This is a genomic window from Neisseria sp. P0018.S001 (assembly GCF_051957355.1).
Taxonomy (GTDB): domain Bacteria; phylum Pseudomonadota; class Gammaproteobacteria; order Burkholderiales; family Neisseriaceae; genus Neisseria; species Neisseria subflava_A.
On record NZ_JBQCWN010000015.1, the window covers coordinates 1 to 40,999 of the forward strand.

Genomic DNA, 40,999 nt, shown 5'->3' on the forward strand with positions numbered 1-40,999 from the left:
CTTCTTTGCTCAGTACGTATACTTCTGCTTTGAACTTGGTGTGAGGAGTGATAGTACCTGGTTTAGCCAATACTTGACCACGCTCTACGTCTTCACGTTTAGTACCACGCAGCAATACGCCTACGTTGTCACCCGCTTGACCTTCGTCCAGCAGTTTGCGGAACATTTCAACGCCGGTGCAAGTGGTTTTTTGGGTTTCTTTCAAACCTACGATTTCGATCTCGTCACCAACGTGGATGATACCGCGCTCTACACGACCGGTTACTACTGTACCACGGCCGGAGATAGAGAATACGTCTTCGATAGGCAACAAGAAAGGTTTGTCCACAGCACGCTCAGGTGTTGGGATGTAGCTGTCCAAGGCAGCAGCCAATTCGAAGATTTTTTCTTCGTAAGCAGCATCACCTTCCAAAGCTTTCAGTGCAGAACCTTGTACGATTGGGCAGTCGTCGCCAGGGAAGTCGTAGCTTGACAACAAGTCACGGATTTCCATTTCAACCAGTTCCAACAGCTCGGCATCGTCAACCATGTCGCATTTGTTCATGAATACGATGATGTAAGGTACACCTACTTGGCGAGCCAACAGGATGTGTTCGCGAGTTTGAGGCATAGGACCGTCAGCGGCAGAACATACCAAGATCGCGCCGTCCATTTGGGCAGCACCGGTAATCATGTTTTTAACGTAGTCGGCGTGGCCCGGGCAGTCTACGTGTGCGTAGTGACGGGTTTCAGTTTCGTATTCTACGTGTGAGGTATTAATGGTAATACCACGAGCTTTTTCTTCAGGAGCGTTGTCGATTTGGTCGTAAGCTTTTGCAGCGCCACCGAATTTTTTAGCCAAAATAGTAGTCAAAGCAGCAGTCAGAGTGGTTTTACCATGGTCAACGTGACCGATGGTGCCAACGTTTACGTGCGGTTTGCTACGTTCAAATTTTTCCTTAGCCATGAGCTAATTCCTTTACATATAAAGATCGATTAAAGAACAATGGCCGTCTGAAAATTTATTTTCAGTTTCAGACGGTCTTTTCTGATTAGCCTTTGCGGGCTTCAGTTACAGCAGCAGCTACGTGAGCAGGAGCTTCAGCGTATTTTTTGAACTCCATGGAGTAAGTAGCGCGACCTTGGGTTGCAGAACGCAGGTCGGTTGAGTAACCGAACATTTCTGCCAGAGGTACTTCGGCACGGACTTTTTTACCGCCGATACCGTCATCATCCATACCCAATACAACGCCACGACGACGGTTCAAGTCGCCCATTACGTCACCCATGTATTCTTCAGGGGTTTCCACTTCAACTGCCATGATTGGCTCAAGCAGAGCAGGATTGGCTTTACGCATACCTTCTTTAAAGGCTTGAGAAGCAGCCAATTCGAACGCCAGTTGAGAGGAGTCAACGTCGTGTGAAGAACCGAAGATCAAACGTACGCGTACGTCAACTACTGGGTAACCTGCAACGATACCGTTAGGCAGGGTATCGCGGATACCTTTATCGACAGACGGAATGAATTCGCGAGGAATCACACCACCTTTAATTTCGTCGATAAATTCGTAACCTGCACCACCCGGCTCCATAGGTTCCATTTTGATCACAACGTGACCGTATTGACCTTTACCACCGGATTGTTTAGCGTGTTTGTATTCAGCTTCAACTTCTTTGCGGATAGTTTCACGGTATGCAACTTGAGGCGCACCAATGTTAGCTTCCACACCGAATTCGCGTTTCATACGATCAACAATAATTTCCAAGTGCAATTCACCCATACCGGAAATAATGGTTTGACCGGATTCTTCGTCTGTACGAACGCGGAAAGAAGGGTCTTCTTTCGCCAGACGGTTCAGGGCGATACCCATTTTCTCTTGGTCGGCTTTGGTTTTTGGTTCAACAGCAATGTGAATTACCGGCTCAGGGAATTCCATGCGTTCCAAGATGATTGGTGCGCTTTCAGCACACAGGGTTTCACCAGTGGTAACGTCTTTAAGACCGATCGCAGCTGCAATATCACCAGCGCGTACTTCTTCAATTTCAGTACGGTCTGCAGCAGTCATTTGCACCAGACGACCGATACGTTCGCGAGTACCTTTTACTGAGTTCAATACGGTATCACCGGATTTCACAACACCAGAGTAAACGCGGATGAAAGTCAACTGACCAACGTATTTATCGTTCAACATTTTGAACGCCAATGCAGAGAATTTCTCTTCATCGCTGGCTTGACGGCTGTCGGCTTCTTCAGTGTTAGGGTTAACACCTTGAACTGGAGGAATGTCGGTAGGAGCAGGCAGCAATTCTACAACTGCATCCAACATACGTTGAACACCTTTGTTTTTAAATGCTGAACCGCACAACATTGGTTGAATTTCACCAGCCAAAGTACGTTGACGCAATGCGCCTACGATTTCTTCTTCAGTCAGCTCATCACCGCCCAAGTATTTATCCATCAATTCTTCGCTGGCTTCTGCTGCAGCTTCAATCATGTTTTGACGCCATTCTTCAGCAGTCTCAACCAATTCAGCAGGAATATCGCCATAGGTAAAGGTTGTACCTTTATCGGCTTCATTCCAAATAATGGATTTCATTTTCAACAGGTCAACAACACCGCTGAAGCTGTCTTCCGCACCAACCGGAATCACGATAGGTACTGGGTTTGCGCGCAAACGGGTTTTCATTTGCTCAACAACGCGGAAGAAGTTGGCACCTTGACGGTCCATTTTGTTTACAAATGCCAAGCGAGGTACTTGGTATTTATTAGCTTGACGCCATACGGTTTCAGATTGAGGTTGAACACCGCCTACTGCACAGTAAACCATTACTGCGCCGTCCAATACACGCATAGAACGCTCTACCTCTACGGTAAAGTCAACGTGTCCCGGGGTGTCGATGATGTTGAAACGGTGCTCAGGGAACTGTTTCGCCATACCGGACCAATAAGAAGTCACAGCAGCAGAAGTAATGGTAATACCACGCTCTTGCTCTTGTTCCATGTAGTCGGTAGTAGCCGCGCCGTCATGCACTTCGCCCAATTTATGAGTCAAACCTGTATAGAACAAAATACGTTCTGTTGTGGTTGTTTTACCCGCGTCAATATGGGCAGAAATACCGATATTGCGATACAGGCTGATAGGGGTCTTACGAGCCATTTTGTTAGCCTTTCGATATTAGAAACGGAAGTGAGAGAATGCTTTGTTAGCTTCAGCCATGCGGTGTACTTCTTCACGTTTTTTCAACGCACCGCCACGACCTTCAGCCGCATCAATCAATTCGCCTGCCAAACGCAGGTCCATAGATTTCTCACCACGTTTACGGGCCGCGTCGCGAACCCAGCGCATTGCCAAAGCCAGACGACGTGAAGGACGAACTTCAACAGGAACTTGGTAGTTTGCACCACCTACACGGCGGCTTTTCACTTCCACGATAGGTTTGGCGTTTGCAATGGCTTCGTTAAATACTTCGATTGCTACTTTGCCGGTTTTTTTCTCAATTTGTTCCAGCGCACCGTAAACGATACGTTCTGCAACAGATTTTTTACCGTCAATCATCAATACGTTCATGAATTTAGTCAGCTCAACGCTGCCGAATTTAGGATCTGGCAGTACGTCGCGCTTAGGGACTTCTCTACGTCTTGGCATTTTAATTTCCTTTAATCTATTCAGTTGGGGCAATTCCCATGAATACCCAATTGAGTATTCACTTACTCGGCCGTTGTTCAGCTTAGGCGGCCGACGTGCCTATTTGAGTCCCGATAATTATTTAGGACGCTTAGCACCGTATTTAGAACGGGCTTGTTTACGGTCTTTAACACCTGCAGTATCCAAAGAACCGCGTACAGTGTGGTAACGTACACCTGGCAAGTCTTTTACACGACCGCCGCGAATCAATACGACGCTGTGCTCTTGCAGGTTGTGGCCTTCACCACCGATGTATGAAATTACTTCAAAACCGTTGGTCAGGCGAACTTTACATACTTTACGCAATGCAGAGTTAGGTTTTTTAGGGGTAGTTGTGTATACACGGGTGCACACGCCACGTTTTTGCGGGCAAGCTTCCAGTGCAGGCACTTTGTTTACGTACACAGGCTTTTGACGGCCTTTGCGTACCAATTGGTTAATAGTTGGCATATTTTCTCGTCCTGTTGAGTTAAATACTTGCCGACACCATGTCGACAAGATTGGAATTATATTTTTATTGCAAGGGTTTAGTCAAGCAAATGACTGATAAAGTTTGGTGTTTTCCAATTTATGCCTAAATTTTAGAAACAAAGGCCGTCTGAAACATTCAGACGGCCTTTGTCATTTTAAATAAGTCCGCAATTTGGTTCTCTACTTATTTTCTCCATTGCTTTCCTTATTTATTCAGACGGCCTTAAACTCTACCCTCTTTTAAGTCCTCTAAAAAATAAAACCGCAAGACTGGCTTGCGGTTTTATTTTCACAACAATCCCGAGGGATTATTCGTCTGAAGCTTCGGTTTCAGAAGTTTCTTGATCGGCTTGCTGCCATTGTTGGTGACGGCTGCGGTGGTAGGTCAAACCTGTACCGGCAGGAATCAAACGACCGACAATCACGTTCTCTTTCAAACCGCGCAGCTCGTCTTGTTTGCCCATAATAGCGGCCTCTGTCAAGACGCGGGTTGTTTCTTGGAACGATGCCGCAGAAATGAAGCTGTCTGTAGACAAGGAAGCTTTGGTAATACCCAGCAACACATTTTCGTAACGTGCCAGCTCTTTGTCTTCAGCCATGGCTTTTTCATTGGCAAGCATCACATCGCCACGCTCAACTTGTTCGCCGGTAATGAACTCTGTATCACCGGAATCGACAATGTTCACTCGACGCAGCATTTGACGGATGATGACTTCGATGTGTTTATCGGAAATCTTCACACCTTGCAGGCGGTAAACCTCTTGTACCTCTTGAACAATGTAGCGAGCCAATGCTTCGATACCTTGCAGACGCAGAATGTCGTGTGGATCTACGGCACCGTCTACGATGGTTTCACCGCGGTTTACCACTTGACCATCGTGTACCAGAATCTGTTTCTCTTTAGAAATCAGGGTTTCGTATGCTACACCGTCTACGTCGGTAATAATCAGGCGCTGTTTACCTTTGGTTTCTTTACCGAAGGAAACGGTACCGGTAATTTCAGCCAACATACCTGCATCTTTCGGCACGCGTGCTTCAAACAATTCGGCTACGCGTGGCAGACCACCGGTAATATCGCGGGTTTTAGAAGACGCTTGTGGAATACGCGCCAACACATCACCCTTACCGACTTCCTGACCTTCACGAATGGTAATCACCGCACCGACCGGGAATGCCATAGAAACTGGGGTAGTCGTACCAGGAATGCAAATTTCCAGACCATTTTCATCCAACAGTTTGACAGTCGGACGCAACAGTTTAGAAGCACTAGAGGAACGACGTTTGCCGTCAATCACTACCAAAGTAGACAAACCAGTTACATCGTCGGTCTGTTTCGCAACGGTAACACCCTCTTCCACGTTTTCGAATTTCACCATACCTGCATGTTCGGTGATCATCGGACGGGTATGCGGATCCCAAGTTGCCAAGGTTTGACCAGCTTTAATGGCTTCGCCGTCTTGTACCAGCAGGATTGCACCGTAAGGTACTTTGTGACGTTCACGTTCGCGACCGATATCGTCGTGAATCACTACTTCACAAGAACGGCCAATGACAACCAACTCGCCTTTGTTGTTGGCAACATAACGCATTTGACTGCTGAAACGTGCTGTACCATTGGATTTAGCTTCTACTTGGCTGGCTGCCGCCGCACGAGATGCCGCACCACCAATGTGGAACGTACGCATGGTCAGCTGAGTACCTGGCTCACCAATGGATTGTGCAGCAATCACACCTACAGCTTCACCAGCGTTAACCAGTTTACCGCGCGCCAAGTCGCGGCCATAACAGTGTGCACACAAACCATGACGGGTTTTACAAGTAATTGGCGTACGGACTTTAACCTCGTCAACACCAGATTGGTCAATGATATCGACTAATTTCTCAGTCAGCAATGTACCTGCCTCAACCAATGTTTCTCCTGTTGAAGGATCAACAACATCTGATGCTGTAACACGGCCTAAAATACGATCGCGCAACGCTTCAATTACGTCACCGCCTTGTACTACTGCTTTCATGACAAAGCCGTCTGAAGTACCGCAATCGTCTTCAACAACCACCAAGTCTTGGGTTACGTCTACCAAACGACGGGTCAAGTAACCGGAGTTTGCAGTTTTCAACGCGGTATCCGCCAAACCCTTACGCGCACCGTGGGTCGCAATAAAGTATTGCAATACGGTCAGGCCTTCGCGGAAGTTAGAGGTAATAGGCGTTTCAATAATCGAGCCGTCAGGTTTTGCCATCAAACCACGCATACCGGACAACTGTTTAATCTGAGCTGCAGAACCACGGGCACCAGAGTCGGCCATCATGTAAATAGAGTTGAAGGACTCTTGATCAACTTCGTTGCCGTCACGGTCGATGACTTTTTGTTTGGACAGGTTGTCCATCATCGCTTTAGCGATCTTATCGCCGGCACGACCCCAAATATCGACCACTTTGTTGTAACGTTCACCGTTGGTTACCAAACCTTGACGGTATTGATCTTCGATTTCTTTAACTTCGGCATTAGCCTCGGCCAGCAAAGCTGCTTTTTCTTTCGGAATTTCCATATCGTCAACCGCAATGGAAATACCGCCTTTAGCTGCAAAACCGAAACCGGTGTACATCAAGTGGTCGGCGAAAATAACTGTGTCACGTAGGCCGCACAGACGGAATGATGCATTAATCAGTTTAGAAATTTCTTTTTTCTTCAGCGCTTTGTTGATGTACTCGAACGGCAGGCCTTTAGGCAAGATTTCGCTCAACAATGCACGGCCGACAGTCGTTTCGTAACGGTTAACGACAGGCTCAAACTCACCTGCTTCGTTTTTCACCCATTCACGCAGACGTACGGTAATTTTCGTACCCAGTTCAACCTGTTTGGTATGGTATGCACGATGCACTTCTTTCACATCGGCAAACAGGCTTCCTTCGCCTTTGGCATTGATACGGTCACGGGTCATGTAGTACAGACCCAATACGATATCTTGAGAAGGTACGATGATTGGTTCGCCGTTGGCTGGAGACAATACGTTGTTTGAAGCCAGCATCAGCGTACGTGCTTCCATTTGTGCTTCCAAGCTCAGTGGAACGTGTACAGCCATTTGGTCACCGTCAAAGTCGGCGTTAAATGCGGCACACACCAATGGGTGCAACTGAATCGCTTTACCTTCAATCAGGATAGGTTCGAACGCTTGAATACCCAAACGGTGCAGGGTTGGCGCACGGTTCAGCATAATCGGATGTTCGCGGATCACTTCTTCCAAGATATCCCATACTTCAGGTACTTCTTGTTCTACCAATTTTTTCGCAGCTTTAACGGTAGACGCCAAACCTTGTTTTTCCAATTTGTGGAAAATGAATGGTTTGAACAGTTCCAACGCCATTTTTTTCGGCAGACCACATTGGTGCAGACGCAGGTATGGACCTACGGTAATCACGGAACGACCAGAGTAGTCCACACGTTTACCCAGCAGGTTTTGACGGAAGCGGCCGCCTTTACCTTTAATCATGTCAGCCAATGATTTCAGCGGACGTTTGTTGGCGCCGGTCATGGCTTTACCGCGACGGCCGTTATCCAACAGAGAGTCAACTGCTTCTTGCAACATACGTTTTTCGTTACGAACGATGATGTCAGGCGCATGCAGTTCCAACAGACGTTTCAGACGGTTGTTACGGTTGATAACGCGGCGGTACAAATCGTTCAAATCGGAAGTGGCAAAACGACCTCCATCCAATGGAACCAACGGACGCAAATCAGGCGGCAATACCGGCAGCACGTCCATAATCATCCATTCCAACTTCATACCGGAACGATGGAAGGCTTCCAACACTTTCAAACGCTTGGCAATTTTTTTGATTTTGGTATCAGAACCGGTAGATTCCAGCTCTTGACGCAAAATTTCGATCTCGCCGGTAATATCCAAGGTGCGCAACAATTCACGAATACCTTCTGCACCCATTTTGGCATCAAAGTCGTCGCCGTATTCGTCCAGTTTGTTGTAGTAATCGTCTTCAGTCAGCAATTGACGACGTTGCAACGGAGTCATACCGGGATCGGTTACCACAAATGCTTCAAAGTACAATACGCGTTCGATATCGCGCAAAGTCATGTCCAATACCATACCCAAGCGGGAAGGCAGGGATTTCAAGAACCAAATGTGGGCAACAGGTGCAGCTAATTCAATGTGGCCCATGCGTTCGCGGCGTACTTTAGACAGGGTCACTTCTACGCCACATTTTTCACAGGTTACGCCTTTAAATTTCAAGCGTTTGTATTTACCGCACAAACATTCATAGTCTTTGACCGGGCCAAAAATTTTGGCGCAGAACAAACCATCTCGCTCTGGTTTGAACGTACGGTAGTTGATGGTTTCAGGTTTTTTAACTTCGCCATAAGACCATGAGCGGATGGTTTCGGGAGAGGCAATACCGATTTTGATGGCATCAAACTCTTCTTCCATGCCGACAGTTTGCAACGGATTAAATAAGTTCAACAAATTCATTTTTGCTCCTTGAAGGAAGTATTTTTACCGCATGGCGGATTTTCGATATTGGGAAACGGTACTTTTGATTTCAGACGGCCTAAATGCCGATTGCTTCATTCTTATTCTGAAACCGCTTTTTCAGACGACCTTAAAAGGCCGTCTGAAAACTTCTGTTTAGTAGCGTTCCAAATCGATATCCAAGCCCAGTGAGCGAATCTCTTTAACCAATACGTTGAAGGATTCAGGCATACCGGCATCGATTTTGTGTTCGCCTTTGACGATGTTCTCGTACATTTTGGTACGGCCGTTCACGTCGTCAGACTTCACGGTCAGCATCTCTTGCAGCGTGTATGCCGCGCCGTATGCTTCCAATGCCCAAACCTCCATCTCACCGAAACGTTGGCCACCGAACTGAGCTTTACCGCCCAGAGGTTGCTGGGTAACCAGACTGTATGGACCGGTAGAACGGGCATGCATTTTTTCGTCAACCAAGTGGTGCAGTTTCAGATAGTGCATCACACCAACTGTAACCTTGCGGTCAAATGCTTCGCCTGAACGGCCGTCATACAGCGTGATTTGAGTTTTACTGTCATTGAAGCCCAGTTTCTCAACCTCAGGATCTTCGCTTGGGTAAGCCAAGTTCAACATTTCGCGGATTTCAGACTCTTTCGCACCGTCGAATACAGGAGAGGCGAAAGATGCGCCTTTGCGCAGGTTAGAAGCCAATTCGATGATTTCTTCATCTGTCAGGCTGTCCAGATCTTCTTTCTTACCGCTACCGTTGTAGAGTTTGTTCAAGAATTCACGCAGCTCGCTGGCTTTGCGTTGCTCTTTCAGCATACGGTCGATGCGTTCACCGATACCTTTTGCCGCCCAACCCAAGTGAACTTCCAAAATCTGGCCAATGTTCATACGGGAAGGTACGCCCAACGGGTTCAGTACGATGTCTACCGGACGGCCGTCAGCCATGTAAGGCATGTCTTCCACCGGCAGAATGCGTGATACCACACCTTTGTTACCGTGGCGACCCGCCATTTTGTCACCAGCTTGCAGACGGCGTTTGATGGCGATAAATACTTTCACCATTTTTTGTACGCCCGGTTGCAGCTCGTCGCCTTGGGTCAGTTTTTTCTTCTTGATCTCATACAACTCATCCGCTTCTTCGCGTTTTTGTTGCAGGCTCAATTTAATCAGTTCCAACTGTTTGGCCAAGTCTTCGTCAGCCAGACGGATGTCAAACCAATCATGTTTGCTGGACAGGCTTGCCAAATATTCGGTAGTAATTTCGCTGCCTTTAGCCAGCTTCATCGGACCACCATTGGCTTTTTGACCCACAATCATACGTTCGATACGGTCGAATGCGTCATTATCGAAAATACGCAATTGATCGCCCAAATCTTGACGGTAACGTTTCAATTCAGAATCAATAATGGATTGAGCACGTTTGTCGCGTTGGATACCTTCACGAGTAAAGACTTGAACGTCGATAACGGTACCGCTCATGCCGGTAGGCATACGCAATGAAGTATCTTTTACGTCAGACGCTTTTTCACCGAAGATGGCACGCAGCAATTTTTCTTCAGGAGTCAGTTGGGTTTCGCCTTTAGGTGTTACTTTACCTACCAAGACGTCACCTGCTTCTACTTCTGCACCGATATACACGATACCGGATTCATCCAAACGGTTTTGCATACGCTCAGACAAGTTCGGAATATCGCGGGTAATGTCTTCTGCACCCAATTTAGTGTCACGTGCAACAACGTTCAACTCTTCAATGTGAATCGAAGTATAACGATCGTCCGCAGCCACTTTTTCTGAAATCAGAATCGAGTCTTCGTAGTTGTAACCGTTCCATGGCATGAAGGCGATGGTCATGTTTTGACCCAAAGCCAACTCGCCCAAGTCGGTAGATGCACCGTCGGCCACCAAGTCACCACGTTGCAACACATCGCCTGCTTTTACGGCCGGACGTTGGTTGATGTTGGTAGATTGGTTAGAACGGGTGAATTTAACCAAGTTGTAAATATCGACACCCACTTCACCGGCAGTCGCTTCATCATCATGAACACGAACCACAACGCGGTTGGCATCTACATACTCAACCACACCACCACGGCGGGCAACGATTGCAGTTGCAGAGTCAACGGCAACAGAGCGCTCGATACCGGTACCAACCATCGGTTTTTCAGGGTGCAGACACGGTACGGCCTGACGTTGCATGTTGGCACCCATCAATGCACGGTTCGCGTCATCATGTTCTAAGAATGGAATCAGAGATGCTGCAACGGATACCACTTGACCGGTTGCCACGTCCATATATTGAACGCGGTCAGGCGTTGCCATAATGGTTTCGCCTTTTTCACGACAAGTGACCAAGTCGCCAATCAAATTACCATCTTTGTCCAAATCGGCATTTGCCTGTGCAATCACATAACGACCTTCTTCGATAGCAGACAAGTAGTCGATTTCTTCAGTTACTTTGCCATCGACAACACGGCGGTAAGGAGTTTCCAAGAAACCATAATCATTGGTACGCGCATAAACGGATAATGAGTTGATCAAACCAATGTTTGGACCCTCAGGTGTTTCAATAGGACATACACGGCCATAGTGGGTCGGATGTACGTCTCGCACCTCAAAGCCTGCACGTTCGCGAGTCAAACCGCCCGGGCCCAATGCAGATACACGGCGTTTATGGGTAACTTCAGACAATGGGTTGGTCTGATCCATAAATTGGCTCAATTGGCTGGAGCCGAAGAATTCTTTAATCGCAGCAGAAACAGGTTTCGCATTGATCAAGTCATGCGGCATCAAGTTCTCAGATTCTGCTTGGTTCAAACGCTCTTTAACTGCACGTTCTACACGAGCCAAACCGCTGCGGAATTGGTTTTCAGTCAACTCACCCACAGAACGAACACGACGATTACCCAAGTGGTCAATATCATCTACTTCGCCATGACCGTTACGCAGTTCAACCAATGTAGCAATGGAAGCAACGATGTCTTCAACGCTCAGAACGTAACCACCTTTTTCAGATGCACCAGCCAAAGTTTCGTTCAGCAAACGGCCATACCAAGAATTTTGTTGTGCTTCAGACAGTTTTTGCTCGTATGTGCGCGTATTGAATTTCATACGGCCTACGCGAGACAAATCATAGCTGTCTTCACTGAAGAACAAGCGGTTGAAGAGCTGCTCAACAGCTTCTTCGGTAGGCGGTTCGCCAGGACGCATCATGCGGTAAATCGCTACGCGTGCAGCTTGCTGATCAGCAGTTTCATCTGTACGCAGAGTGCTGGAGATGTAACCGCCTTGATCCAATTCATTGATATAAAGGGTCGTAATTTCTTTTACACCATGGATATCAAGCTTAGCCAACAGTTCTTCTGTAATTTCATCGTTAGCAGAAGCCAATACTTCGCCGGTTTCCGGATCAATCAGGTCAGCAGCCAATGCTTTACCCAACAGGCTTTCTGGCTCTACATCCAGACGAGTCAAGCCTGCATTGGTAATATCACGGATATTTTTCGCAGTAATGCGTTTACCTTTGGCGACCAGTACATTGCCTTCTTTATCCAAGATATCAACTTTGGCAGTTTCACCTTTCAGACGGCCTGCAACCAGATCAGTTTGAACACCGTTTGAAGACAAATAGAAAGTTTCTTTATCGTAGAAAATATCCAAGATTTGTTCATTGTTGTAGCCCAAAGCTTTCAACAAAATCGTAACCGGCATTTTACGGCGACGGTCGATACGGAAATACAGCAAATCTTTTGGATCAAATTCGAAATCCAACCATGAACCACGGTAAGGAATAATACGAGCAGAGAACAACAGCTTACCGGAAGAATGTGTTTTACCACGGTCATGCTCAAAGAACACGCCAGGAGAACGATGCAGCTGGGAAACAATCACGCGCTCAGTACCATTGATGACAAAAGAGCCGCTTGGCGTCATCAATGGGATTTCGCCCATATACACTTCGTTTTCACGAACTTCTTTTACTGTCGGCTTAGATGCTTCTTTATCCAAAATCACCAAACGGATACGGGCACGCAATGGAGCCGCATAAGTAATGCCGCGCAATTGACATTCAGGAATATCGAACAAAGGCTCGCCCAATGTGTAATGCACAAACTCCAAACGCGCATAACCGTTATGGCTCACAATCGGGAAAATAGAATTAAATGCCGCTTGCAGACCATCATCAGTGCGTTGGTCAAAAGCATTTTCCAGCTGCAAAAATTTCGCATAAGAATCAATTTGGGTTGCCAGCAGGAAAGGAACATCTAAGACATTCTCTCGCTTTGCAAAACTCTTACGGATACGTTTTTTCTCGGTAAACGAATAGCTCATATACACTCCGAAAAGCAATTTTAAATAATAGACCGTCTGAAACAACGGCATGCATCAACCTGATATTTACATTTATTTGCAATGATTTTATAAAGACTATGCAAATAAATGTAAACAATGTCTGATGCTTATTTTAAGAAGCAAAATAAGGCTGGCAGAAAACTGCCAGCCTTCATAGGAAGCATCAAATTATTTGATTTCGACTTTAGCGCCGGCTTCTTCCAGTTGTTTTTGGATGTCTTCAGCTTCAGCTTTAGAAACACCTTCTTTCAGAGTTTTAGGTGCACCGTCAACGATGTCTTTAGCTTCTTTCAGACCCAAGCCAGTGAGAGCGCGGACAACTTTAATCACGCCAACTTTTTGATCACCGGCAGAAGCCAATACTACGTCAAATTCAGTTTTCTCTTCAGCAGCAGCTGCACCAGCACCTGCAGGACCTGCAACTGCAACTGCAGCAGCAGAAACGCCAAATTTTTCTTCAAAAGCTTTAACCAAGTCGTTCAATTCCATTACGGTCAAAGAACCAACGGCTTCCAAAATGTCTTCTTTAGTAATAGCCATGCTATTTATACTCCAAATATTGTATTAAAAAATAATTGATTAAATGAAACAAAATCGATTAAGCGGCTTCTTCGCCAGCTTTTTTCTCTGCCAAAGCAGCCAAACCACGTGCAAGGCCTGATACGGGAGCTTGCATAACGAACAACAGTTTGGACAACAGCTCTTCGCGGCTTGGAATAGAGGCCAACTCAGCAACCTGAGCAGCATCCATTACTTCGCCATTGTAAGAACCGGCTTTAACGATAATTTTGTCATCTTTTTTCGCGAATTGGTGCAGCACTTTAGCAGCAGCAACAGCATCTTCAGAAGCAGCATAAACCAATGGACCAACCATTTGATCGGCCAAATCTGCGAATGAAGTACCTTCTACTGCGCGACGAGCCAGAGTATTTTTCAGAACACGCAAGTAAACGCCTTCTTTACGTGCATTTGCACGAAGCTCAGTCATGCTGGAAACACTGATACCGCGATATTCAGCGACTACGAGAGTTTGAGCGTTAGCAATTGCTGCGCTAATTTCCTCTACGGCCACTTTCTTGGTTTCAATATTGAGACTCAAGGTCTACCTCCCACTGTTTATAAACAGGATACCGAAATGATATCCCACCAGCGCGGTAACCTAAAAAGACATCTTACAAGCAATCTTGCAATGTGTTTCAGGACTACCGTCTGCGTAGGGCAGTTACGATTAAATCTTACGATCCCTACGGTCTTGGACATCTACTTAATTTTAAGTAGCCCAAATTCAGGCAATCCAGAAAACCGGATCACCTGAAAATTTCTTAGTTGTTCACGCTTGCAGTATCAACGCGAACACCCAAACCCATAGTGCTGGATACAGCAACTTTTTTCAGGTATTGACCTTTAGCAGCAGCAGGTTTGGCTTTAACGATAGCATCCAGCAACGCATTGAAGTTTTCTTTCAAGTCAGCTTCAGCGAAAGAAGCACGACCGATAGTTGCATGAACGATACCGGCTTTATCTGTACGGTATTGTACTTGACCTGCTTTTGCATTTTTAACTGCTTCAGCAACATTAGGAGTAACAGTACCTACTTTAGGGTTTGGCATCAGACCACGAGGACCTAAGATGGTACCCAATTGACCAACGATACGCATTGCATCAGGAGAAGCAATAACAACGTCAAAGTTCAGGTTACCAGCTTTGATTTCAGCGGCCAGATCTTCAAAACCGACAATATCTGCACCAGCTTCTTTAGCAGCATCTGCATTTGCACCTTGAGTAAATACAGCTACGCGAGTTGTTTTACCGGTACCTTTAGGCAGAACGACTGAACCACGGATAACTTGGTCAGATTTACGAGGATCAACACCCAGGTTGAAAGATACGTCAACAGACTCGTCAAATTTAGCAGTAGCAGCTTTTTTAACCAAAGCAATTGCTTCGTCGATTGCGTACAGTTTGTTAGCTTCAACAGAAGAGCGCAGAGCTTTCAAGCGTTTAGATACTTTAGCCATTATACAACACCCTCCACGTCCAAGCCCATTGAGCGAGCAGAACCTGCGATAGTACGAACAGCCGCATCCAAGTCAGCAGCAGTCAAATCAGGCTCTTTAGTTTTAGCAATTTCTTCCAACTGAGCGCGGGTCAATTTACCCACTTTGTTAGTCAGAGGATTAGAACTACCTTTTTGCAGACCAGCAGCTTTTTTCAACAAGATAGAAGCTGGTGGAGTTTTCATCACAAATGTAAATGATTTATCTGCAAATGCAGTAATCACGACTGGAATTGGCAAACCAGGTTCCATACCTTGGGTTGCAGCATTAAATGCTTTACAGAATTCCATGATGTTCAAACCACGCTGACCCAAAGCAGGACCAACTGGGGGAGATGGATTGGCTTTACCTGCAGGAATTTGCAGTTTGATGTAGCCGATAATTTTCTTTGCCACTTAAGGACTCCTAAAAACGGGTATAACGCGGAACCATTCCGCTTCCCAAACAGAATTTGCGATTATATCTGCTTAAAAAAAAATTTTCAAGCGAATTAAACCACTTAAATCTTTTCAACCTGACCGAACTCTAATTCAACCGGTGTTTCCCGACCAAAAATTTGAACTGAAACACGCAGTCTATTACGCTCGTAGTTAACTTCATCAACAATTCCATTGAAATCAGCAAATGGACCTTCATTCACACGAACCTGCTGACCCACTTCGAATTCAACTTTTGGTTTTGGCTTCTCAACACCTGTTTTGGCTTGTTGCAAAATAGCATCTGCATCTTTTTGAGAAATTGGGATTGGACGATTTCCGCTACCACCTACAAAGCCATTTACTCGAGGGGTACTCTTAACCAAATGCCATGAATCATCGGTCATTTCCATTTCAACCAGCACATAGCCTGGATAGAATTTACGCTCACTGATGGTTTTTCGGCCATTCTTGATGTCTACCACTTCCTCTACAGGAACGAGAATCTGACCGAAATATTCTTCCATGTTTTCACGAGTAATACGCTCTTTCAATGTTTTTTGAACATTTTTCTCGAAACCGGAATAGGCCTGTACCACATACCAACGCTTTGACATCTTTACCCTTTCCTATTTAATAAAACATCAAAAAACAACCATGAAATAATTGTATCTGCCGCATAAATGAAGGCTGCTAAAACTGCAACGAAGATAATCACAAATACAGTCATTTTAACCGCTTCATCACGACTCGGCCAAACTACCTTCTTAAACTCAGTCCAAGAGCTCTTAAAATATGCAAACAGACCTTCTTTCTTTTCAGGAGCCGGCTTATTACTTACCACAACTTCCTTTTTCTGATGGTCTTCTTTGCGTCCAGACGGATGTTCTGTCATCTTTACTCACTTATCAATACCCCACCCGCCTTCATTTTAGATAGTGGCATTGATCCATTAATTAATTCCAAATAATCTTAAAACTTAAGTACAAAAAAATTAACCGGCACAAGGCCGGTTAATTTTTTATTTGGCAGGCCAAGAGGGTCTCGAACCCCCAACCCTCGGTTTTGGAGACCGATACTCTACCAATTGAGCTATTGGCCTCTAAACTTAAGCGATTACAGAAGAAACCACACCCGCACCTACGGTACGACCACCTTCGCGAATCGCAAAGCGCAGACCTTCTTCCATAGCGATTGGCGCAATCAGTTCTACAGTAATGGTCACGTTCTCACCTGGCATTACCATTTCTACGCCTTCTTCCAAAGTAACTGCACCAGTTACGTCAGTAGTACGGAAGTAGAATTGTGGACGGTAGTTAGCGAAGAATGGAGTGTGACGACCACCCTCTTCTTTGCTCAGTACGTATACTTCTGCTTTGAACTTGGTGTGAGGAGTGATAGTACCTGGTTTAGCCAATACTTGACCACGCTCTACGTCTTCACGTTTAGTACCACGCAGCAATACGCCTACGTTATCACCTGCTTGACCTTCGTCCAGCAGTTTGCGGAACATTTCAACGCCGGTACAAGTAGTTTTTTGGGTTTCTTTCAGACCTACGATTTCGATCTCGTCACCAACGTGGATGATACCACGCTCTACACGACCGGTTACTACTGTACCACGGCCGGAGATAGAGAATACGTCTTCGATAGGCAACAAGAAAGGTTTGTCCACAGCACGCTCAGGTGTTGGGATGTAGCTGTCCAGAGCAGCAGCCAATTCGAAGATTTTTTCTTCGTAAGCAGCGTCACCTTCCAAAGCTTTCAGTGCGGAACCTTGTACGATTGGGCAGTCGTCGCCTGGGAAGTCGTAGCTTGACAACAAGTCACGGATTTCCATTTCAACCAGTTCCAACAACTCGGCATCGTCAACCATGTCGCATTTGTTCATGAATACGATGATGTAAGGTACACCTACTTGGCGAGCCAGCAGGATGTGTTCGCGAGTTTGTGGCATAGGACCATCAGCTGCGGAACATACCAAGATCGCGCCGTCCATTTGGGCAGCACCGGTAATCATGTTTTTAACGTAGTCGGCGTGGCCCGGGCAGTCTACGTGTGCGTAGTGACGGGTTTCAGTTTCGTATTCTACGTGTGAGGTATTAATGGTAATACCACGAGCTTTTTCTTCAGGAGCGTTGTCGATTTGGTCGTAAGCTTTTGCAGCGCCACCGAATTTTTTAGCCAAAATAGTAGTCAAAGCAGCAGTCAGAGTGGTTTTACCATGGTCAACGTGACCGATGGTGCCAACGTTTACGTGCGGTTTGCTACGTTCAAATTTTTCCTTAGCCATGGCAATATCCTATAATCTAAGCTTTTGAAAGAAAGGGTAATAATGAGATGGTGCCCATGGGCAGATTTGAACTGCCGACCTCTCCCTTACCAAGGGAGTGCTCTACCCCTGAGCTACATGGGCGAAATTGTTTGGAGCGGGTGAAGGGAATCGAACCCTCACCGTAAGCTTGGAAGGCTTCTGCTCTACCATTGAGCTACACCCGCATACTCACTATTTGCTCCAAGTAAGAATTTTTGGTGGAGGGAGAAGGATTCGAACCTTCGAAGCTCACGCAACAGATTTACAGTCTGCCCCCTTTGACCGCTCGGGAATCCCTCCAAAAGAGAACGCTAGTTTATTTGCAACTCGGATTTCCGTCAAGATTTTTTTTCACTTATTTCTTTAAAAATATCCAAGTTTTTGCTTTTAAACATTATTTACTTAAATTGAATGATTTTTTCGTACTTGGCCATCAGTTCTTCGTGCGTTTCAGGATGTTCTTCATCGATCAAGATACAGTCGACAGGACATACCTGTTGGCACTGAGGCTCATCGTAATGGCCTACACATTGCGTACACAAATTTGGATTGATTTCGTAAATTTCTTCACCTTGCGAAATGGCATCATTAGGACATTCCGGCTCGCACACATCGCAGTTAATGCACTCATCTGTAATAAAGAGCGACATTTCTATTTCCTTTTTTCTTAAATTATCAAAACCGATTGGGCGCGGATTATAGCACAAATGACGTCGGAACAATCCGTTTGAAAGAATGTTTTACACCTTGGGAATGATTCTCAAATTCTATACTATTCAGCAACTTGCGAATAGAGCAACAATTCAAACCTACTCATTCCCGCCTTTCCTTCCCGATAAATTTCCAGCCAATCCGGTTTTTCAGGCAGCTTTCCTGCTTCAATATAGACCATTGCCCCATTTTTCAAGTGGCTTTGCAATCGGATAAACAGATTTTGCCAATCTTCCCATGCAAACGGCGGATCAAGAAACACGACATCAAATTTTTCAGACGGCATTGCCAGATAAGCCATGCCGTCTGAACACACGATTTCTACTTGTTTCAAACCTAATTCACGGATATTTTTCTGAAGCGTTTGAACAGTTTGGCGGTGGTTATCGACCATTACCACTTTTGCCGCATGACGAGAAGTAGCCTCCATTCCCAAAGCACCACTGCCGCTGAATAAATCCAATACTGTTTTGCCGGTTAAATCCTGACCCAACCAATTAAACAGTTTTTCACGCACGCTGTCAGGTGTCGGACGCAGACCGTCTGCAGATAAAAATGTTAACTTTCGTCCCCTGCATTGTCCGCCAATGATGCGTACTTGATTGGTGTGTTTGGAATGTTTGTTGTTTGCCATGATTTGTAAAAGATGCCGAGTTTTCAGACGGCCTCAATTATATAGTGAAACTGCCATCAAACCGTATTTCACTCTATCCTTTCAATACAAAAAAGCCGTCTGAAAATCATTTTTCAGACGGCCTTTTTCTACCCAAGCTTTAACCAATTACTCTTTCGGCGCAGGCGGTTCAATCTGTTCTTTCCAGCCACATTCTTTTTGCGGGCAGACTTTTTCCACACCCCAGCGTTTGGTGGTTTTGATGGTCAGTACCGGCCAATGGCAGTTCGGACATTCTTCGGCGACGGGCGGGTTCCAAGTGGCATAGTTGCAGTCGGGATAGGTGCTGCAACTGTAAAACAGTTTGCCGTAGCGGGATTTGCGCTCGACGAGGTTGCCTTTTTTGCATTGTGGGCATTGGACGCCGGTGTCTTTCGGTTTTTCCAGCGGCTCGACATGTTTGCATTTCGGATAGTTGGCGCAACCGATGAATTTGCTGCCGGTACGGCTGTATTTGTACACTAGGCGACCGCCGCATTTAGGGCATTCTCGTCCGTCAAGTTCGGCTTGCTCGGCTTCCGCTTTGGCAATGCGCTCGGCGGCTTCTTCGGCGGTTTCGTTAACGTTGCGGGTGTAACTGCACTCGGGATAGCCGGCACAGGCAACGAAACGACCCATTTTACCGAATTTGATTTGCAGCTTGTGTTCGCCGCATTTCGGGCAGGTTTCGTTGAGTTCCTGCGTGGTAAATTTGGCGCGTTCGATACCCTCTTTTTCTTCTACTTGTTTGATGAACGGCTTCCAGAATTTATCCATCACGGGAATCCATTGGCGTTTGCCGCTAGCAATTTCGTCAAGCTGATCTTCAAGTTTGGCAGTAAAGTGGTAATCGACGTATTGGGCGAAGTGTTCGGTCAGGAATTTATTGACGATGTCGCCTGTGTCGGTGGGCATAAAGCGTTTTTGCTCAAGGGTAACGTATTCGCGGTCTTTGAGCGTGGAAATAATACTGGCGTAGGTCGAGGGGCGGCCAATGCCGTATTCCTCGAGGGCTTTAACCAGCGTGGCTTCGTTGTAACGTGGCGGCGGAGTGGTAAAGTGTTGTTCGCCGTAGAGTTTGTCCACGGGCAATTTGTCGCCTTCGCTCATTTCAGGCAGTTTTTTGCTGTCTTCGCTCTCTTCATCGTCGCTGCTTTCTTCGTAAACGCTAAGGAAGCCTGCGAAGGTTTGTACTTGTCCGGTTACGCGGAATACGCCCTTGCCGACGGTAATATCGACGGTGGTTTGGTCAAATTTGGCGGGCGTCATCTGACAGGCGACGGTGCGCTGCCAAATCATTTGATAGAGTTTGAACTGGTCTGCGCTCAGGAAGGGTTTGACGCTTTCAGGTGTGCGGTACACGGAAGTCGGACGGATCGCTTCGTGGGCTTCTTGGGCGTTTTTGGATTTGGTTTTGTACTGCTTGGCCGAACTTGGCAGATATTCTTTGCCGATTTTGTTTTCGATGTAATGGCGGATTTCGGTTAACGCTTCATCGGCCAAATTCACGCTGTCGGTACGCATATAGGTAATCAGACCGATGGCGCCCTGCCCTACGTCTATACCTTCGTAAAGCTGCTGGGCGGTACGCATGGTGCGGTCGGTGGTGAAACCAAGTTTACGCACGGCATCCTGCTGCATGGTAGAAGTGGTGAACGGCGCGGCAGGATTGCGGCTGCGCTTTTTCTTTTCGATGGCGGTAACGACGGCCTCTTTGCCTTCGAGTTCTTTCAACACGTCGGCTTGCGCGGTTTCGTTCGGCAGGTCGAATTGTTCGAGTTTCGCGCCGTTGTATTGGGCGAGTTTAGCGGTGAACTTGCTGCGGCCTTTGTGGCTGTCGAGATGTACCGTCCAATATTCCTGCGCTTCAAACGCGCGGATTTCGTTTTCGCGCTCACAAATCAGGCGCAAAGCAGGGCTTTGTACACGGCCCGCGCTCAAACCGCGGCGGATTTTTTTCCATAACAATGGCGAGAGGTTGAAACCGACCAAATAGTCCAAAGCGCGGCGGGCTTGTTGCGCATCAACCAAGTCCATTTCGATTTCGCGCGGATGGGCAACGGCATCGAGGACGGCGTTTTTGGTGATTTCGTGGAACACGACACGCTGCGGCTTGATGTTTTTCAGGCCGCGTTTGGATTTGAGGATTTCCAAAAGATGCCAAGAAATGGCTTCGCCTTCCCTATCCGGGTCGGTTGCGAGGTAGATGTTTTCGGCTTCTTTGGCACCGGCGACGATGGCATCGACGTGTTTGCTGTTGCGGCTGATCAGTTGGTATTTCATGGCAAAGCCATTGTCGGGATCGACTGCTCCGCTTTTCGGAACCAAATCGCGGACGTGGCCGTAAGACGCCAAGATTTCAAAATCACCGCCCAGATATTTTTTCAGGGTTTTGGCTTTGGACGGGGATTCGACGATTAATAGGTTTTTCGCCATTGTTGTTCTCTTTTGGATGTATTGGGTTTATGTTTCAGACGGCCTTTATTATTGAGGCCGTCTGAAAAAAAGGTTTAGTGCATCACGTTTTGTCCGGTCAATGCACTCATCAAGTCGTCGCCAATCAGGACAGGCAACTCGCTTTTGTGCATCCACAACACCAGCAATACCAACACTTTGGCGGTATCGAGGGTGATTTCGTCCGATGGAATATGCATCAGGGCGTGAATGACGATTTCGCGTTGCTCATAAGTAATTGCGTGCTCGGCAACCAAATACTGCATCAAGCCCATGACTTCCTGCGGCAGGTTTTCAGCTTCTTCACGGCAGAATACGCGCAGGGAGTCGCTGTTAAACGGCTCGGCATAGAATTCGGACGTATTGAACAAGACTTCCATCATCATCAATGTATTGCCGATTTCCGTAGCATCAAAACCTGCATCTTCCAAGAGGCGACCCAAATCCTCCGGAGGCGGACAATTGTCGAAATCTTGGAAGTGTTCGATTAAATAGGCAATGACTTCGGTCATGCTGGTTCCTTAAATATAGATAATTTATGCTTTGACACGCTGATAACGGCCGCCCGGTAAGGCGGCGACGATACCGTCAAGTTCGTATTCCAAAAGCTGTGCGTACACGTCTGCCGCTGCCGTATTGGTTTGTTGTGCCAAAATATCGGGATGTATCGGGTCGTAACCCATTGCTTCCAATAAAGCGCTTGTTGATGGGGCGGCAGGTAGGTTTTCAGACGGCCTTGGCGGTTCATCCGCTATTGTTTTTTGTTGCAGATGTTTGGTTCGATCGTTTTTCAGTTTTACCGTCTTATTTATAGAATATGATGGAACAGGCGTATTTTGCAATAGCTGCGGACACTCATGGAGAATATCGTCCAGACATTCCACCAGTTTTGCCCCGTCTTTAATCAGCTTGTGACAGCCTTTGCTGTGCGGATTGTCTATCGAACCGGGCACCGCCATCACTTCGCGCCCCATCTCCGCCGCCAGCTTGGCAGTAATCAATGAGCCGGATTCCAATGCCGCCTCGACCACCAATGTCAGCTGCGACAATGCGGCAATCAAACGGTTGCGGCGCGGAAAGTTGCCTGCAAACGGACGCGTATCTAAAGGGAACTCGCTGACAATCAATCCCCTTTCGGCAATTTCATAAGCAAGGTTTTTATTGGACGGCGGATAAATGCGGTCTATACCGGTTCCCCAGACGGCAATGGTGCCGCCATCTGCCTGCAATGCCCCCTGATGGGCGGCGGTATCGATACCCGAAGCCATACCCGATACGACGGGAATGCCTTTTTTGCTCAACGCCCTGCCGAAATCTTTGGCAATCCGCATTGCCTGCGGCGTGGCATGGCGGCTGCCGACAATCGCGGCAGAAGGTGTGTGCAGCAGCTCTGCATTGCCGCGTAAAAACAAGACCGGCGGCGCGGTAATGCCTTGTGTCAGCATTTCGGGGAAATCATCATCTTGCAGCAGCAACAAACGGCAACCGTCCTGCGTTTCCCATTGTAAAGCTGCTTCAGCAGACCGCTGCGCCAAAGCCCGTTTGTCCTCATTGCGCCACGATTCGGCCGCCTGTTTATGGCGTACCAACGCGGCAATTCTATCTGCCGGCGCATTCAAGGCAGCTTGTGCGCTACCGAATTGCTGCAACAGCACCAAAAAACTTTCTGCGCCGATATAGGGCGTAAATGCCAGTTGCAACCAAGCAAAACGCTCGTTTTCCGTCATCAATCTGTTCCCTTTTCGTAATGTTTTTTTCAGACGGCCTGAAGTAAATCAAGGCCGTCTGAAAATTTTATTGATATAAAGCTTTAGTTTCCCATCACAGTAACTTTCTCAAAACATCATTTTTATCCAATATACGATTAATCAGATATTCATCATCAGGTTTTAAGTTATCCATTAGCTCATCTACAACGGCCATACGGCTACGTAGAAATTTCAAAAGCTCCGGATTTGGGTTTTCTTTATTGTATTCATCATAGCGAGCCTGAACTAAAGACTGCTGACTTTGGCCTAAAATCTCTAAAGCTACTTCATAATCAAAATGTCCTAACATTGGACAACTCCTTTTCAAAAGTACATCTTTACATTAAAGCATATTTACATCTTTATGTTTTAGCCATTACTGCTGCATTTCATTTTGAATCGCCTGAATGACAAAATCTTTCAAAGAAATACCATGTTGAGCACAATAATTTTTCAATTCTTGGTGCATCGATTCAGACATAATCAATGTATAGTGTTTTTCCGACTCAATTGTAATCTGAGCAGTTTTGCCGACTTTCGTATTCTTTCGGCTTAAAAGGCAAAATAACAATGCCGAGCCATATCATTATTTTTATAAAGTATTGCTTGCCTAAGCAAACCGTCAAATGACGATGCCGTCTGAAAAACCTGATGGCTTTCAGACGGCCTCTTTTGTGTTTGAACCGATATTGCGCTTATTCTTCGGATTTGTCGGCGCTGCGGCGCGATACGCTGATACCGAGTTGTTTGAGTTTGCGGTAAAGGTGTGTACGCTCCAAACCGACCTTTTGCGCCACGCGGCTCATATTTTGGCCTTCTTGGGCGATGTGGTACTCAAAGTAGCGGCGCTCGACTTCTTCCCTCAATTCGCGCAAAGGCATATTGAAATTGAAGCCACCGATGATTTCTGTCGCCGTCGCGTTTTCCTTCTGACCCAAAGCCACGGCAACAGCCTGATCGTCCACTTCTTTGCCGTCCGATTCCAACATGATGTTTTTCACTGTTTCGGCAAGCTGGTCGTAATTGCCCGGCCAATCGTATTGGCGCAAAACCACCAACGCGCTATCGCTGAATTTTACCGGCTGGATTTTTTGACTTTCGGCCAAATCGGTCATGATGCGGTTGATTAAAAAGACGATATCGTCCGGTTGGCTGCGCAAAGAAGGAACATTGATGCACTCTTTCAACAGCTCCGCCAGTCGGCCGGCAACGACGTCATCAGCGCTCTCACCGCGTTTAAAGCCGCATGAAGCAATCACACGGACATTGTAGCGGTCGGCTTTTTCAAGCAAGAAAGCAATGCCGTTTTGGATATTTTTGCTGTAACGGGCAATATCGCCGACATACAAAATACCGCCCGATGCTTTTTGCAACAACTCCAACGGCGTATCGACAATGTGTTCGACACGGTCGGTTGCCACCCAAGGCGTACCGCTTTTGTGCAGATAGCGGGCGACAATTTCAAACGGCGAGCCTGCCTCACCGGCCAACAACAGCGGGCGATTGTGTTTGGCGGCCGCTTCAATGCTGCCGTTCATTTCTTGAATAACCGGGCTGTTGCCCAGTTTGTCCAAAGTCATGCCGGAGGCCGTCTGAACTTCGCCATGTTTCAAGGCGCGTTCTACCGCAGACAAGAGTTTTTGCAGGGCAATCGGTTTTTCCAGAAAATCGAGCGCGCCGATTTTAGTGGCTTCAACCGCGGTGTCAATGCTGGCATGACCGCTCATCATAACAACAGGCATATTGAGTTGGCCGTTTTTCGCCCACTCTTTCAACAAAGTGATGCCGTCGCAATCGGGCATCCAAATGTCCAGCAACACCATGGCCGGACGCGTTTGATAACGCAATTGGCGCGCTTCTTCGGCATTTTCGGCCAAAGTAACGGTATAGCCTTCGTCTTGAAGAATTTCGGAGAGCAGGTCGCGGATGCCTACTTCATCATCTACAATCAAAATATCACTGCTTCGCATAAGTTTCTGCCATTTCCGGTAAAGCTATTTTGACGCACGCGCCGCCGCTGTTCTGATTGCTCAGGCTGATGCGGCCGCCATGCTCCTCGATAATTTTTTTCACAACGGGCAAACCCAGCCCCGTTCCTGTCGGTTTGTCGGTAACGTACGGCTCAAAAGCATTGTGCAGCATTTCTTTGCTGAAACTTTTGCCGTTGTTGCAGACGGTCAGGAAAACCTGTCCGCCTTCGCGCCCTGTTTCGATGTTTACTTGCGGCGCTTCGTCCGACTCTGCCGCTTCTGCGGCATTCTTAAATAGGTTATGCAACACTTGGCGCATCGCCGTCGTATCGGCAACAATCGGCAGGGCATCGGCGCTGAGCCGCGCATTAAATTTACACGCGCCGGCCTCATATAATACCAATACTTCCGACACCAAACCGTTTAAATCTTGTTTTTCTAAATTCAGAGACGGCGCACGCGCATAATTGCGGAATGCTTCGACCATTTCTTTCAGCGCGGCAACCTGTTTGACGATGGTATCAGTTGAACGGCTGAGGATTTGGGCGTCTTGCTCATCAAGTTTATCATGCAATTTCCATGCCAATCTCTCGGCGGAAAGCTGGATAGGCGTAAGCGGATTGCGGATTTCATGCGCCAAGCGTTTCGCCACTTCGCCCCATGCGGCCTCTTTTTGCGCGCGTATCAAGACGGTAATGTCATCAATCACCATCACCACGCCGTTATCGTTGTCTTCCGGCAGGATGGTGGCCTTGCCCAATAAGATTCGGGCATCATCGGGCGCGGCATATTCGACTTGGACGGGTTTGTCGCTGTCGGCGGTTTCATTAATGGCGGCAAACACATCGGCCAACAGGGTTTGCTGCGGCGATTTGCCGTGCCATTGATGCCAGTTGCTGCCCCACAAAGACACCAGCGAAACACCCAAAATCTGTTCGGCAGCCTTGTTAAAGGTTTTCAGACGGCCATCGGCATCCAAAGTAATCACGCCTGTGGTCAAACTTTCCAATACGCATTCCAAATAATGGCGTGCTGCTTCTTCGCGCAAACGGTTGCGCTCGTCCGCCTCTTTGGCAATCGCCAATTGCTCGGTCATGTGGTTGAACAACTGGGTCAAACGGCCGAACTCGTCATTGCGGAATACCGGCCGGGTCTGGCTGAAGTCGCCCTGAGCCACCGCCCGCGCGCCCTCTGCCAACGACAATACCGGCGCCACAAAACGGCGGGCAAAATACAAAGCCATCACCAGTGCCAAAAAGATGGCCAACAATGTCGCGACCAACAGCGTGGACAGGAAAAAGGTTTGCAGGCCTTTTTTGGTATAACTCAGCTCGGCGTATTTGGCACGGGCCGCTTCAATCAGCGTCGCATCTTGGGCAACATCTTTCGGAATTGGCTGACGGAAAAATAGCGCATAATCCTGATTTTTATGCGTACCGATCAGCATCCAACCTTGGGCATACAGCATGCCGCCAATGTTTTCCAAGCTGCGAACCGAGCCGGTCTGCTCCAGCTGCTCCCATCCTTCTTTGTTAAGCTCAGGTTGATTTAGTTTCAGGGGATTGATGCTTTTCTCGGCTTTATGGGTGGTCGCGTTGTAAAGCGCCAGCTGGGCAAAGTCGGAAGTAAGCGCGGATTTTGCCAGCGCTTGCCCTAAGTTGCCGTCCAGCGAAGCGGCGCTGATTAAGTCGATTTGCACCGGCGTGGCGTTGCTGACAGCGTTGTCCACCGCCAAGTTCAGCGCGGATTTGCTCAAGTTTAAGCTGCGCTCCAATGCCTCATGGGTATCGTTGCCAAACCAAGAATTAATCGTACCGTTAATAAACTGGGCGGAAATACCGAACAAAAACACGCCCGGCAATACGGCAACCAAGGTAAACATCCCCGACAGCCTACGCGCAATCTGCGAACCGAACACGCTTTTGCTGTTGTCGCGCATCAAAAGCACGACATAGCGCACCAACACCGCCGCCAACACCAGCAACAGCAAGCCGCACAAAGCAACAATCCACCAGAAATAATCGGACAATACGTTGCTGCTGCCCGTTGCAACAGTCAGACCGTACAACAAAACAACGGCGAATACGGCGGCAATCAGAAGAAAGCGGCGCATGGTTTACTCCTGCACGACCGACAAGGATTTCCAACCGGAATCCAAATGCCAGTTTTTAGAAGTCAGGGCATTGATTTGGAACGGTTTGGGCAGCTTGGCGGTTGTCAGCAGCAGGCGGATTTCAGCCTTCGTGTCTTTGGCGGCCACATCACTCAGCGCGCCCTTGGACAAAACCTTCCAATTCGCGACCGCGCCCACTGCGCGCAAGGCAGTTTCAAGCGTGTCGTACTCGGTAGAAAACGTACCGACGGTAACGCGATAACGATTGGTCAGCGGATGGAAGGATAATTTATATTGAATCGTGCTGTCGTTGTTGAGCAGCTGGTCGAACTTGAATTTATAAGACGACATAGACGGCGCTGACAGCTGCCAACTCAAATTGAAATGCAGGGGGACGCCCTGTTTGAGTGCTTCTTTAAGCTGGTCGGGCAGGTCGGTGCGGAAACGGCTGCTGACGGAAAGCTGTCCGGCATGGGTCAGCTTTGCCTCGGCACGGGTCGCACTGATGCCCTCGCCCGCCGCATTCAACGACACGGCGAGCAAGAGCGGTACAATCAGCGTTTTACTGCTTTTTAATAAGCGCGTAATAAAAGCCATCTTGATGTTTGTTCGGTAAAAGCACATGCGATTCGATCAACTCGGCATCGGCATGGCGGTTAAGGAATTTTTGCAACTGACCGTCGTTTTCTTCGACAAAGACCGAGCAGGTAGCCAGCAACATCCTGCCGTTTTTCGTCAGGGTCTGCCACAGCGCGTCTAATAATGCTTCCTGTTGGCGTGCGGTTTTGACGGCATCGGTCGGTCGGCGCAGCCATTTTACGTCGGGATTACGCCGCGCCACACCCGAAGCGGTACACGGCACATCGGCCAAAACAGCGTCAAAGGTCTTGCCATCATACCACGCTGTCAAGTCCTGCGCATCGGCACAAGCCAAAGAGGCCTTTTGAAAGCCTAAACGGTCAAGATTGCTCTTCACCCTGTTCAGACGGCCTTCGTCTATATCCAAAGCGGTAACATGACAATCTGCCAGTTCCAAGATATGGCCTGTCTTGCCGCCCGGTGCCGCACAGGCATCGAGAATGCGTTCGCCGTCTTTCGGGTTCAATAAATAGGCAGCACGTTGCGCACCAAAATCCTGCACCGACACCAGGCCATCTGAAAAACCGGGCAGGCGGCTTACCGGCACAGCTTCTTCCAACATCACGGCGTATTCGTCCAACGCCCTGGCCAAAATACCTTCCGCAGCCAGTTTTTCCAAATAGCTTTCGGCATTGCCGTGTCGGCGGTTGACGCGCAAAGTCATCGGCGGATGCGATTGCAGCGCGGTGGTGATGTTGTGCCAATGTTTCGGATAATGGTTTCTCAAGTAAGCCACCCACCACAGAGGCAAATTATGTTTCGCCACATCGTCTTTTTTGCAGGAAGCCGCGAGCTTGTCGCGTTCACGCAAAAAGCGGCGCAAAATCGCGTTGGCAAACGAGCGGAACTGGCCGTGGCCGATTTTGGCAATGCTTTCCACCGCCTCATTAACCACGGCATGAGGCGCATTGCGCGTGTAATGCAGTTGGTACATCGCCACCAAAAGCAGGCTTTCGAGCTGCGTATTGTCAATCGGCTTCTTCAGCATTTGACCAAGCATGTGTTTCAAACTGCCCAAATAACGTTGGCATCCGTAAGCAATATCCTGCAACGCGCCGTTTTCCTGCGCCGTCAGCTGCGGATGCGCCGCGCGGATTTCCGCCAAGACATCCTGAAGATTGCGCCCTTCGGCAACTGCGGCAACGCTGTCGGCGGCCAATTTTTGGGCGAGGGACATACTCATATTTTTGCTTTCTGATTTATATTTGATTTCAAGTGTTCGGAGGATTTCAGACGGCCTGTTCGGCAGCTAACAATGCCCGATAATATTCGGCATCTATTTTGGAAAAACAGCAAAAGATGATTTTTTCCACTGCCGGACATTGCGGCAGGGTTTGTTGCAAACTCTCCAAAGCGATACGCGCGGCGGCTTCGGCCGGAAAGCGGTACACACCGGTACTGATGCACGGAAAGGCGATGCTGTGGAGATCGTGTTTCTGGGCAAGCAGCAAGGAATTGGCGTAGGATTGTGCCAATTTGGCCTCTTCATTTTGCTGTCCGCCAAACCATACCGGTCCGACCGTGTGGATGACATAACGCGCAGGCAAACGATAGCCTTTGGTTATTTTGGCTTCGCCTGTGCGGCAACCGCCCAAAGTGCGGCACTCCTCCAGCAGCTCTTTGCCCGCGGCGCGGTGTATTGCACCGTCCACGCCGCCACCACCCAACAGCGATGAATTGGCGGCATTGACAATCGCATCGACTGCCAATCGGGTAATGTCGCCCTCAACCACTTCAAAAACAGCCATTGTCTTCTTTCCTCCACGTTGATTTCCAACCTGTTACAAAACCGTTCCGACTTCAATCGTTCTGCCTGCCGCAAATGCCTGTATGCTCATGCGTTTGCTGCCGGAAGGCTGCAATTCGGTAATGTTCAGCGCATTTTCACCGCACGCCACCAGCAGGCCGTCTGAAGTGCAGGACAATACTTCGCCAGCCTTACCCTGTTTGGACACTACCTCGGCACGCCAGATTTTCAGCGGTTTGCCTTGATACTCGACCCACGCGGCAGGTACGGGGTTGAAAGCACGGATTTTTCGCTCAATCACAGCCGCGCTTTCATTCCAATCGATACGCGCCTCTTCTTTGCTCAATTTCTGGGCATAGGTAACGCCTTCTTCAGGCTGTTTGACCGCATTCAGACGGCCTTCTGCCTGTAGTCGCTTTAAATCGGCAACAATCGCTTCCGCACCCAAACCCATCAGCGCGTCATGCACTTCGTTTGCGGTATCCGTAGGCTGGATGGCGTAGCGGTGTTCGCTGACCACATCGCCGGTGTCCAAGCCGATGTCCATCTGCATGATGCACACGCCGGTTTCGGCATCGCCGGCTTCAATTGCACGTTGAATCGGTGCTGCGCCGCGCCAACGGGGCAACAGCGAGGCGTGGATATTGAGGCAGCCGTGTTTGGGCGCATCCAACACTTCCTGCGGCAAAATCAAGCCATACGCGGCCACCACCATCACATCCGCGCCCGTATCTTTGAGCATTTGCAAGGCTTCGGCGTTATTGCGCAACTTTTCCGGCTGCGCCACGGTCAAACCCAATTCCAAGGCAGCCTGTTTGACCGGCGATGCGGTCAACTGCATGCCGCGGCCTTTGGGGCGGTCGGGCTGGGTCAACACCAGCGGAATTTCAAAACCTGCGGCGGCGATGGCTTTCAAGGCGGCGGCGGCAAAATCGGGCGTACCGGCAAAGATAACTTTCATGTTGTGTCCTTGTGGAAATGGTTTGAATGGGCGCGTTGGGCAAACTGTTTCAGCTGAAAAGGCCGTCTGAAAGATTGAAAACCGAAGTCTGCCTTCTGTTTTGTCTTTTCAGACGGCCTTTAAGCAATGCTTAGGTCAGATGGTGTGTTTCTGACGTTTTTTCAGTTTGGTTTTGATGCGGCCTTGTTTCAGCTGCGACAGGTGTTCGACAAACACGATGCCCATCAGGTGGTCCAATTCGTGCTGCACGCAGATTGCCAGCAGGCCGTCTGCTTCAAGTGTGAATTTCTCGCCTTTTTCGTTCAAGGCTTCGACTTTGACGCGCTCGGCACGGGTCACGGTATCGTAAATGCCCGGCACGGATAGGCAGCCTTCTTCGTAAGTCGTCTCGCCGTCTTTTTCGACAATGACGGGATTGATGAACACGCGCGGCTCGCTGCGGTCTTCGGTCAAATCCATCACGACGATGCGTTCGTGTACGTCGACTTGAGTGGCCGCCAAGCCGATACCGCGTGCTTCGTACATGGTTTCAAACATATCGGCAACCAATTTTTGGATGCGCTCGTCGATTTTCTCAACAGGTTTGGCGACCGTGTGCAAACGCTCGTCAGGGTATTGGAGGATGTTCAGTAAAGCCATAATATTCTCGTTTTATAAAGCTGATGTGTGATTTTCATACAGATTTGGTTTCCGCCGCCACAATCTCCTGTCATGACAGCAACATTCAATGCTAAAATAACGCCGAAAAATGTTAAGATAGCGCGACAGAGGCCGTTCGTTATCGTATTGACGGATGGGCGGCAGTTTCGCAAACTCCGGCCTTCTCTGTTTATCATCTGAAGACAAACCAAACCGATTTCAAGGGGAACGGTTATGCAACAACGTATTATAACCCTGCTTTGCATGGCAGGCATGGCTATTTCTGCCCACACTCAGGCAGCTTCTTTAAAAATCCGACCCAATGCGCCGCAACGCTACATCGTTAAAAACGGCGATACCTTGTGGGGCATTTCCGGCAAATATCTGTACAGCCCATGGCAATGGAACCGCCTTTGGGGCGCCAACCGCAACGCCATCCGCAATCCGCATCTAATCTATCCGGGTCAGGTGTTGGTTTTACGCTACGTCAACGGCCAGCCGCGACTGGGTTTTGAACACGCCCAAACCCGTTCAGACGGCATTCCCGTGATCAAACTGCATCCGCGCGTACGCGAAACTTCCGGCTACGGTATTCCGACTGTCAACGTCAACCTCTACCGTATGTTCATGAAACATCCGCAGATTATCGCTCCGGAAGAAACTGCCAACGCGCCGCGCCTGATTGCAGGCCCCGACAACCGCGTCCTCTACACGCAAGGCAACCGCGTGTACGCATACGGCCTGACCGAACCTGGCCGCTACCTGACCTACCGCGTCAATAAAAACATCACCGATCCGGAAACCGGCAAATTCCTCGGCCAAGAAGTCGTGTTCAGCGGCATCGCCAACACACTGCCTTACACCGACTCCGCCTTGGAACACCGTACCCGCGCTTCTGACGAAAAACTCAAAAGCAACGAGTATTACACCCAAGTCAACAAAGTCATGAAGCTGCGCACCCAGTCCGCGCAACCTTTGGTTATCGAAGAAGCCGTTTCCGAAATCCGCAAAGACGACTATCTGCTGAAACTGCCCGAAGGCCTCGACAGCTTCAATGTGATGCCTCACGCCCCTGCCCGTCCGATTCAGGCCAAAGTCGTTTCCATCTTCGATGGCGTGGACGAAGCCGGCCAGTTCCAAACCATTACGTTGGATAAAGGCGAACTCGACGGTTTGGACAAAGGCACGGTGGTCAGCCTCTACAAACGCGGCCGCCAAGTCCGTGTCAATCTGTCCAACAACCTGATTCGCAAGCCGAAAGACAAAGATACGGTTGAATTGGTTTCCATTCCGGCAGAAGAAATCGGCTTGGCAATGGTGTACCGCACATCCGACCATCTGGCCTCAGCCATTATTTTGGAAAGCCTGAACAGCGTTTCCATCGGCGATACCGCCTCCGAACCCGGCCGCGATTTGGACAATATGGCTGATGAAAAAACCATGGACAAACCGGCTGAAGACGAACAGGAAAGAGAAATCGAACTGGAAGTCCGCAGCTGATTGGGCTTTCTTAGCAGCCATCCAGCAAACAAAGGCTGTCTGAAAACCTGTTTTTCAGACGACCTTTTGATTGCTGCCCATTAAATAAAATTGGTAACACGTTGTTTAAAGCGCAAACAATATCTTATTTCTCAAGTCGGTAATCGGCTATCTCCTTTTCTATCATCTTTCCGTTCTGCCATTCCAATCAGAAATATGAAAAGCACGGCACGCCATTTATTGCCTGTTGATTGTTCCATCTGTTTCTTCCAATCAAAAAGGCCGTCTGAAATCTTCAGACGGCCTTTTTATCCACAACTCAAATCCGATTATTTGAATTTGTAAGTGTATTGCAAGCCCAAGATGTCCGCTTTGTTTTTGAAGCGGGCAGAGGATGCACCGCGGCTGTCCACGTCGTTGCCGCTGGCTTTGCCGGTGCGGTAAACCGTGTCATTGATGTGGATATGGCTGTACGCCGCATCGATAACATGGTTTTTACCCAGTTGATATTTAGCACCGACGGAGAACCAGATACGGTTGCCGTCAGGCAGGCTGTTCATGCGGTCTTCTGCACTTTTAACCGGTGATTTGTCGAAAGCGATACCGGCACGCAGTTGCAAGGGTTCGGTAACTTGGTAAGAGCCGCCGAATGCAACTTTATAAGTGTTGCGCCAGTTAGGCGTAATGACGGTACGGTCAGATTGGCCGTTGACAACTTTTTTGGTGTTTTCAAACACCAGCTCGGCTTTGTTGAAGCGGCTGTGGCGCGTCCAAGTCACATCGCCGAACAGGTTGGTTTTGTCGGTGGCGCGGTACATACCGTGAACAGACAAAGACTCAGGCGTGACGATTTTTACGCTGGCTTTTTCGTTCGGCACATAACCGCGTGCTGCCATTGCACCCAAATCCCAAGCGCGTTTTGCATATGCGCCGTCAGCTTCCCAATCGGCAGTGCCTTTCAGCGTATGCGATACTTTGGAACGATAGTTCACACCCACGCGTGCGCGCTCGTTGATGTCCCACATCCACGCCAGTTGATAGCCGAAGCCCCAATCGTGGCCTTTTACATCGGCATGACCGTCAGCTTTGCCGGTCGCATCGACAGCAACGGGACGGCCTGCTTGACGGGAAGCCAAGCCGCTGGCCAACTGACTGATGGCGCCGGAAGCATCCCAGTCGGAGTATTTACGCAATTCGGCTTTGGAATATTGGGCAATCAAACCGGCACCAACAGCGTGCTGCTCATTCAGTTTCCACGCGACTACCGGCTCGATGGCGATGGTGGTCAAACCCAGTTTGTTGATGTTGTGGCGCAAGACGGAATCTTTTTCGTATTCGGTTGCCGATCCGAAAGGAACGTACACGCCCAAACCCAAAGTTACATCGTCGCTGGCTTTGTACGCGCCATAAACGTGCGGAGCAACGGTGGTTTCGGTAATTTTGCCGCTGGTCGAGCCGCTGACATCGGCACCCGTTCGGAAGTGTTTCGCAGATTCTGCCTCATAATGAATGCTTGGGAAAACGATATTGGCGTTGACGGAAATTTGGCTGCTGTCGATTTTGCTCAAACCAGCCGGGTTGTAGAAAATGGTTGAGGCATCGGCAGCTTCGGCGGCGGCGGCGTTGGCCGTGCCTTGTGCGTTAACGGATTGTGTGCCGAAGTGGTAGCCGGAGGCTTGGACGGCGGTAGATAACAGTGCTGCGCTTAAAATAAATGCTGTTTTTTTCAGATTGAAATGAATCATTTTGGTTTACCGTGAAAGTAGCGGACAAAGAAAAAGGCCGTCTGAAACGTCCTTTATTGATTTAGTATAGGCACTCAATTCTATACTACATCATTATTTTTGCCTAATCTTTTCTTTTTTTACACAAAAAAAGCAGGCTAAAACAGCCTGCTTTTCCAATCATCGGATCACTGCAATTATTTAACCTGCAACACTTCCAGCGTATTGGTCGAACCGGATTCGCGCATTTGCGAACCGCTGGTGATGATGTATTGGTCGCCGCTTTGGAGGATTTTGTGTTCTACCAGCATGGCTTCCACTTCGTTCAGCGCGGTATCGTGATCGGTACTGGTTGCCAAAATCAACGGACGTACACCGCGGTACATCGCCATGCGGCGTTGCGCTGAAACACTCGGCGTCAGGGCAAAAATCGGCAGGGTGATGTTGTGGCGGCTGACTTCGAAGGCGGTCGAACCGCTTTCAGTCAGGGCAACGATGGCTTTGGCGTGAACTGCTCGCGCCACGCTGACCGCACCGCCGGCAATCGCCAAGTTGGTGCTGACGGCTTCGGGATACTCGACCTGTTCGGCAACGCCGTTGAGCGAATCTTGTTCTTTTTCCGCAGCCGCACAAATAATCGCCATTTGGCTGACGGTTTCAAACGGATACGCGCCGACGGCGGTTTCGGCGGAACACATCACCGCATCGGTACCGTCCAATACCGCGTTGGCCACGTCGCTGACTTCCGCGCGGGTCGGTACGGGGTTGGTAATCATCGATTCCATCATTTGAGTTGCCGTAATACTGAAGCGGCGCAACTCACGGGCGCGGCGGATCATGCGTTTTTGTAGGGCAGGTACGGCGGCATGGCCGACTTCCACTGCCAAGTCGCCGCGGGCAACCATAATACCGTCGCTGGCAAGGATGATTTCGTCCAGATTTTCAATGGCTTCTACGCGCTCAATTTTGGAAACCAACCCGGGGCGTACGGCAGTGCTGCCTTTCATTTCTTCTTCGACTTTGGCGCGTGCGATGTGCAAATCTTCGGCAGATTTCACAAAGCTGATGGCCAAGTAGTCGCAACCGATGGCAATCGCGGTTTTCAAGTCGCGAAAGTCTTTTTCGGTCAACGCACCGGCAGACAGGCCGCCGCCGCGTTTATTGATACCTTTGTTACTTTTCAGCACATGGCTGTTTTCCACCCTTGTAATAATCTTACTTCCTTCAACCGCTTCAACGGTCAAAGTCAACAGGCCGTCGTCCAGCCACAAAACATCGCCGGCAGCGACGTCATTGGGCAAATCGCGGTAGTCCAGGCCAACCGCTTCGCGTGTGCCTTCGCCTTCAAGTGCAGCATCTAAAATCAAGGTTTCACCCTTATTCAGCTCGATGCTGCCACCTGCAATTTTGCCCACGCGGATTTTAGGCCCTTGCAAGTCGGCAAGAATAGCGATTTCCTGACCCGCACGTTTCGCGGCTTCGCGTACGATACGGGCATTTTCTTCATGAAACTCCGGAGTACCGTGGCTGAAATTGAAACGGACGACATTAAGGCCGCCGACACGGATCATGTCTTCCAACAATTGTACATTGTTGCTGCCCGGACCCAATGTGGCGACAATTTTGGTATTGTGGCTGATACGGGTTAAATCACGTTGCAATTGGCTCATGTAAACGTCCTTTCCTGTTGATTTCACGTTTGATAATGAAGAAGATTGTACTCTTAATGCAATAATGTTGGCGTAAAATTACATCATTTTCTGACTTAAACTAAATTTATTTTTGCATTAACCTACTTTTCTATCGGATACAATACACTCTCACGTCGTCATTTTTAATTTTCAGACGGCCTCCCTCATACTAATAGAATACTCAACTGATCCATGAAACGTTTTTTGACTCCGCTACCCATCGGCATCGTTTTGGCTGACCTGATTTACGGTTTCGTACTCAATGTCATGCAAGGCTTAAATTTGCAACAAACCGCCGCCAACCAGTCCGGTACCATTTCCGTTACGCCCGACATTGCCTTCAACAGCCTGCAAATCGTCGCCAACGGCGGCATGGTCTGCATTATCGGCTTCGGCTTGATTGTCTTGTTCCAACTCAACCGCGCCGTATTGCGCCAACAAATTCTGCCCATCGGCATTTTCCGAACCCTCGGCCTGTTGGCTGTTTTGGCATTCAGCATTTCGTCTTTGTGGGAATGGTTGCATGCCGCTTTGTCGCTGCTTTCCGGTCGCAATGTTTTAAACTTCAGCAACCCGCGTTATCTGGTTACCGCAGCCTGCATGCCCATCATCGCTTTCTTGTGCATCTTGCGCCTGTACAATTGGTATCGCCTGCATCGGACTGTTGCCGCTGACGACACCTCCACGACCCTCTAATCAAGCTGCAAAAAGGCCGTCTGAAACAGGAAAACCTATTTCAGACGGCCTTGTCATTATATATCTCAACGTTGATGGCTGGTTTCTACACCGGCCTTAATCTCACCATACATTTGCGAGCTGCCTCCGCTGCCTGATGCGCAGGCCGCCAAGCTCAGTGTCAAAACAACCACAGTTAAAATCTTCAGCATTGGATTCCTTCTTTCCACAAAAATTATTTCGGATCGCAACGGAAATGGTACGCACAAATTTCAAATCCGTTTTTGAAGTAGAGACGATGAGCATCTGCTCGGTCATGGTTCACATGGACATTCAGATGGATTTTGGTCGCACCCGTTTCCGCACCGATTTTACGTACTTCTTCCAACAAGCGTGAAGCATAACCTTTTTGGCGGCATTGCGGCATGGTTACGAGATCATCAATATGGATATGGTAACCACTGGCCAAGTTATGTGCAGTATGGAAACCGCATACGGCTACGGCATTTTGTTTGCCTTCTTCAAAAATACCCAGCAGACGGTAGCCGGTTTTGCGTTGATGCTCGTTGATTTGTTCGACGAAACGGTGAATATCGGTCAAAGAAGAACGCAAAATACTCAGTGCCGCAAAAGCGGTTGCAGTTTCTTCCGGCGGAATTTCACGCAATACGCCGACCACTAGCGCGGCAGCTTGAGGCTCAGGCTGCGCATTGGCCGTTTCCGCACGCTCGGCGGCATGTTTTTCTTCAATCGCCTGCGCCAACAAAACGCGCTCGACCGGCACTTCGCCCTGCTGTTTGCTCTCTTGCTCTTTAAGCAAGGCTTTGCAGTCAATCACGCGTAAATCATTATCCGCCGCAAAGTCCATCAAGAAACGGAACATTTGCGGATTGTCTTCTTCCAACTTTTTATCGACCGCTACACAACGGACATTATCCACCAAAATAGGGCGCACCCAATTCGAATAGGAAAGGCGGTTGTCTTTAGTAAAGGAAGACAAAATACCGCACAGGCGCTCCGCCCAGTCGCTTGGTCGGAAAATCTTGCCTTTGCTGGTCGTACCATGGATCACAACTTCATAAGGATTACACACTAACATAAGCAGCTTCCTGAGAGTAAATGGCTGAAGGAATATTTCGCCAGTGCCAACATCAGAAAAAGTTCCGATACATAGCAACAGATTATTGAAAAAATATCAGTAAGGTTTTGAAATACGACAATGATGAGACGGCTTGCCGATCCTGACAATCCGTTTCGAATTCTTTGATTATTATACCCGATACGCCTCTTTTTCTTCAAAAATCATTTGAAAAATAACAACAGGCCGTCTGAAACCAAGTATTTCGGTTTCAGACGGCCTGCATATTTTGAATATCAATACAACAATTTCTTGCGGGGCTTTTGCTCGCCACTGGATTTAATTTCTAACAAATTGAAATTCAGTATGCCCAAATCCAAGACACTTTCAGAAGTGCATTGATCGCCAAAGGCATTTTCATAAGTGGCCTTCAGTTTCAACACGCCACCAAATGTCTGATCTGGCAATTCGGCAGCCAGCGCCAACATACTTGCAAACACGCTACCATACAATTCGCCCGATGCCAGCATATCTACACCGCCGGAAAACATTTCCAACTGCATAACTGCATCGGCAACCAGCTTGCTCGGCAAGTGATCAGGCAAAGGCTCTACTTCAAAATGCACATTCTTCGCCAAGCCCTTACCGCTATTGCGGACAACCAAAACCAATAAATCCGTTTGTCCATCAGAACGTTGCAATGTCGCATGCAAAACAGGATGAATGCTCTCTTTTTGAATCAGCTGCTCACGGTGCAACATTTTGCTTTTTGCTTTGGATTGCGCAGAGACAACAGCCCAAATCAACCAAACCAATGCAACGGCAGAAATGGCAGTGACCAAAAGGGGAAGGTTGGTCAAATAGGCTTGCTGATTAAACCAAACTTGTGCGGCTAAAAATCCGGCAAAGAAAATCAAAACGTATAAAATTGGGGCAAACCGGCTTTGTATGGATGAGTGCATGAGTTTTCCTACATTTCGTATCATGTTATTAAAAAATAATGCCTTTCGGGCGAATAATGTCATCAACCCGGAAGGCATTATTTTAACGTAATTTTAACGCAATTTGCTTAATATCTTGCTTTTTATGAAACTAATGTATCAAGCAGACAACTCAAACCGTATAGCCGTATTTTCAGACGGCCTGAGATTTTTATCAGGCTTCGGCAACCGAATCACGCGAGAAGGTTTTTTCGCAATAATGGCATTTCAAACGCGTCTGACCATTATGTGAACGGACATAAAAGCGACTGATGACCGGCTCGCCATGACTGGCACAATTAGTATTCGGGCAGCGGAACACTTCCGAAATCTCGTCCGGCAATGACAAATGCTGTTTCTCAACCACCTTAAACCGATCGATTTTGTTTACCACTGCTTCAGGGGCAAATAAAGCCAAACGGTTGGCTGCATTGGCATCCAACCACACACCGCTGATTTTGATAATATCTTTGCTGCCCTGCGTTTTGCTGGGCAAATTAAAACCGACCGTAACCGCGCTGCCATAATGCAGCAGCTTAAATTGTCTTAAAATGGCCAAGCCTTTACCGGCAGGAATATGGTCAATCACCGTACCTTGTTCGATCGCTTCAACGCTGAGTTTTGAGTTTTCCATCTTTCGCTCCTTAAACTTCTTCGTTCAATACCAAAGACAAAATTGCCATCCGTGCATACACACCGTTGGTTGCCTGTTCAAAATAATAGGCATGAGGTGTTTTATCCACATTCGGATGAATTTCATCTACCCTCGGTAAAGGATGCAAGACGCGCAAATTGGGTTTGGCATTTGCCAGCATTGACGCATCAAGATTGAATTTACCCTGGATTTTGGCAAATTCCTGCTCATCAAAACGTTCGCGCTGAACGCGGGTCATGTACAAAATATCCGCCCATTCGACCGCTTCTTCCAAGCCGGACAAAATTTGATAAGGGCAACCGGCCTCTTCCAGCTCTTCAGTGATATAGTCCGGCATTGCCAAGCTGGGAGGGGAAACAAATGCAAACTCACAACCCCAACGCTTCAGCGCCTGACATAATGAATGTACCGTACGGCCATATTTCAAATCGCCGGCCATCGCAATCTTCAAATTGCTCAAACTACCTTGTGTTTCATAAATCGTTACCAAATCCAAAAGAGTCTGGCTCGGATGTTGGTTGGTACCATCGCCGGCATTAATCACAGGTACGCTCGAAAACTCGGCCACCACACGGGCCGCACCGTCTTTCGGGTGTCGCTGAATAATCGCATCCGTATAGCTGGAAATAATCCTCGCAGTATCTGCGAGCGTTTCACCCTTTTTCGCGCTGGTATTTGCACCATCGGAAAAACCGATAACTTTCCCACCCAAACGCTGTACCGCCGTTTCAAAAGACAAACGAGTACGGGTGGACGGTTCAAAAAAGCACGAACCAATCAATTTGCCTTCAAGCAAATCTTCACGAGGCTGCTTTTTCAACTTCAAGGCCGTCTGAAGCAGCAATTCGAGCTGCTCTGTCGTCAAATCTGAAATTGAAATAATATGTTGCCGATAAAGCGGATTAGGCATGACCATTCCTTCCCATAAAAAAGCCCGCAATAGGCGGGCGTTTCAAGCAAACCGATTCCATCATTACCCGACATCATCCCCGTCGGACAATCACAACCATGTTCCTACCACACCCATGAAATCTTCCGCATTATCGCATATTTAACAGACGGCTGCTTCTTTCAAGTTTTCAGATTCTTTCAAGTTTTCAGACGGCCTGATACCTTTGCAAAATAACCCTCGGTACTCCACAGCTGAAACCCAAGCACAGGGATTCGGTATTTTCAGTTATTGCCCAATAAAAGCCCCCATTGGTCCAAGTCTTCATTGCCACTGCCCATACAAAGCCGCCCGTCAGCCCGAACCGGCAAACGGTTCAGCCTCGGGGCGGCATACGGCAGTTAACCGTCAGGCTTATTTTTTCACGGCAG

At 48.3% G+C, this 40,999-nt stretch carries 34 protein-coding genes, 4 tRNA genes and 2 pseudogenes; 2 read left to right on the top strand and 38 right to left on the bottom strand.

The genetic code is table 11. The features are described 5' to 3' along the window. From tuf (ACTHTJ_RS09365) to def, 31 genes and pseudogenes are all read right to left on the bottom strand, one after another. Nucleotides 1–946 (bottom strand): elongation factor Tu (gene tuf, locus ACTHTJ_RS09365; RefSeq protein WP_050178826.1); only part of this gene is annotated, 946 nt, incomplete at its 3' end. A gap of 85 nt (nt 947–1,031) precedes the next feature. Then, nucleotides 1,032–3,137 (bottom strand): elongation factor G, encoded by a 2,106-nt coding sequence (gene fusA, locus ACTHTJ_RS09370; RefSeq protein WP_036491326.1) that lies wholly within the window; start codon nt 3,135–3,137, stop codon nt 1,032–1,034. An 18-nt stretch (nt 3,138–3,155) separates the two neighbouring features. After that, a complete protein-coding gene (gene rpsG, locus ACTHTJ_RS09375; protein WP_002240962.1) occupies nt 3,156–3,626 on the bottom strand; it encodes a 30S ribosomal protein S7 in 471 nt (156 codons plus the stop codon). Nucleotides 3,627–3,743: 117 nt separating this feature from the next. Continuing rightward, on the bottom strand, nt 3,744–4,115 hold the full coding sequence (gene rpsL, locus ACTHTJ_RS09380; RefSeq protein ID WP_002218431.1) for a 30S ribosomal protein S12: 372 nt from the start codon (nt 4,113–4,115) through the stop codon (nt 3,744–3,746). A 329-nt stretch (nt 4,116–4,444) separates the two neighbouring features. After that, the gene (rpoC, locus tag ACTHTJ_RS09385; protein WP_070583261.1) at nt 4,445–8,620 is read right to left on the bottom strand and encodes a DNA-directed RNA polymerase subunit beta'; all 4,176 of its coding nucleotides are present in this window, start codon (nt 8,618–8,620) and stop codon (nt 4,445–4,447) included. 156 nt (nt 8,621–8,776) lie between these two features. Beyond that, nucleotides 8,777–12,955: a DNA-directed RNA polymerase subunit beta gene (gene rpoB / locus ACTHTJ_RS09390; protein WP_070583259.1), complete on the bottom strand. Its 4,179-nt coding sequence runs from the start codon at nt 12,953–12,955 to the stop codon at nt 8,777–8,779. A 189-nt stretch (nt 12,956–13,144) separates the two neighbouring features. Continuing rightward, the gene (rplL, locus tag ACTHTJ_RS09395; protein ID WP_070583257.1) at nt 13,145–13,516 is read right to left on the bottom strand and encodes a 50S ribosomal protein L7/L12; all 372 of its coding nucleotides are present in this window, start codon (nt 13,514–13,516) and stop codon (nt 13,145–13,147) included. 58 nt (nt 13,517–13,574) lie between these two features. Continuing rightward, entirely contained in the window at nt 13,575–14,075 is a 501-nt protein-coding gene (rplJ, locus tag ACTHTJ_RS09400) for a 50S ribosomal protein L10 (RefSeq protein ID WP_070461120.1), read from the bottom strand. Between the two features lie 223 nt (nt 14,076–14,298). Next, complete coding sequence (gene rplA, locus ACTHTJ_RS09405; protein WP_003677918.1) at nt 14,299–14,994, bottom strand: 50S ribosomal protein L1; 696 nt, start codon at nt 14,992–14,994, stop codon at nt 14,299–14,301. Next, nucleotides 14,994–15,428 (bottom strand): 50S ribosomal protein L11, encoded by a 435-nt coding sequence (gene rplK, locus ACTHTJ_RS09410; protein ID WP_002220151.1) that lies wholly within the window; start codon nt 15,426–15,428, stop codon nt 14,994–14,996. Before rplK ends, rplA begins: the two co-directional genes overlap by 1 nt. 104 nt (nt 15,429–15,532) lie before the next feature. Beyond that, nucleotides 15,533–16,066: a transcription termination/antitermination protein NusG gene (nusG, locus tag ACTHTJ_RS09415; RefSeq protein ID WP_070461118.1), complete on the bottom strand. Its 534-nt coding sequence runs from the start codon at nt 16,064–16,066 to the stop codon at nt 15,533–15,535. Between the two features lie 2 nt (nt 16,067–16,068). Further along, nucleotides 16,069–16,344, bottom strand: coding sequence for a preprotein translocase subunit SecE (gene secE, locus ACTHTJ_RS09420; protein ID WP_003680696.1), 276 nt, complete (start codon nt 16,342–16,344; stop codon nt 16,069–16,071). Between the two features lie 131 nt (nt 16,345–16,475). After that, nucleotides 16,476–16,551: transfer RNA gene (locus ACTHTJ_RS09425), tRNA-Trp, on the bottom strand. 6 nt (nt 16,552–16,557) lie between these two features. Then, a complete protein-coding gene (gene tuf, locus ACTHTJ_RS09430) occupies nt 16,558–17,742 on the bottom strand; it encodes an elongation factor Tu (protein WP_002215366.1) in 1,185 nt (394 codons plus the stop codon). A 48-nt stretch (nt 17,743–17,790) separates the two neighbouring features. Beyond that, nucleotides 17,791–17,865: transfer RNA gene (locus ACTHTJ_RS09435), tRNA-Thr, on the bottom strand. A gap of 9 nt (nt 17,866–17,874) precedes the next feature. Further along, nucleotides 17,875–17,948, bottom strand: a tRNA-Gly gene (locus ACTHTJ_RS09440). Between the two features lie 31 nt (nt 17,949–17,979). Beyond that, nucleotides 17,980–18,063: transfer RNA gene (locus tag ACTHTJ_RS09445), tRNA-Tyr, on the bottom strand. A 98-nt stretch (nt 18,064–18,161) separates the two neighbouring features. Beyond that, complete coding sequence (locus ACTHTJ_RS09450) at nt 18,162–18,413, bottom strand: YfhL family 4Fe-4S dicluster ferredoxin (RefSeq protein ID WP_003679513.1); 252 nt, start codon at nt 18,411–18,413, stop codon at nt 18,162–18,164. A gap of 122 nt (nt 18,414–18,535) precedes the next feature. Beyond that, a complete protein-coding gene (rsmD, locus tag ACTHTJ_RS09455; protein WP_070583293.1) occupies nt 18,536–19,108 on the bottom strand; it encodes a 16S rRNA (guanine(966)-N(2))-methyltransferase RsmD in 573 nt (190 codons plus the stop codon). A 147-nt stretch (nt 19,109–19,255) separates the two neighbouring features. Further along, nucleotides 19,256–21,562 (bottom strand): type I DNA topoisomerase, encoded by a 2,307-nt coding sequence (gene topA / locus ACTHTJ_RS09460; protein ID WP_070583291.1) that lies wholly within the window; start codon nt 21,560–21,562, stop codon nt 19,256–19,258. Nucleotides 21,563–21,636: 74 nt separating this feature from the next. Next, nucleotides 21,637–22,092, bottom strand: coding sequence for a DUF494 family protein (locus ACTHTJ_RS09465; protein ID WP_003749244.1), 456 nt, complete (start codon nt 22,090–22,092; stop codon nt 21,637–21,639). Between the two features lie 24 nt (nt 22,093–22,116). Further along, nucleotides 22,117–22,272 (bottom strand): annotated as a pseudogene (locus tag ACTHTJ_RS09470) (DNA-processing protein DprA); the annotation flags it as partial. 104 nt (nt 22,273–22,376) lie between these two features. Continuing rightward, nucleotides 22,377–23,307, bottom strand: a pseudogene (dprA, locus tag ACTHTJ_RS09475) (DNA-processing protein DprA); the annotation flags it as partial. Between the two features lie 94 nt (nt 23,308–23,401). Then, the gene (locus ACTHTJ_RS09480) at nt 23,402–23,638 is read right to left on the bottom strand and encodes a hypothetical protein (protein WP_070461203.1); all 237 of its coding nucleotides are present in this window, start codon (nt 23,636–23,638) and stop codon (nt 23,402–23,404) included. A 385-nt stretch (nt 23,639–24,023) separates the two neighbouring features. After that, a complete protein-coding gene (locus ACTHTJ_RS09485) occupies nt 24,024–25,298 on the bottom strand; it encodes a sigma-54-dependent transcriptional regulator (protein WP_049331243.1) in 1,275 nt (424 codons plus the stop codon). After that, nucleotides 25,285–27,411 carry a sensor histidine kinase gene (locus tag ACTHTJ_RS09490; RefSeq protein WP_070583287.1) on the bottom strand — a complete coding sequence of 709 codons (2,127 nt, stop codon included), beginning with the start codon at nt 27,409–27,411 and terminating at the stop codon, nt 25,285–25,287. Before ACTHTJ_RS09490 ends, ACTHTJ_RS09485 begins: the two co-directional genes overlap by 14 nt. A 3-nt stretch (nt 27,412–27,414) precedes the next feature. Further along, nucleotides 27,415–28,008: a DUF4390 domain-containing protein gene (locus ACTHTJ_RS09495; protein ID WP_004520180.1), complete on the bottom strand. Its 594-nt coding sequence runs from the start codon at nt 28,006–28,008 to the stop codon at nt 27,415–27,417. Continuing rightward, entirely contained in the window at nt 27,974–29,233 is a 1,260-nt protein-coding gene (rsmB, locus tag ACTHTJ_RS09500; RefSeq protein WP_070583285.1) for a 16S rRNA (cytosine(967)-C(5))-methyltransferase RsmB, read from the bottom strand. The genes ACTHTJ_RS09495 and rsmB overlap by 35 nt, the downstream gene beginning before the upstream one ends. 46 nt (nt 29,234–29,279) lie before the next feature. After that, nucleotides 29,280–29,798, bottom strand: a complete 519-nt coding sequence (locus ACTHTJ_RS09505) for an O-acetyl-ADP-ribose deacetylase (protein ID WP_070583283.1) — start codon at nt 29,796–29,798, stop codon at nt 29,280–29,282. Between the two features lie 33 nt (nt 29,799–29,831). Next, the gene (gene fmt, locus ACTHTJ_RS09510) at nt 29,832–30,758 is read right to left on the bottom strand and encodes a methionyl-tRNA formyltransferase (protein ID WP_070583281.1); all 927 of its coding nucleotides are present in this window, start codon (nt 30,756–30,758) and stop codon (nt 29,832–29,834) included. 135 nt (nt 30,759–30,893) lie between these two features. Beyond that, nucleotides 30,894–31,397, bottom strand: coding sequence for a peptide deformylase (gene def / locus ACTHTJ_RS09515; RefSeq protein ID WP_070583279.1), 504 nt, complete (start codon nt 31,395–31,397; stop codon nt 30,894–30,896). A gap of 234 nt (nt 31,398–31,631) precedes the next feature. Between def and ACTHTJ_RS09520 the strand changes: the two genes are divergently transcribed. Continuing rightward, the gene (locus ACTHTJ_RS09520) at nt 31,632–32,897 is read left to right on the top strand and encodes a LysM peptidoglycan-binding domain-containing protein (protein WP_070583277.1); all 1,266 of its coding nucleotides are present in this window, start codon (nt 31,632–31,634) and stop codon (nt 32,895–32,897) included. Between the two features lie 308 nt (nt 32,898–33,205). On the opposite strand, the gene ACTHTJ_RS09525 is transcribed toward ACTHTJ_RS09520, so the two are convergent. Beyond that, nucleotides 33,206–34,621 carry an OmpP1/FadL family transporter gene (locus tag ACTHTJ_RS09525; protein WP_070583274.1) on the bottom strand — a complete coding sequence of 472 codons (1,416 nt, stop codon included), beginning with the start codon at nt 34,619–34,621 and terminating at the stop codon, nt 33,206–33,208. 176 nt (nt 34,622–34,797) lie between these two features. Further along, nucleotides 34,798–36,270, bottom strand: a complete 1,473-nt coding sequence (gene pyk / locus ACTHTJ_RS09530; protein WP_070583272.1) for a pyruvate kinase — start codon at nt 36,268–36,270, stop codon at nt 34,798–34,800. A 213-nt stretch (nt 36,271–36,483) separates the two neighbouring features. Here pyk and ACTHTJ_RS09535 point away from each other — a divergent pair, with 213 nt between their 5' ends. Continuing rightward, nucleotides 36,484–36,987, top strand: a complete 504-nt coding sequence (locus ACTHTJ_RS09535) for a hypothetical protein (protein ID WP_070583270.1) — start codon at nt 36,484–36,486, stop codon at nt 36,985–36,987. 65 nt (nt 36,988–37,052) lie between these two features. Here ACTHTJ_RS09535 and ACTHTJ_RS09540 read toward each other — a convergent pair whose 3' ends face one another. From ACTHTJ_RS09540 to pyrB, 5 genes are all read right to left on the bottom strand, one after another. Continuing rightward, nucleotides 37,053–37,178: a hypothetical protein gene (locus ACTHTJ_RS09540; RefSeq protein WP_283120556.1), complete on the bottom strand. Its 126-nt coding sequence runs from the start codon at nt 37,176–37,178 to the stop codon at nt 37,053–37,055. A 23-nt stretch (nt 37,179–37,201) separates the two neighbouring features. Next, nucleotides 37,202–38,065: a GNAT family N-acetyltransferase gene (locus ACTHTJ_RS09545; RefSeq protein ID WP_070583268.1), complete on the bottom strand. Its 864-nt coding sequence runs from the start codon at nt 38,063–38,065 to the stop codon at nt 37,202–37,204. A gap of 275 nt (nt 38,066–38,340) precedes the next feature. Further along, nucleotides 38,341–39,006, bottom strand: a complete 666-nt coding sequence (locus ACTHTJ_RS09550) for a hypothetical protein (protein ID WP_070583266.1) — start codon at nt 39,004–39,006, stop codon at nt 38,341–38,343. A 193-nt stretch (nt 39,007–39,199) separates the two neighbouring features. After that, complete coding sequence (gene pyrI / locus ACTHTJ_RS09555) at nt 39,200–39,658, bottom strand: aspartate carbamoyltransferase regulatory subunit (RefSeq protein WP_004520167.1); 459 nt, start codon at nt 39,656–39,658, stop codon at nt 39,200–39,202. Between the two features lie 10 nt (nt 39,659–39,668). After that, nucleotides 39,669–40,589 (bottom strand): aspartate carbamoyltransferase, encoded by a 921-nt coding sequence (pyrB, locus tag ACTHTJ_RS09560; RefSeq protein WP_070583264.1) that lies wholly within the window; start codon nt 40,587–40,589, stop codon nt 39,669–39,671. Between the last annotated feature and the right edge of the window lie 410 nt (nt 40,590–40,999).

Excerpts from the sequence above, each read along its gene's own strand:
- ACTHTJ_RS09490 (WP_070583287.1), bottom strand. The coding sequence starts at position 27,411 with ATGCGCCGCTTTCTTCTGATTGCCGCCGTATTCGCCGTTGTTTTGTTG.
- rpoB (WP_070583259.1), bottom strand. The coding sequence starts at position 12,955 with ATGAGCTATTCGTTTACCGAGAAAAAACGTATCCGTAAGAGTTTTGCA.
- rplA (WP_003677918.1), bottom strand. The coding sequence starts at position 14,994 with ATGGCTAAAGTATCTAAACGCTTGAAAGCTCTGCGCTCTTCTGTTGAA.
- ACTHTJ_RS09550 (WP_070583266.1), bottom strand. The coding sequence starts at position 39,006 with ATGCACTCATCCATACAAAGCCGGTTTGCCCCAATTTTATACGTTTTG.
- ACTHTJ_RS09480 (WP_070461203.1), bottom strand. The coding sequence starts at position 23,638 with ATGTTAGGACATTTTGATTATGAAGTAGCTTTAGAGATTTTAGGCCAA.
- ACTHTJ_RS09495 (WP_004520180.1), bottom strand. The coding sequence starts at position 28,008 with ATGGCTTTTATTACGCGCTTATTAAAAAGCAGTAAAACGCTGATTGTA.
- pyrI (WP_004520167.1), bottom strand. The coding sequence starts at position 39,658 with ATGGAAAACTCAAAACTCAGCGTTGAAGCGATCGAACAAGGTACGGTG.
- rsmB (WP_070583285.1), bottom strand. The coding sequence starts at position 29,233 with ATGAGTATGTCCCTCGCCCAAAAATTGGCCGCCGACAGCGTTGCCGCA.
- rpsG (WP_002240962.1), bottom strand. The coding sequence starts at position 3,626 with ATGCCAAGACGTAGAGAAGTCCCTAAGCGCGACGTACTGCCAGATCCT.
- ACTHTJ_RS09520 (WP_070583277.1), top strand. The coding sequence starts at position 31,632 with ATGCAACAACGTATTATAACCCTGCTTTGCATGGCAGGCATGGCTATT.
- rpoC (WP_070583261.1), bottom strand. The coding sequence starts at position 8,620 with ATGAATTTGTTGAACTTATTTAATCCGTTGCAAACTGTCGGCATGGAA.
- tuf (WP_002215366.1), bottom strand. The coding sequence starts at position 17,742 with ATGGCTAAGGAAAAATTTGAACGTAGCAAACCGCACGTAAACGTTGGC.
- ACTHTJ_RS09525 (WP_070583274.1), bottom strand. The coding sequence starts at position 34,621 with ATGATTCATTTCAATCTGAAAAAAACAGCATTTATTTTAAGCGCAGCA.
- ACTHTJ_RS09540 (WP_283120556.1), bottom strand. The coding sequence starts at position 37,178 with ATGCTGAAGATTTTAACTGTGGTTGTTTTGACACTGAGCTTGGCGGCC.
- ACTHTJ_RS09485 (WP_049331243.1), bottom strand. The coding sequence starts at position 25,298 with ATGCGAAGCAGTGATATTTTGATTGTAGATGATGAAGTAGGCATCCGC.
- rsmD (WP_070583293.1), bottom strand. The coding sequence starts at position 19,108 with ATGGCAAACAACAAACATTCCAAACACACCAATCAAGTACGCATCATT.
- ACTHTJ_RS09465 (WP_003749244.1), bottom strand. The coding sequence starts at position 22,092 with ATGACCGAAGTCATTGCCTATTTAATCGAACACTTCCAAGATTTCGAC.
- pyk (WP_070583272.1), bottom strand. The coding sequence starts at position 36,270 with ATGAGCCAATTGCAACGTGATTTAACCCGTATCAGCCACAATACCAAA.
- topA (WP_070583291.1), bottom strand. The coding sequence starts at position 21,562 with ATGGCGAAAAACCTATTAATCGTCGAATCCCCGTCCAAAGCCAAAACC.
- ACTHTJ_RS09450 (WP_003679513.1), bottom strand. The coding sequence starts at position 18,413 with ATGTCGCTCTTTATTACAGATGAGTGCATTAACTGCGATGTGTGCGAG.
- rpsL (WP_002218431.1), bottom strand. The coding sequence starts at position 4,115 with ATGCCAACTATTAACCAATTGGTACGCAAAGGCCGTCAAAAGCCTGTG.
- ACTHTJ_RS09535 (WP_070583270.1), top strand. The coding sequence starts at position 36,484 with ATGAAACGTTTTTTGACTCCGCTACCCATCGGCATCGTTTTGGCTGAC.
- rplL (WP_070583257.1), bottom strand. The coding sequence starts at position 13,516 with ATGGCTATTACTAAAGAAGACATTTTGGAAGCCGTTGGTTCTTTGACC.
- secE (WP_003680696.1), bottom strand. The coding sequence starts at position 16,344 with ATGACAGAACATCCGTCTGGACGCAAAGAAGACCATCAGAAAAAGGAA.
- ACTHTJ_RS09505 (WP_070583283.1), bottom strand. The coding sequence starts at position 29,798 with ATGGCTGTTTTTGAAGTGGTTGAGGGCGACATTACCCGATTGGCAGTC.
- fmt (WP_070583281.1), bottom strand. The coding sequence starts at position 30,758 with ATGAAAGTTATCTTTGCCGGTACGCCCGATTTTGCCGCCGCCGCCTTG.
- pyrB (WP_070583264.1), bottom strand. The coding sequence starts at position 40,589 with ATGCCTAATCCGCTTTATCGGCAACATATTATTTCAATTTCAGATTTG.
- fusA (WP_036491326.1), bottom strand. The coding sequence starts at position 3,137 with ATGGCTCGTAAGACCCCTATCAGCCTGTATCGCAATATCGGTATTTCT.
- def (WP_070583279.1), bottom strand. The coding sequence starts at position 31,397 with ATGGCTTTACTGAACATCCTCCAATACCCTGACGAGCGTTTGCACACG.
- ACTHTJ_RS09545 (WP_070583268.1), bottom strand. The coding sequence starts at position 38,065 with ATGTTAGTGTGTAATCCTTATGAAGTTGTGATCCATGGTACGACCAGC.
- nusG (WP_070461118.1), bottom strand. The coding sequence starts at position 16,066 with ATGTCAAAGCGTTGGTATGTGGTACAGGCCTATTCCGGTTTCGAGAAA.